At 35.5% G+C, this 57671-nt stretch carries 56 protein-coding genes and 1 pseudogene; 20 read left to right on the top strand and 37 right to left on the bottom strand.

Annotated elements, in window-relative coordinates:
* Positions 1-357: 357 nt before the first annotated feature.
* The gene (locus AC1M36_RS24445; RefSeq protein WP_174102966.1) at positions 358-714 is read left to right on the top strand and encodes a YgzB family protein; all 357 of its coding nucleotides are present in this window, start codon (positions 358-360) and stop codon (positions 712-714) included.
* Between the two features lie 62 nt (positions 715-776).
* Here AC1M36_RS24445 and perR read toward each other — a convergent pair whose 3' ends face one another.
* From perR to AC1M36_RS24475, 6 genes are all read right to left on the bottom strand, one after another.
* Positions 777-1205, bottom strand: coding sequence for a peroxide-responsive transcriptional repressor PerR (perR, locus tag AC1M36_RS24450; protein ID WP_174102965.1), 429 nt, complete (start codon positions 1203-1205; stop codon positions 777-779).
* Positions 1206-1525: 320 nt separating this feature from the next.
* Positions 1526-1981, bottom strand: a complete 456-nt coding sequence (bcp, locus tag AC1M36_RS24455) for a thioredoxin-dependent thiol peroxidase (RefSeq protein WP_336453343.1) — start codon at positions 1979-1981, stop codon at positions 1526-1528.
* 44 nt (positions 1982-2025) lie between these two features.
* Positions 2026-2430 carry a potassium channel family protein gene (locus tag AC1M36_RS24460; RefSeq protein ID WP_336453342.1) on the bottom strand — a complete coding sequence of 135 codons (405 nt, stop codon included), beginning with the start codon at positions 2428-2430 and terminating at the stop codon, positions 2026-2028.
* A gap of 76 nt (positions 2431-2506) precedes the next feature.
* Complete coding sequence (locus AC1M36_RS24465) at positions 2507-3292, bottom strand: ABC transporter permease (protein ID WP_336453341.1); 786 nt, start codon at positions 3290-3292, stop codon at positions 2507-2509.
* Between the two features lie 4 nt (positions 3293-3296).
* The gene (locus tag AC1M36_RS24470) at positions 3297-4088 is read right to left on the bottom strand and encodes an ABC transporter permease (RefSeq protein WP_336453340.1); all 792 of its coding nucleotides are present in this window, start codon (positions 4086-4088) and stop codon (positions 3297-3299) included.
* The gene (locus tag AC1M36_RS24475; RefSeq protein WP_336453339.1) at positions 4081-5094 is read right to left on the bottom strand and encodes an ABC transporter ATP-binding protein; all 1014 of its coding nucleotides are present in this window, start codon (positions 5092-5094) and stop codon (positions 4081-4083) included. Before AC1M36_RS24475 ends, AC1M36_RS24470 begins: the two co-directional genes overlap by 8 nt.
* Positions 5095-5221: 127 nt before the next feature.
* On the opposite strand from AC1M36_RS24475, the gene hemL reads away from it, so the two are divergent.
* The 3 genes from hemL (at position 5222) to AC1M36_RS24490 (ending at position 12757) form a co-directional block, all read left to right on the top strand.
* Positions 5222-6517 (top strand): glutamate-1-semialdehyde-2,1-aminomutase, encoded by a 1296-nt coding sequence (gene hemL, locus AC1M36_RS24480; RefSeq protein WP_336453338.1) that lies wholly within the window; start codon positions 5222-5224, stop codon positions 6515-6517.
* Positions 6518-6723: 206 nt separating this feature from the next.
* Positions 6724-11160, top strand: coding sequence for a glutamate synthase-related protein (locus AC1M36_RS24485; RefSeq protein ID WP_336453337.1), 4437 nt, complete (start codon positions 6724-6726; stop codon positions 11158-11160).
* Between the two features lie 508 nt (positions 11161-11668).
* Positions 11669-12757: an aromatic acid exporter family protein gene (locus tag AC1M36_RS24490; protein ID WP_336453336.1), complete on the top strand. Its 1089-nt coding sequence runs from the start codon at positions 11669-11671 to the stop codon at positions 12755-12757.
* Positions 12758-12770: 13 nt separating this feature from the next.
* Here AC1M36_RS24490 and AC1M36_RS24495 read toward each other — a convergent pair whose 3' ends face one another.
* From AC1M36_RS24495 to AC1M36_RS24510, 4 genes are all read right to left on the bottom strand, one after another.
* On the bottom strand, positions 12771-14531 hold the full coding sequence (locus AC1M36_RS24495; protein ID WP_336453335.1) for an ABC transporter ATP-binding protein: 1761 nt from the start codon (positions 14529-14531) through the stop codon (positions 12771-12773).
* Between the two features lie 53 nt (positions 14532-14584).
* On the bottom strand, positions 14585-15115 hold the full coding sequence (ntdP, locus tag AC1M36_RS24500; RefSeq protein ID WP_016112990.1) for a nucleoside tri-diphosphate phosphatase: 531 nt from the start codon (positions 15113-15115) through the stop codon (positions 14585-14587).
* A 260-nt stretch (positions 15116-15375) separates the two neighbouring features.
* The gene (locus tag AC1M36_RS24505; protein ID WP_336453334.1) at positions 15376-15630 is read right to left on the bottom strand and encodes a YgaB family protein; all 255 of its coding nucleotides are present in this window, start codon (positions 15628-15630) and stop codon (positions 15376-15378) included.
* Between the two features lie 351 nt (positions 15631-15981).
* Complete coding sequence (locus tag AC1M36_RS24510; RefSeq protein WP_017153984.1) at positions 15982-16269, bottom strand: gamma-type small acid-soluble spore protein; 288 nt, start codon at positions 16267-16269, stop codon at positions 15982-15984.
* 123 nt (positions 16270-16392) lie between these two features.
* On the opposite strand from AC1M36_RS24510, the gene AC1M36_RS24515 reads away from it, so the two are divergent.
* Positions 16393-16617: a hypothetical protein gene (locus tag AC1M36_RS24515; RefSeq protein ID WP_336453333.1), complete on the top strand. Its 225-nt coding sequence runs from the start codon at positions 16393-16395 to the stop codon at positions 16615-16617.
* A gap of 43 nt (positions 16618-16660) precedes the next feature.
* Here AC1M36_RS24515 and mutY read toward each other — a convergent pair whose 3' ends face one another.
* A complete protein-coding gene (gene mutY / locus AC1M36_RS24520) occupies positions 16661-17755 on the bottom strand; it encodes an A/G-specific adenine glycosylase (protein WP_336453332.1) in 1095 nt (364 codons plus the stop codon).
* Between the two features lie 150 nt (positions 17756-17905).
* On the opposite strand from mutY, the gene AC1M36_RS24525 reads away from it, so the two are divergent.
* A complete protein-coding gene (locus AC1M36_RS24525; RefSeq protein WP_336453331.1) occupies positions 17906-18886 on the top strand; it encodes a metal-dependent hydrolase in 981 nt (326 codons plus the stop codon).
* 27 nt (positions 18887-18913) lie between these two features.
* Here the strand turns inward: AC1M36_RS24525 and AC1M36_RS24530 are convergent, their stop codons facing one another.
* A complete protein-coding gene (locus AC1M36_RS24530; protein WP_174102951.1) occupies positions 18914-19180 on the bottom strand; it encodes a YfhJ family protein in 267 nt (88 codons plus the stop codon).
* Between the two features lie 172 nt (positions 19181-19352).
* On the opposite strand from AC1M36_RS24530, the gene AC1M36_RS24535 reads away from it, so the two are divergent.
* Positions 19353-19511, top strand: a complete 159-nt coding sequence (locus AC1M36_RS24535) for a small, acid-soluble spore protein K (protein ID WP_017153990.1) — start codon at positions 19353-19355, stop codon at positions 19509-19511.
* Positions 19512-19569: 58 nt separating this feature from the next.
* Positions 19570-19722, top strand: coding sequence for a YpzG family protein (locus AC1M36_RS24540; protein WP_000122139.1), 153 nt, complete (start codon positions 19570-19572; stop codon positions 19720-19722).
* Between the two features lie 63 nt (positions 19723-19785).
* Here AC1M36_RS24540 and AC1M36_RS24545 read toward each other — a convergent pair whose 3' ends face one another.
* Together AC1M36_RS24545 and recX are read right to left on the bottom strand one after the other, a co-directional pair.
* Positions 19786-20103, bottom strand: coding sequence for a YfhH family protein (locus AC1M36_RS24545; protein WP_336453348.1), 318 nt, complete (start codon positions 20101-20103; stop codon positions 19786-19788).
* Between the two features lie 12 nt (positions 20104-20115).
* Positions 20116-20928, bottom strand: a complete 813-nt coding sequence (recX, locus tag AC1M36_RS24550; RefSeq protein WP_336453330.1) for a recombination regulator RecX — start codon at positions 20926-20928, stop codon at positions 20116-20118.
* An 82-nt stretch (positions 20929-21010) separates the two neighbouring features.
* On the opposite strand from recX, the gene AC1M36_RS24555 reads away from it, so the two are divergent.
* From AC1M36_RS24555 to AC1M36_RS24570, 4 genes are all read left to right on the top strand, one after another.
* Positions 21011-21919 carry a TIGR01777 family oxidoreductase gene (locus AC1M36_RS24555; RefSeq protein ID WP_336453329.1) on the top strand — a complete coding sequence of 303 codons (909 nt, stop codon included), beginning with the start codon at positions 21011-21013 and terminating at the stop codon, positions 21917-21919.
* Positions 21920-21987: 68 nt separating this feature from the next.
* Positions 21988-23118: an amidohydrolase gene (locus AC1M36_RS24560; RefSeq protein ID WP_336453328.1), complete on the top strand. Its 1131-nt coding sequence runs from the start codon at positions 21988-21990 to the stop codon at positions 23116-23118.
* Between the two features lie 241 nt (positions 23119-23359).
* Positions 23360-23917, top strand: a complete 558-nt coding sequence (locus tag AC1M36_RS24565; RefSeq protein WP_336453327.1) for a GNAT family N-acetyltransferase — start codon at positions 23360-23362, stop codon at positions 23915-23917.
* 210 nt (positions 23918-24127) lie between these two features.
* The gene (locus tag AC1M36_RS24570; protein WP_003194890.1) at positions 24128-24247 is read left to right on the top strand and encodes a YfhE family protein; all 120 of its coding nucleotides are present in this window, start codon (positions 24128-24130) and stop codon (positions 24245-24247) included.
* Positions 24248-24570: 323 nt separating this feature from the next.
* Here AC1M36_RS24570 and AC1M36_RS24575 read toward each other — a convergent pair whose 3' ends face one another.
* The 6 genes from AC1M36_RS24575 to nagE all read right to left on the bottom strand — a co-directional run bounded on the left by AC1M36_RS24575 (position 24571) and on the right by nagE (position 33513).
* Positions 24571-25737, bottom strand: coding sequence for a diglucosyl diacylglycerol synthase (locus AC1M36_RS24575; RefSeq protein WP_336453326.1), 1167 nt, complete (start codon positions 25735-25737; stop codon positions 24571-24573).
* A 411-nt stretch (positions 25738-26148) separates the two neighbouring features.
* Positions 26149-26880, bottom strand: coding sequence for a pyruvate formate-lyase-activating protein (gene pflA, locus AC1M36_RS24580; protein ID WP_336453325.1), 732 nt, complete (start codon positions 26878-26880; stop codon positions 26149-26151).
* 68 nt (positions 26881-26948) lie between these two features.
* Positions 26949-29198: a formate C-acetyltransferase gene (pflB, locus tag AC1M36_RS24585; protein WP_336453324.1), complete on the bottom strand. Its 2250-nt coding sequence runs from the start codon at positions 29196-29198 to the stop codon at positions 26949-26951.
* 414 nt (positions 29199-29612) lie between these two features.
* Positions 29613-30428: a sugar ABC transporter ATP-binding protein gene (locus AC1M36_RS24590; protein ID WP_336453323.1), complete on the bottom strand. Its 816-nt coding sequence runs from the start codon at positions 30426-30428 to the stop codon at positions 29613-29615.
* A gap of 91 nt (positions 30429-30519) precedes the next feature.
* Positions 30520-31758, bottom strand: a complete 1239-nt coding sequence (locus AC1M36_RS24595) for a serine hydrolase domain-containing protein (protein WP_479846304.1) — start codon at positions 31756-31758, stop codon at positions 30520-30522.
* Between the two features lie 261 nt (positions 31759-32019).
* On the bottom strand, positions 32020-33513 hold the full coding sequence (gene nagE / locus AC1M36_RS24600) for an N-acetylglucosamine-specific PTS transporter subunit IIBC (protein WP_479846305.1): 1494 nt from the start codon (positions 33511-33513) through the stop codon (positions 32020-32022).
* Between the two features lie 503 nt (positions 33514-34016).
* Between nagE and glsA the strand changes: the two genes are divergently transcribed.
* A complete protein-coding gene (glsA, locus tag AC1M36_RS24605; protein WP_336453320.1) occupies positions 34017-34946 on the top strand; it encodes a glutaminase A in 930 nt (309 codons plus the stop codon).
* A gap of 176 nt (positions 34947-35122) precedes the next feature.
* A complete protein-coding gene (locus AC1M36_RS24610) occupies positions 35123-35464 on the top strand; it encodes a DUF3969 family protein (RefSeq protein WP_336453319.1) in 342 nt (113 codons plus the stop codon).
* A 20-nt stretch (positions 35465-35484) separates the two neighbouring features.
* On the opposite strand, the gene AC1M36_RS24615 is transcribed toward AC1M36_RS24610, so the two are convergent.
* Positions 35485-35643 (bottom strand): hypothetical protein, encoded by a 159-nt coding sequence (locus AC1M36_RS24615; RefSeq protein WP_000532411.1) that lies wholly within the window; start codon positions 35641-35643, stop codon positions 35485-35487.
* Positions 35644-35759: 116 nt separating this feature from the next.
* Entirely contained in the window at positions 35760-36371 is a 612-nt protein-coding gene (ytaF, locus tag AC1M36_RS24620) for a sporulation membrane protein YtaF (protein WP_336453318.1), read from the bottom strand.
* Between the two features lie 137 nt (positions 36372-36508).
* Here ytaF and AC1M36_RS24625 point away from each other — a divergent pair, with 137 nt between their 5' ends.
* Complete coding sequence (locus tag AC1M36_RS24625) at positions 36509-37162, top strand: helix-turn-helix domain-containing protein (RefSeq protein ID WP_336453317.1); 654 nt, start codon at positions 36509-36511, stop codon at positions 37160-37162.
* 94 nt (positions 37163-37256) lie between these two features.
* On the opposite strand, the pseudogene AC1M36_RS24630 reads toward AC1M36_RS24625, so the two are convergent.
* The 4 genes and pseudogenes from AC1M36_RS24630 to AC1M36_RS24645 all read right to left on the bottom strand — a co-directional run bounded on the left by AC1M36_RS24630 (position 37257) and on the right by AC1M36_RS24645 (position 41523).
* A pseudogene (locus AC1M36_RS24630) lies at positions 37257-38170 on the bottom strand (tetratricopeptide repeat protein).
* A gap of 159 nt (positions 38171-38329) precedes the next feature.
* Positions 38330-39604, bottom strand: coding sequence for an acetylornithine deacetylase (locus tag AC1M36_RS24635; protein ID WP_336453316.1), 1275 nt, complete (start codon positions 39602-39604; stop codon positions 38330-38332).
* A 138-nt stretch (positions 39605-39742) separates the two neighbouring features.
* Positions 39743-41164 carry an amino acid permease gene (locus AC1M36_RS24640; protein WP_479846306.1) on the bottom strand — a complete coding sequence of 474 codons (1422 nt, stop codon included), beginning with the start codon at positions 41162-41164 and terminating at the stop codon, positions 39743-39745.
* A 104-nt stretch (positions 41165-41268) separates the two neighbouring features.
* On the bottom strand, positions 41269-41523 hold the full coding sequence (locus AC1M36_RS24645) for a biotin/lipoyl-containing protein (RefSeq protein WP_336453314.1): 255 nt from the start codon (positions 41521-41523) through the stop codon (positions 41269-41271).
* A 304-nt stretch (positions 41524-41827) separates the two neighbouring features.
* Here AC1M36_RS24645 and AC1M36_RS24650 point away from each other — a divergent pair, with 304 nt between their 5' ends.
* Positions 41828-43234, top strand: coding sequence for a sigma-54 interaction domain-containing protein (locus AC1M36_RS24650; protein ID WP_479846307.1), 1407 nt, complete (start codon positions 41828-41830; stop codon positions 43232-43234).
* A 114-nt stretch (positions 43235-43348) separates the two neighbouring features.
* On the opposite strand, the gene truA is transcribed toward AC1M36_RS24650, so the two are convergent.
* The 8 genes from truA to AC1M36_RS24690 all read right to left on the bottom strand — a co-directional run bounded on the left by truA (position 43349) and on the right by AC1M36_RS24690 (position 51846).
* On the bottom strand, positions 43349-44086 hold the full coding sequence (truA, locus tag AC1M36_RS24655; protein WP_336453312.1) for a tRNA pseudouridine(38-40) synthase TruA: 738 nt from the start codon (positions 44084-44086) through the stop codon (positions 43349-43351).
* Between the two features lie 337 nt (positions 44087-44423).
* Positions 44424-45194 (bottom strand): CPBP family intramembrane glutamic endopeptidase, encoded by a 771-nt coding sequence (locus AC1M36_RS24660; RefSeq protein ID WP_336453311.1) that lies wholly within the window; start codon positions 45192-45194, stop codon positions 44424-44426.
* Positions 45178-46311 (bottom strand): helix-turn-helix domain-containing protein, encoded by a 1134-nt coding sequence (locus AC1M36_RS24665; RefSeq protein WP_336453310.1) that lies wholly within the window; start codon positions 46309-46311, stop codon positions 45178-45180. Before AC1M36_RS24665 ends, AC1M36_RS24660 begins: the two co-directional genes overlap by 17 nt.
* Before the next feature lie 210 nt (positions 46312-46521).
* Positions 46522-47901, bottom strand: a complete 1380-nt coding sequence (gene rlmD, locus AC1M36_RS24670; RefSeq protein ID WP_336453309.1) for a 23S rRNA (uracil(1939)-C(5))-methyltransferase RlmD — start codon at positions 47899-47901, stop codon at positions 46522-46524.
* Between the two features lie 10 nt (positions 47902-47911).
* Positions 47912-48775 (bottom strand): DNA-3-methyladenine glycosylase family protein, encoded by an 864-nt coding sequence (locus AC1M36_RS24675; protein ID WP_336453308.1) that lies wholly within the window; start codon positions 48773-48775, stop codon positions 47912-47914.
* 59 nt (positions 48776-48834) lie between these two features.
* Positions 48835-49617, bottom strand: a complete 783-nt coding sequence (pdaA, locus tag AC1M36_RS24680; RefSeq protein ID WP_336453307.1) for a delta-lactam-biosynthetic de-N-acetylase — start codon at positions 49615-49617, stop codon at positions 48835-48837.
* A gap of 129 nt (positions 49618-49746) precedes the next feature.
* On the bottom strand, positions 49747-51270 hold the full coding sequence (gene fumA / locus AC1M36_RS24685; protein ID WP_336453306.1) for a class I fumarate hydratase: 1524 nt from the start codon (positions 51268-51270) through the stop codon (positions 49747-49749).
* A 393-nt stretch (positions 51271-51663) separates the two neighbouring features.
* Positions 51664-51846 (bottom strand): SE1561 family protein, encoded by a 183-nt coding sequence (locus tag AC1M36_RS24690; protein ID WP_002174720.1) that lies wholly within the window; start codon positions 51844-51846, stop codon positions 51664-51666.
* A gap of 258 nt (positions 51847-52104) precedes the next feature.
* On the opposite strand from AC1M36_RS24690, the gene yfkAB reads away from it, so the two are divergent.
* Positions 52105-53232: a radical SAM/CxCxxxxC motif protein YfkAB gene (gene yfkAB / locus AC1M36_RS24695; protein WP_336453305.1), complete on the top strand. Its 1128-nt coding sequence runs from the start codon at positions 52105-52107 to the stop codon at positions 53230-53232.
* A gap of 46 nt (positions 53233-53278) precedes the next feature.
* Here the strand turns inward: yfkAB and AC1M36_RS24700 are convergent, their stop codons facing one another.
* The gene (locus AC1M36_RS24700) at positions 53279-54076 is read right to left on the bottom strand and encodes a YfkD famly protein (RefSeq protein WP_336453304.1); all 798 of its coding nucleotides are present in this window, start codon (positions 54074-54076) and stop codon (positions 53279-53281) included.
* Between the two features lie 98 nt (positions 54077-54174).
* Entirely contained in the window at positions 54175-55230 is a 1056-nt protein-coding gene (cax, locus tag AC1M36_RS24705; RefSeq protein WP_336453303.1) for a calcium/proton exchanger, read from the bottom strand.
* A 170-nt stretch (positions 55231-55400) separates the two neighbouring features.
* Here cax and AC1M36_RS24710 point away from each other — a divergent pair, with 170 nt between their 5' ends.
* The 3 genes from AC1M36_RS24710 to AC1M36_RS24720 all read left to right on the top strand — a co-directional run bounded on the left by AC1M36_RS24710 (position 55401) and on the right by AC1M36_RS24720 (position 56960).
* On the top strand, positions 55401-55817 hold the full coding sequence (locus AC1M36_RS24710; RefSeq protein ID WP_336453302.1) for a pyridoxamine 5'-phosphate oxidase family protein: 417 nt from the start codon (positions 55401-55403) through the stop codon (positions 55815-55817).
* A 153-nt stretch (positions 55818-55970) separates the two neighbouring features.
* Positions 55971-56117: a BH0509 family protein gene (locus tag AC1M36_RS24715; protein ID WP_000817786.1), complete on the top strand. Its 147-nt coding sequence runs from the start codon at positions 55971-55973 to the stop codon at positions 56115-56117.
* A gap of 414 nt (positions 56118-56531) precedes the next feature.
* Positions 56532-56960, top strand: coding sequence for an EamA family transporter (locus AC1M36_RS24720; protein WP_336453301.1), 429 nt, complete (start codon positions 56532-56534; stop codon positions 56958-56960).
* A gap of 9 nt (positions 56961-56969) precedes the next feature.
* Here AC1M36_RS24720 and AC1M36_RS24725 read toward each other — a convergent pair whose 3' ends face one another.
* Positions 56970-57566: a DedA family protein gene (locus AC1M36_RS24725; protein ID WP_336453300.1), complete on the bottom strand. Its 597-nt coding sequence runs from the start codon at positions 57564-57566 to the stop codon at positions 56970-56972.
* Positions 57567-57671: the final 105 nt, after the last annotated feature.

Genomic DNA, 57671 nt, shown 5'->3' on the forward strand with positions numbered 1-57671 from the left:
ATCAAACTCTCCAATAAAGTTTGTCTAGCATCTAAAATAAAAATTGACGTTTCACGTTGTTTGTTTCGTTCAGTTTTCAAAGAACTCGTTTGTCGCTCATTTGCGACTTCCTTATGTTAACATCTTCATTTTCCGATGTCAACCAAGTTTTTTAATTTCTTTTTTCGCTTTCTGCCGTTTCGCATCAGCGACGGTTATTAATATATCATGCAGTTTATACATGGTCAATACTTTTCGCAAAAAAATTTCACAGCCCGTTTATTTCTTTTTTCGTTTCATATTTTTAATAAAGCCCCTTCTTTTAAACCAAAAATTCAAAATTGTGTGTTATATTGTTGCTATAGGAGCGTGATGGGAATGGGGATTAAATATTCGAACAAAATCAATAAAATTCGAACCTTTGCGTTAAGTTTAGTATTTATCGGACTCTTCATTGCATACTTAGGTGTATTTTTCCGCGAAAATATTATTATTATGACCATTTTTATGATGGTTGGCTTTTTAGCAGTTATCGCTAGCACTGTCGTTTATTTTTGGATTGGTATGTTATCTACAAAAACTGTGCAAATCATGTGCCCAAGTTGTAACAAACCTACAAAAATGCTTGGCCGAGTAGACGCATGTATGCATTGCAATCAGCCCTTAACGCTTGATCGTACTTTAGAAGGAAAAGAGTTTGATGAGAAATATAATAAGAAGAACTATAAAGCATAAAATACGTTTATATAATAAAGAAAGAGGTCGACGTAGCCGTCAGCCTCTTTCTTTATTATATATTACGCCTTATGACATTCTGGACATACGCCATAAATCTCTAAACGATGACTGTTAATAACAAAGCCGGTTGCTTTCGCAGCTTCATTTTCAAGTTGTTCCAAACCTTCATAAGGAAAATCAACAATTTTACCACATTTTTCGCAAATCACATGGTAATGTTGACTTGTAACATAGTCAAATCTACTTGAAGCGTCTCCATAAGTTAGTTCCTTAACAAGCCCAACTTCTTTAAATACACGTAAGTTATTGTAAACAGTTGCAACGCTCATATTTGGAAACTTACCTTCTAACGCCTTATAAATTTCATCCGCTGTTGGGTGCGTCATAGATTCCACAAGGTACTCTAAAATAGCATGACGCTGTGGAGTAATGCGTACACCCGTATTTTTCAGCATTTCTAGCGCTTCTTTTAATTCTTCTTTGACCACCGTCATGCACCCCGATTCTATACGGATTATTATTTTATAATTCTTATAAAGAGTGTACTCCTTTTCTTGTCAATCGTCAATATTTCTACTATAACTGTGTGGTTTATTTTTCACCTACACTTATTTTTATGTATATTTGTCCATCATTTATACATTTACATAGAAAAAAGTGCGAAATAATCGCACTTGGAATACTATCATCTGAGGAGGTATGCCCTACCCTTTTAATGTATGAAGCATCAGCAAAAGGGTGTAGACATATGCCTAATACTCACATCATAATAAATTTCTTTTACTTTTACTCTTACTCGTACAGAACCTTAATTTAAATACGAAAGGATGTCTTCAATATGTCCCTTCACCTTTACTTTTCGCCATTCTTTAACTAGTTCACCATCTTTATTAATAAGAAACGTAGATCTTTCAATCCCCATGTACTCTTTGCCAAAGTTCTTTTTCAGTTTCCACACGTCATATAATTCTGCCACTTTATGATCCTCATCTACTAAAAGTACGAATGGCAGATCATACTTTTCAATAAATTTCAAATGTCTATTTGCTGGATCGGGACTTACTCCTAGTATAACTGTATCTTTTTCTTGGAATAATCCATATGCATCACGAAAATCACACGCTTCTGTTGTACATCCTGGCGTCATATCTTTCGGATAAAAATATAATACTACATTTTTCCCGTGAAAATCCGACAGTTTAATCTGCTCTCCGTTACTTCCTTCTAGTGTGAAAACTGGTGCCACTTCTCCTATTGCGACCATCTTTATCACTCCTTGTCTTTTCCTTTACTATAACAAATGTTATCTTATTTTTCATTGTCTATCACAGTCCGAACTACGAATGCAAACGGCAGTGTATATCCAATCAACGCTTCAATAATTGCAATCCACCGCCCAATTCCAACAGGAGTTACATCACCATATCCAACTGATAATAAAGTAACCGCACTAAAATATAAGCATACTTCTACCAGTTGGAAAGAATGAACATTTAAACTTTCTCCATCTTCTCTCAAGGCAGCAAATCCACTTTCCTCTAATACAACATAACTTAATCCAAATGCGATAAGTACCGTTGTATAAATTAGAAATAATGAAGTTAGATTATACAAAGAAAAGAAACGCTTTGAATCTGAGTATGAGCTCCATAATATTTGAATACTTCTTAACACAGCAATGGCTGAAATTAATAAAATAAATCCCCACAACATGTCCTCCACCTCACCCTATATGTATGAGGACAAAGAACAATTTATCCCATGGTAAACGAAGCTTTTATACCCGCTGTTAGTTTCCCGCACCGCGATATTTCTTCACTCCAAAATTCCAAAGTGTGATTGCAATTGTAAAACAAATCACACCAACAATCGGTGTCGCAAATGCATAGCTATTCCATTCTGTCTTTCTTAGAAAATATGCTGCTGGGTATACGCCAACAAATGCAAATGGTAATACAAACGTTAAAATAAACCGAATCACGCGGTTATAAATATTTACTGGATAGCGTCCATAATTTCCTATGTTATACATAAGGGGCATAATCGAACTTTTCGCATCTGACCAAAAACCGATACTGGCAAGCGTCACAAATATCCCGCCATATACAAGTGCACCACCTGCTACCATGAACAAGAAAAGAAAGAAATCGTACCAATAAAAAGATAATTGAAGCTCTACTGCCGCATACCCCATTACAATAATCCCAGTAACTGCACCAATTAAAGACTCCAGTTCCATTCTTTCTAATATAATTTGAAATAAACTGTGAATTGGTCTTGTTAAAACGCGATCCATTTCTCCCTTAATAATATACCTATCATTAAAATCCCATATATTAAAGAAAGCAGAAAAGATAGCAAACGGTACTAAGAAAAATCCATAAATAAAAATAACTTCTTCTCGGCTCCATCCTTTTAACGCTTGTGTATGTCCAAAAACAACAAGGATGAAAATTAAATTTACAGCTTGTAATAGTAAATCAGATAATAACCCAACGATAAAATCGCCGCGATACTCGAGTTTCGTTTTTATATATTGGCTTGCATATTGTAAAAACAGTTTTATATATAGCATCCCATCATCCCCCTTGTACAATCAGGCGTTTTCTTGCCGTTTTCCACATCAGCACAATTGGAATAATAAGTACAACTGCCCAAATCATCTGGAATAATAAAGCTTGATACAACTTACTTCCCTGTATACCTTCTGAGAAAATCATACTCGGAATATAACTGATTGCTTGAAACGGTAAAAATACCATTGCTTTTTGGGCCCATAACGGATAAAAACTGATGGGTAGTAATAAACCTGAAAATAAATCAATAACCACACGTTTCGCATACATAATTCCACTGTTATTAAATAAGAAAAAAGTGAGCATACCTGTCATTAAATTAATTTGCGTATTAATAATAAAACTGAAAACTAACGATAGGAAAAAGTATAACCACGTTTGAAAATCGGTTGTAATCTGTAACGAAAATAAAAGTGTAACAATAATCATACCTGGAATAGAAAAGAATGCAAAACGGAAAATTCCCTCTCCAAGACCTTGCATAACTTTCATTCCTAAATAATTATATGGACGAATTAATTCGACGGCTACACGTCCTTCTTGAATTTCCATTGCAATTTCTCTGTCAATATTATTAAAATAAAAAGCCCGAGCCATCCATGCAATGGCAATATAAGTTGTCATTTGAGAAATTGATAAACTTTCAATATTCTCTTTCCCACTGTAAATCGCTTGCCATAAAAAATAATACGCTCCGATATTAATCGTATAAATTAAAATTCCACTATAATAGTTTGTTCGGTAAGCAAGCATCATTAAAAAACGAACACGAATCATTTCAATATACTTACCCATGAATCATACCCTCTTCATAAATATTACGGATAATTTCCTCTGTCGACACTTCATTAATTTTTAAATCTTTAATTTGAAAAGCTTGAACTACTTTGGAAATGAGCATAGAAATTATAACTTCTTCATTGGGTATTTTTGCAATCCACGTATATTCTTCTTTTCCTTGTGACCAAGCTACATGATTATCTGGCATTAGCATTGATAATTGTTGGTATGAAACTGGTGCAGTAAATTGAAAATGTATTTCTTTTTCTGCTCCCCACTGCGAACGAAGTTTTTCTAATGATCCATCATACATAATATTTCCTTCATCCAGCATAATGACGCGTTCACATAAAGCTTCAATATCCGTAATATCATGTGTTGTTAATAAAATTGTTGTTTTATAACGTTCATTCATTTCCTTTAAAAACTCACGGATTTTTAATTTTACGAGAACATCTAGTCCAATAGTTGGCTCATCTAAAAATAAAAGTGGTGGATTATGAATTAACGCCGCTGCTAATTCACAACGCATTCTTTGACCAAGTGATAATTTACGCACCGGCTTATCTAACAACGGTCCAATATCTAATGTCTCAATGACATGTTCCATATGTTCTTTGTACTGTCTATCTGATACACCATAAACCTTCTTTAATAAACGAAATGATTCTTGTACTGCAATATCCCACCAAAGCTGCGAACGTTGACCAAATACAACACCAATCGTTCTTACAAATTCTTCTCGCTGTTTATGTGGGTTCATACCATTTACTGTGATTTGACCGGACGTTGGTGTTAAAATCCCAGTTAGCATTTTAATGGTTGTTGATTTTCCAGCACCATTTTCACCAATATAACCAACCATTTCACCTTGTTTTACAGTAAACGAAACATCATTCACTGCTGGCACTATTTTATAATTACGATTTAATAAATCGCGAAACGCACCTTTTAAACCAGAGCGACTTGAATATGCTGTAAATTCTTTACGTAATCCTTGTACTTCAATTACCGATTTCATAATCGGACCCCCTTCCTCGATACCACAACGAATAGTTTACCCAACTGCCATTCCTATCACAAACAATACGTCTTTTTGAAAAACATGTTAGAATAATACATAGATTTTTGTAAGGAGATGAATTGTAGTGAATTTCACAAAATCAGAAGCATTACATAAAGAAGCGTTAGAACATATCGTTGGTGGTGTTAACAGTCCTTCTCGTTCTTTCAAAGCAGTTGGTGGTGGATCACCTGTTGCAATGGAACGCGGAAAGGGTGCTTATTTTTGGGATGTAGATGGTAACAAATATATCGATTATTTAGCAGCATACGGTCCAATCATTACAGGACACGCTCATCCTCACGTAACAGAAGCAATTAAAACAGCAGCTGAAAATGGTGTTTTATACGGAACACCAACAGCCTTAGAAGTAAAATTTGCAAAAATGTTAAAAGAAGCAATGCCTGCTTTGGATAAAGTTCGTTTCGTAAACTCTGGTACAGAATCTGTTATGACAACAATTCGCGTGGCTCGCGCTTATACAGGCCGCACAAAAATTATGAAGTTCGCTGGTTGCTACCACGGTCATTCAGATTTAGTACTTGTAGCAGCTGGTTCTGGTCCGTCTACTCTTGGTACTCCTGATTCTGCTGGTGTACCGCAAAGTATTGCACAAGAAGTGATTACCGTTCCATTTAATAATGTAGAAACATTAAAAGAGGCATTAGATAAATGGGGACATGAAGTAGCAGCTATTCTTGTAGAACCAATCGTTGGGAACTTCGGAATTGTCGAACCTAAACCCGGCTTCCTAGAAAAAGTAAATGAGCTTGTCCACGAAGCTGGCGCACTTGTTATTTATGATGAAGTAATTACAGCTTTCCGCTTCATGTATGGTGGCGCTCAAGATTTACTTGGTGTAACACCCGATTTAACAGCACTTGGTAAAGTAATTGGCGGCGGTCTTCCAATCGGTGCCTATGGCGGGAAGAAGGAAATTATGGAACAAGTTGCACCGCTCGGCCCTGCTTACCAAGCTGGTACAATGGCTGGAAACCCAGCATCTATGGCAGCTGGTATCGCATGCTTAGAAGTACTAAAGCAAGAAGGCGTATACGAAAAATTAGATGAACTTGGCGCAATGCTTGAAAAAGGCATTTTAGAACAAGCCACAAAACATAGTATCGATATTACAGTAAACCGTCTAAAAGGTGCGTTAACTGTATACTTCACAACAGATACAATTGAAGATTATGACGCTGCTCAAAATACAGACGGAGAAATGTTCGGTAAATTCTTCAAACTTATGCTTAATGAAGGTATTAACTTAGCTCCATCTAAATACGAAGCTTGGTTCTTAACAACAGAACATACTAAAGAAGATATTGAATATACAATCGAAGCCGTTGGCAGAGCATTTGCTGCCTTAGCAAACGTATAAGAAAATACATGACCAATAGAAAAAATAGAGGCCAGCCTCTATTTTTTTCTTTTTTCTATTTCATAAATCGCGCATTAATAGTATAATTATTCATAATTATCTGTTTTATTTCTAAGTTTATATTATTGTTCTGTTGTCTATAAGGCATTATACGTCTTTAAAAATCAGACTATTCACAACTTTTATAACAGAGGGGGGATTGACGGATGCCTAACAATACAAATAAATGGACACCGTCTTTATTTCGAAATTATGCAAATGCAGAACACGATGCGTGTGGAATCGTTTCCGTTATGGAAAAACAGAATGTGCCAACAAAAGAAAATATCGATCTTTGTATACAATCACTTGTAAAAATGAACCATCGCGCAGGCTTTATTAATGGTGAGGGCGATGGTATTGGCGTTCATATCGACTTACCGAAAGCACTTTGGAAAGAAAAATTAAAAAATAGTGGATATAATCCAGCGATTGTGGATCATCCCCACTTTATCGTTGGACATTTTTTTCTAAACAAAAAAGAAAATCCTACTCTTTTAAAAAACAGTATTCGTAATAAATTAGACAATCAAAATCTCACTGTGATTTTCGAAAGTGATGATGCGATAAACTCTGATGCCCTTGGTCCTCTTGGTAAACAAGAAGAACCTTTATTTTGGCAAATTGCCATTCTTTCAGAAACACCCACTGAAAACTTGAATCAAGTACTATTCACTTTAACAATTGAAATTGAGAAAAATACAGCAATTCATGTTGCATCATTAAGTCACGATCATGTTGTGTATAAAGTTCTTGGTGCTGGCGATACACTTGTTGCTTACTATGACGATTTACAACACCCACTTATTGCATCAACGATGACACTTGGGCATAATCGCTATTCCACAAATACATTATCTAATTTTTTTCGCGTGCAACCATTTAGCATCCTTGGCCATAACGGAGAAATTAATACCATTTCCAAATTACGTGACCAAGCCGAAATGATTGATGTACCTCTTACTGCTGGAGGCAGCGATTCTCAAGATTTAAACCGCACCTTAGAAACACTTCTCGTTCACTACAACTACAGTCTATTTGAAGCAATGGATATATTATTCCCACCAATTATTAATGAGATTAAATTATACGAGCCACATATGCAAGATTTATATATGTATATTCGTGAAGCATGGGGACATTTCGCTCAGGGGCCAGCCGGGATTATTTCACGTTATAAAGATGAAGCTGTTTTTAGTGTAGATTCACTTGGTTTACGACCAGTTTGGAAAGTAGAAACAGAAAGTTCCTATATCTTTTCTTCTGAACCAGGTGTTGTATCGCCATCCGAATACGTAGCAGAGCCAAAGTCACTTGCCCCTGGAGAAAAAGTAGGTTTAAAGTGGAATACACAAGGTGACCTCGTTCTCTATGAATATGAAACATATCAAGAAGAAGTGTACAAACGGATGAAACAGCGTATTCATTTTTCAGATTATCATTTTAACTTATCTACTCCGGTCGTGAAAAAAATTGAAGGGTTATCTAACCTCTCTCAAGTTGAAACAGAGCAATATGTAGCTTTCGGCTGGGATCGTGAGCATATCCAACTTCTCGAACAAATGGCAACAAAAGGGGTTGAACCCATTCGTTCACTCGGCCATGATGCACCTCTCGCTGCACTTGATCCGGACAGACGAAACATTGCTGACTTTATAAAAGAAAGCGTTGCTGTTGTTACAAATCCAGCAATCGACCGAGACCGAGAAATTGAACACTTCTCTACACGTACAGTACTAGGAGAACGTCCTAGCTTATTTAGTGGTCAGCAGCAAACTTTTGTTACCGAACTTTTGTCACCAATTATAGTAGAAGGTAATTTAGCACAGGAAATTGCAGAAGACTTGGAAACCATCTCATATGAGCAACTTGTGCAGCTATTTGCAACTCATAGTGCAGTTTACAAACTCTCTGTTACGTTCACAGCATCAGAAACCTTACATGATGCATTAGACAGAATTAGTATAGAAGCTATAACAGCTATAAAAAAAGGTGCTTCTCTGCTATTACTTGATGATGCTAAAGCTCATCAAAACGAACACTTATGGATTGATCCGCATTTAATTACAGCTAAAGTACACCAAAAACTTACTGAACATAAATTACGACGCCAATGCTCCATCGTTGTAAGATCTGGCGCTCTCCGTTCTTTACACGATATTGTTACACTATATGGGTTAGGGGCAGATGTTATTAATCCCTATTTAATGTTCGCAACTGTAAATGATGGATCAACACAACCAATTGCTAACTTATATAAAGCGTTAAACAAAGGGCTTGAAAAAGTTATTTCGACTATCGGTATCCATGAGCTGCGTGGTTATGGCCGCCTCTTCTCTTCAATTGGTTTACACGAAGAAATTGCAAACATACTACAAATTACAAACTTTTTAGGATCACGCACTGTGGCATTTTCACTTACTTCTTTAGCTGAAGATGCAAAAGCCAGGGCACTTGATTATAGTAATCCAAAAGTTAGAATGAGAAAAACATTTCATGTCTTTCCTCGCATTTGGAAATCAATTGGTGATGTAGCCAAAGGGAATGCTTACGATAATTATCGCGAGAAATTAGCTGAAGTAGAAGATAAGAACCCCATTGCAATTCGCCACCTCGTCCAAATAAAAGAAGCTGAGCAACCAGTGCCAACTGAACGCGTTTCAATTGGCGTAAAAAACCATGACTTGCCATTCATTATTAGTTCGATGTCATTTGGCTCACAAAATGAAATTGCATTCCGAGCTTATGCAGAAGCAGCCGATCGCCTCAATATGATTAGTTTAAATGGCGAAGGCGGAGAGATTAAAGACATGATTGGTAAATACCCGCATACACGTGGCCAACAAATTGCATCAGGGCGTTTTGGCGTAAATGCCGAATTGTTAAACTCATCAAATTTAATTGAAATTAAAATTGGGCAAGGAGCAAAACCTGGTGAAGGTGGACATTTGCCAGGGTCAAAAGTCACTTCTAAAATTGCCGAAGCACGTAATGCAACAATTGGTTCAGACTTGATCTCTCCTTCCAATAACCATGATATTTACTCAATTGAAGACTTAGCACAAATGATTACCGAAATTAAAACTGCTAATCAACTCGCAAAAGTCGCTGTCAAAGTTCCAGTTGTTCCTAACATCGGAACAATTGCTGTAGGAATTGCAAAAGCTGGTGCTGATTTTATTAATATCAGCGGATTTGATGGCGGCACAGGTGCTGCACGTATTCACGCCTTGCAACACGTAGGTCTTCCCGTTGAAATTGGCGTAAAGGCTGCTCATAACGCACTATTAGAAGCAAATATGAGACACAACGTAGAGATTTGGGCAGACGGTGGTATCAGAAGTGTAAATGATGCACTGAAAATTATGCTTCTTGGCGCAAACCGTATTGGCTTTGGCACTTTATCCATGATTGCAATTGGCTGTACAACGTGCCGTGGCTGTCACTTAGATACGTGTCATGTCGGTATTGCAACACAAATTGAATCAGAAGCTCAGGCAAAAGAACATGGACTACGCCGTTTTGTTCCACGTCAATTTGAAAATGCTGTAGAAGGTTTATTGAACTTATTTAACACTTTCGGAACAGAACTTAAACGCTTAACAGGTAATCTCGGTTATACGAACTTACAAGAAATTGTCGGTCGTTCTGATTTACTAGAACAAATGCGAGGTATAGAACTATTAGATTTACAAAATTTATTACAAACATTAGACAATACCTCGTACACTATGACAGAGGAAAAACAACAACATCATTATGCAGTAGCTAATTCTTTCCAATCAAAAGAGTTAGTTGGTGTTGGTGTAGATCAACGCGTTATGGGTGGTCTTGAGTCATGCTACCGAGTCCGCAGTAAATTATATGACAACAATATGCTTGAACCAATTACATTAAAATATACAAATGGTTCCGTTCCCGGAAATGGCTTAGGTGCCTACAATAGCGAAAACTTATTTATTCATGTAAATGGCGGCGCACAAGATGGCATCGGAAAAACATCATTCGGGGGCGGTATTTATATCACAAAAGCAAAAGGAAAAGATGGAACATACTATAACGGTTCTGTCGGAAAAGGTTTTGGATACGGTGCACAAAAAGGAACTTTATATGCGCAAGGTAACGCCGATGCACGTGCTGGCATCCGCTTATCTGGAGCAGATATGATCATCGGGGGAAGAATCACAAAACCACTTCGAGAAAAAGAACACGGGAACCTAGGCGTTCATGCAAATATTAAAGGCTTCGCTTTTGAATATATGACAAACGGTCGCGCTCTCGTTCTTGGTGATCCCGGTCCATGGATTTGTGCAGGTATGACTGGTGGTATCGTTTATTTACGTCATCAACCTGAACTCGGTTTAACAGAATCTGCCCTGCGCCGAAGAATCGCAAAGGGAGCGAATGTAACATTATGTCCACTTAGCAAAAACGGGGAATCAGACATTACCGAATTATTATTAGACTACATTCGCGTATTAAATGAGCACGAACAATATGAAGAAGTTGCTCTCTTAACACCGTTATTAGAGAACATTCAGCTTCACTTTTATGAAGTCCTTCCAAAAAAAGAGCAAGCAGACCCATCTATTTCGACTGAATGATGCAACCAAATTTTCATTTACTTAAAATTGACGAAGTGAGTATCACATAGTAATCTATAATAACAATTTGAAAACCTGCTGAAATTCAGCAGGTTTTTTCATTACAAACACAGGTCCAAAAAGGAGGATTTAGATAGCCGAGCAGGTCGAGGCACGGAAGTCAGGAGGAACGGAGTGTAGTTCATACTACATGAGTACCGGACTGGCGACGTAACGAAGACATGCGAAGGCTATCTAAACCGGACTTTTTGAACATCCATTAAAATATACGTTCAAAAAGGAGGATTTAGATAGCCGAGCAGGTCGAGGCGCCGCAGACAGGAGGAACGGAATGTAGCTTATACTACATGAGTACCGGACTGGCGACGTAACGAAGACATGCGAAGGCTATCTAAACCGGACTTTTTGAACATCCTATAAAATATCACTTGCTAACATATTGTAATGAATGTATAGTATCATGTTGTATCACTCATAATGACAAGAGAGAAAGGATATAAAAAAGGGTATGAAACTTGGTGCTCGCATTTTAAAAACGGGTATTGCCATTACATTAGCTTTATTTGCTTGTACTTTGCTCCAACTACCGAGTCCTGTATTCGCGGGAATTTCAGCAATTTTTGCTGTACAGCCATCTGTATACCGCTCATATTTGACAGCACTCGAACAAATCCAAGCAAACGTAATTGGCGCAGTATTCGCTATTGGATTCGCCTTTGCTTTTGGACACAATCCTTTTATTATTGGATTAACTTGTATATTAGTTATTGCTCTCACACTAAAATTACGTTTAGAAAATACAATATCTATCGCTTTAGTGACGGTCATTGCGATTATGGAATATCAAGGTACTGATTTCTTTGATTTTGCCTTACTTCGCTTTGCAACGATTATGGTCGGGATTATCGCAGCTTCACTTGTAAACTTAATGTTTATGCCGCCAAAATACGAAACAAAACTGTATCATCGTATCGTCGATAATACAGAAGAAATTGTAAAATGGATTCGTATGAACAGCAGGCAAGCTTCTGATTTCACAACATTGAAAACAGACATTGATCGTATGAAAGAAAAAATGATTAAATTAAATCATTACTACTTACTGTACAAAGAAGAAAGAAGCTATACGAAAAAAGTACAATTCGCAAAAATTCGTAAGCTCGTCTTATTTAGGCAAATGTTAGCAACAACTAGCCGTGCATTAAGTACATTAAAAGCATTACACCGTACTGAAAATGAATTGCGATATATGCCTGAACCATTTCAAGAATCCATTCAAAATGAATTAGATTCATTAACACACTATCACGAACAAGTTTTGTTAAAGTTTATTGGTAAAGCCAAAAAACAACAGTCTGTTGAGATGCTTGATGAAGTAGAAACTGGTAAACAAGAATTAATCGATATATTTATGGACTATCAAAATAAAGAAGATGAAGAATCATATAAAATATGGTTACATCTCTTCCCTCTTATTTCTTCAATTATTAATTACAGTGAAGAGGTTGAACATTTAGATTTACTTGTAGATAGTTTTTATACGTATCACAAACCAGAAGATGAACTACAAATTGATGAAAAAAAAGAAGACGAATAAAGAAACAGCCCCTTTAAGCCAAAGGGGCTGTTTCTTCTATATGTTGAATTTGATATAAATTATAATAAAATCCTTGTTTTTGCATTAATTGTTCATGAGAACCCTTTTCTTTTATTTCACCATCTTCAATATATATAATTGTATCTACATGTGTGATGGTTGCCAGTCTATGAGCAATGATAATAGTTGTACGGTCCGCAGCTAATGTTTGAAGAGCCTCTTGAATATGCCTTTCGTTCTCTAAGTCCAAAGCTGATGTTGCTTCATCTAGTATAAGTAAAGAAGGATTTTTCAAAAAGACACGTGCGATTGCTACGCGTTGCCTTTGCCCACCAGACAACTTCACACCTCTTTCGCCAACAACTGTATCGTAACCATCTGGCAAATTCATAATGAAATTGTGAATCTGTGCTGCTTTTGCAGCTGCAATGACTTCCTCTTTCGTTGCTTTCGGGTTTCCATATAAAATATTAGATTGAATCGTATCACTAAATAGAAGGTTATCTTGCAAAACAATCCCGATATGACTACGTAAATTTCTTACGTTATAATCTCTTACATTCACACCATCTATATAAATGGCACCGCTAGAGACATCATAAAACCTTGGAATTAAACTAGCGAGAGATGACTTTCCCCCTCCACTCGCTCCAACAAGGGCAACTTTTTCTCCAGGACGAATTGAGAAAGAAAGGTGATGTAATACATCTTTTTCATCAGTATTATATCGAAATGAAACTTGATCAAATACAATTTCACCTGAAAGCTTATTTTGTTTAATTGCTTTTGGAATATTTACAATATCATACTTTTCATCTAACAGCTCAAACACTCGATCCATTGAGGCAAATGATTGTGTGAGTGTTGTAGAAGAGTTAACAAGGCGGCGTAATGGACTATATAAACTGTCCATATACCCAACAAAAGCAACCATCGTTCCAAGTGTTAAAGAACCTTGAATCACTTCATATGCCGCGAACGCAATAACAAGTAATGGTCCCAAATCCGTTAACGTATTCACCGTAGAAAACGTTCGCGCTGTCCAACTTGTATGTGTTAATGCTTTCGTTAAAAACTCATTATTTTTCTTATCAAATTGCCCTTTTTCATACTCTTCTAATGCAAAACTACGCGTCACTTGCATCCCTTGAATACGCTCATGTAAGTAACCTTGCATCGTTGCCAATGCTTGTGAACGATCTTTGGTTAATTTACGAAGACGTCCAAAAAAGTATTTCACTGCAACTGCATAAATCGGCAAAATAAGCAATGCAACGAGGGTTAATTTTATATTCATCGAAAACATAACTACAATTGCAATAAAAATCGTAGCTGTATCAAGCCAGACATTCATAAGTCCTGTAATAACAAAATCCTTCGTCTGCTCCACATCATGAATCACACGTGAAATGATTTCACCTGTTTTTGTATTTGAATAATAGCGTAAACTCAATTTTTGCAGATGTCCAAAAATATGTTTTCGTAAATCATAAAGTACTGTATTACCAATACGCTGCGCAAAATATTGACGATAATATTCAACAGGTGGTCTCAGTACACCAAAAATAAAAAAGGCAATGCCGATTGCTGTTATCAATTGTGATGTTTTTTCCTGAAGTGATCCACTCCCTTGAATCACATCATCAATAATATACTTTAATAGCCACGGCATAATCAGCGGAATTCCAAACTTAATGAGTCCAATAATAATTGTAATTGTAATAAGCCAGCGATATGGTTTTACAAATTGTAAATATCTTTTTATTCCTTGCATGTAATCCCCCTTCAATAGGACAAACCTGCCGGGAAACTCCCTGCAGGTTTACTTTAATCTCTATACATTAAATATCGTTCATACCACATATCAACAAAGTCCGGCGCAAATGGCCCTTTTCTTTGATGAATCCACTGCGTTAAATACTCTACATTTCGTTTTAATATCGTATCAATCACTGGAGGATAATTCATCATCTGACTATGCTTCTCATACTCATCTTCATCTAAAAGAGTATATGTCATATCTGGATATACTTTAATATCTAAATCATAATCAATATACTTTAATGCTTCAGAATCATATGCAAATGGAGAACTTAAATTACAATAATAATATACTCCCTCTTCTCGTAACATACCGATTACATTAAACCAATAATTTGAATGAAAATAACAAATTGCAGGCTCACGCGTAATCCATGTCCGACCATCTGATTCGGTTACTACAGTCCGATCATTTGCACCAATTACAAGACTTTGTGTCCCTTTTAAAATTGTAGTCTCTTCCCACATTCTATGAATGGAGCCATTATGTTTATAACTATGTATTTGTACTTTTTCTCCTTCTTTGGGAAATCCCATACGTGCTCCCTTCTTTCACTGTGAACGCTCTTCTAAAGTTGCCTTAACTAGTATTTTTCCTGTTAAAAACGTATTGAGCCGAATTCACTTTTTTTCTATTATAACTTTTTTGTCAAAATTTTAAAACTAAACCGATACAATCCAAATTCCATAAACACGAACGAATTACTCTCCATCGACAAGTTATGATGCAACAAAAAGCCCTTCTTCATAAATTAAGAAAGGGCTTTTCCAACTAAAGTATCAAAATATACAATCCTTTAGTTAGAAATTATTTTTTCAGTTTCAAAAGAATGAATCACTTCATTTGTTTGTTGCTCAAATTTTTCATGCAAAAGCTTCAAAGCTTGTTCCGTTTTATGTATTTCTTGCCGAATAAAATGCAAATCTTTTTTATCACACTTCCCTTGCTCACTTGTTTCAATCTGTTGGTACTTCTCTAGATGCGCTTGTAACTTCAGTAACTCATCCATTGTTTGCAACTGCTCTCCTACCAACTTATCAAATAAATTCATTATTTACCTCCTGTTTTTAATAAAGTGAAGCTTTAATCAACTCTCACGAAGCGGGCATTTACAGGCAGCCCTCCATCTATCCTCCTCGTTTTCCTTTAAATCTTGAGGTGGGGGGCTTACTACCTCGAATAACAGGATACATCGCTACTACATATTTTCTAATCTCCTACCTTCTTCTCCTTTGGCTACATTTGTTGACTTATTAGAAGTTATGTCGGCTCTCTCAACAAAATTCTCAAAGTAATCGATTTGCATAACATTAGATTTTCACTAGTAACAAAACTTTCGTTTTCGTCATAATATGACAAACAAAGAAAACACTTCTCTTGAATCGAGAAGTGTTTTTCTTTGTTATTGATTCGTGCTAGAAGATTGCGATTTTTTCGCTGCTGATTTTGCATTTTGTTGTTTTACTGCTTGTACATCTGTGTCAGTTGCAAACTCTGTGCCGTAACTAGCATTTGCACTTTGAACACCAGCGCTAGATGCTTGTGCTTTCTTTGCTTCTGATTGTGCGTTTTGTTGTTTTACTGCTTGTACGTTTGTCTCAGTCGCAAACTCTGTACCATAGTTAGCATTTGTACTTTGAATGCTAGCACCAGAAGTTGCTTTGTTATAACCTTGTTGTTTTTTACTCATCTTTCTCACCTCCACAACCAATAATGTAACCAACCACTCTAAAAGATATCCGTAAAATTATTTTTTAATTGGTGCATATATCTTTCCAGGCTCATTCAAACTACATATGATGGAGGTGTACACATGTACGTTGGACGCGATATGACAGAACTATCTATGATTTCGAAAGAAAAATGGAAACAAGATGAATTAGCTTATTTTCACCATTCCTTACAGCAAATCATGCCCTATTTAAACGTAGAAGGCCAAACGATCTACAAAGAAATTATAAAAGAAATTGAATCACGGGGCGGTCTTCAAAAAAGCGAAGCGGATTGGACACACGGTACAAAAATTTCTTACGACTAAAAAACGTGTTCCCTAATTCGGGAACACGTTCCATCTCCAACTATTATGGTTGGAGTTTTTCAACACATTCTTCATAAATCGTACGATGCGATTTAGAGAAAGGTAATTTCTCAAAGTCTTCTTTCGATACAACCTTTAATGTATCTGTTTCTTTAATAACACTTGCTACTTTTCCATAAAATACAAATACATCCCACGTACGGTGGGTGAATGTATGTTGAACGTTCATTGCATATTCATCGATTGAAACAGAAAGAGAAAAATTTTCTTTCATATAATCAGCCAGCTGCTGTTTATGATTTCGAATTCCTTCACTTATTTCAACGTTTGGAAATTCCCACATGTTGGCAAGTAATCCTGTACTCGGTCTTTTGTTAATTACATAATCCCCATCTTCTGTCTGCAGCACTCCTGCAACAAGCGGTACCATTTTAGGAGCTTTCGCCTTACTTTTGACAGGTAACTCTTTTTGCACACCTTCTTCATATCCACGGCAATGCTCACGAACAGGACAAAGTAAACAAGCTGGATTTTTCGGAATACAAATAAGCGCACCTAACTCCATTAAGCCTTGATTAAAATAGGACGGATTTTCCTTTGAAATAATTTCATGTACAATTTCTTCAAATACTTTTCGTGTCTTAGGTTTCGCAATATCATCCCACACTGACAATATACGGGATAAAACACGCATTACATTGCCATCTACAGCTGGCTCTGGTATACCGTATGCAATACTTAAGATCGCACCTTTTGTATAAGGACCAACACCTTTTAACTTTTCAATTTTTTTCACATCATTTGGTACTTTCCCGCCATATACTTCTTTTACTTCTTTCACTGCTGCATGTAGATTCCGTGCTCTAGAATAATAACCAAGCCCTTCCCATGCTTTTAATACTTCTTCATCTTCTGCATCAGCCAATGCTTCTAATGTTGGAAACTTTCCCATAAAATTTGCGTAATATGGTTTTACAGCTTCTACTCGTGTTTGCTGCAACATAATCTCAGAAACCCAAACACGATACGGATCTTTATTTTCACGCCACGGTAAGTCACGTTGTTCTTTTTCAAACCAACTAATTAAATCGTGTTGAAACTTCTCTATGTTAAAATCATCTAATATTTCAAGTGCCAAACTTGATCCCCCTCATTTTTTTGCATATACGTACTATTATAAAGATTTTAGGAAAAAATTTAAGTAAGATGATATAGGAAATAGAAGGCAAATGCCTTGAGATATCGAATAAAAAGAGTTACATTAATAAAAAAATGGAGGTGTGTTTTCATGGACACAGCCACTCACCTTGTTATGGGCGTCACATTAGGTGGTTTAGCAACGTTAGATCCAGCCATTAGCCAAAGTGATTTCGGACCACAAGCAGTTATGCTTGCAACGATTGCCGGCTCCAATATTCCTGATATTGATACTGTCTTAAAATTACGTAACAATGCAAAATATATACGAAACCATCGTGGAATTACTCATTCCATTCCTGCTGTTATTCTTTGGTCCTTTCTTATAAGCGGAATTGCCTTTGCCTTCTTTACAGAATCGTCCTATCTTCATCTACTACTTTGGTCATTTATCGCCGTCTTTCTTCACGTATTTGTTGATATTTTTAACGCTTATGGTACGCAAGCGTTACGGCCTTTTACAAAAAGATGGGTTGCATTAGGTGTAATTAATACATTTGATGCTGTCATTTTCTTTATCCATATACTCGCTATCGCCTGCATGCTTGTCGGTTCCCATAAAGGGTATACTGCTTTAGCTGCATATATATTAATGTTTGTCTACTATGTCGGTCGAATTGTAATGAGACAAAATATCAAAAGTGTAGTTTACAAACGATTTGAAGATGTAGAGGAAGTCATTATTTCTCCTTCCTATCGCTTTTACCATTATCATTTAGCAATTACTACAAAAGACAAATACTATGTTGCTCGTTGGCACCGCGGCCATATTATGGTGCATGATAAATTTGATCGTATTCCACTTCCAGACAATAAAATTATGCAGGCTGCACAAAAAGATGAAAATATTTCTGCTTTTTTATCTTTTTCACCTGTATATCGCTGGGATATCTTTGATTATGAAAACTATTATGAAGTGCGTTTTATCGATTTACGCTACCGTAGTAAAGACTACTATCCATTCGTTGCAATTGTCCAACTGGATCAAAATTTAAATATCATTAGTTCCTATACTGGATGGATTTTTAGTGAAGAAAAGCTTCGTAAAAAATTAGAATTGATTCCACATTAAAAAGAGCGACCAACTCGGTCGCTTTTTTTAATGCTTTAAATGGTCGTCTTGATTAATTAAATGACTATATTTCGGATTATTCGTACGAATTTCATGAAGACGTTCACCATGGTTATTAATCCATGTTCTTACAATTTGTTCCGTCATTTCTTCACCCTGATAACGCCCAGATTTTGCATATGTTACTTGGAAGTCCTCCCATAATAACTCAATCCATGCGCGTGCCTGTGAATAAGACAAAAAACTATTTTTTTCCAAAAGTTCTTTTGTTAATATTTCATACTTATCATTCATTATTTATTTCTCCTTTTATTGATTTTGTACTTTATCTCGTGCCTAACAACCACAGCAGAATGATGAAAGAGCAAATCCCCCTTTATTTTTTAAGCATAATTTCTTTTGCTTTGCACATTCTATTAATGATACTTCTTAGTAAGTATCATTTTACAATGAGGGGGCGTTCTTCTTGGGTAAACAATCTGAAATTTGGTCTGAGGCCAGAAATAATAACAATATCGACGGTCAACCGAAAGCAAAAGATCGTTTTGCTTCAAAAAGGCCTAACGGTACGATTAATACACACCCACAAGAACGTATGCGTGCCGCAAATCATCAGGAAGAGTAAAACAAATAGTCAGTTCTAAAGGGTTATTACGATTAACTTCCTACATGAGGTGATAAAGATGAGCTACCGTAATCATTTAGATCGTCGTTCTGAATTATTCAACCCTACCTGGGCACGTCCGAAACATGCAAAAGCGCAAGTGAATGGACAGACGCAGCAAACCCAGTCTCTCATTATTTTGGCGAATGAGATGAGAAAGCGCCAGATTTAACTGCCTATCTCCTTTAACAACTACGAAAAATGAAAACCAGAGCAGCCAAGGCTCTCTGGTTTTTTATTTCTTCTGTAATAACGAAATAGGAATACCAATTTCCTCTGTCTCATTTTGTTTACGTCCCCAAGCAAATACTCCATTGAAATACGTAATCGTAAATAATATACCCGGTTCTTCTATCAGTTCATACGTTTCACCAGTCTGAAACGCATTTATATCCGTCATATAAGCACGAGCCATTGCCATTTTTCTCATTAATACATCAAACTCATTTACTATACCAAGCTGTTCTGCCTTCACAGCCTGTTCTTTTAAGATACCAATTTCCTCTCTTAGCTCATGTGGTGTCATCTCACTATAACGTTTCGGCATATTCATCATATTCTTCTCTCATCCCTCTTCACGTTTCATTTGTAAAAATGTCTCTATCTCATCGATGGAAAATCCTTTTCGATATAATGCTTGTTTCATTTTATTTTCATATGTCCATCCATCATGCTTTTTATGCTTCTCATGATACTTATTTCCATGATATAACAACGCTTCTTGTTGTTGCGTTTCATCCTTGTCCTCTTTTAATTCTTCTAGACAAATTTGAATCACATCACGATTATATCCTTTACGGACTAACATTTCTTCTAACTTTTGTTTCATTTGTAAAAAAGAATGCTTTTGATAGGATTTTTTCTTTTTTTCCACAAGTTCAAGAGCATTTTCAATTTGCTTCTCTTTCGGATATTCTTGTAAACTATGAGTAATAATTATATCCTGGACACCTTTACCAAGAAGTTCCCTTCTAATAATAGTCGGTCCTTTTTGATTCACATTACTATGAGTTCGCACATACGAAATGGCATACTCTCTATCATTAATATAGCGATCACGTAATAATTTCGATATAACTTCAGAGATGATGGCTTGTCCAACTTCTTTTTTTCGTAAATATTCTTCTACTTCTTGTTTCGTCCGCATTTGATAGGATAAATAAGAAATTGCTTGCAAATATGCTTTTTGCACTTCTTCATTGTACAAAATATTTGCTAATTCTACTTCATCAATTTCTAAACCCTTTTGCAACCCATGCTTGATTAAGATGACTTGATTTACACTAAATCCATATTCTTCGCCTTGTCCTTTATCAATATAAATATTAAATCGTTCTTTCGTTCGCTTTTGTACTTCTATTTTTGTAATGACAGCCATATTCTTCACCTCACCACTATTTTAGCATAGTTACGAAACAAATTTGTTTTTCAGAAATATATATAATAGGGAGGAAATTTAGTTGAAGATCGCAATTTCTGGTGGAACTGGTTTTATCGGTAAAGCATTAGCTAATTTTTTAAGCCTAAAAGGATATACAATTTACATTCTCACCCGAAAAAAAAGAGAGAATCCTCTCAATTCTAACATTCACTACATTAAATGGAATACTCACTCACATAAATTTCCTCTCACTTCTATTGATGTTGTTGTAAATCTAGCTGGAGAAGCTATTAATAATGGTCGCTGGACGAAAAGACAGAAAGAAAACATTGTAGCGAGTCGTCTTCATACAACAAATAGTCTCATTAAGCAATTACAAACATTACAAAAGAAACCCCATACTTTTATTAACGCTAGCGCAATTGGCTATTATGGTACATCTGAAACAAAAATCTTTACAGAACAGAACAAAGAAAATGGCAGTGACTTTTTAGCAACCACAGTAAAACTCTGGGAAGAAGCAGCATCTAAAGCAACTTCTCTCGGAATTCGAACCGTCTATACCCGCTTTGGAATTGTTTTAGGAAAAGATGGTGGTGCCCTTCCTAAAATGTTGCTCCCTTACAAATTATTTATTGGTGGGACAATTGGTTCAGGTAATCAATGGCTATCTTGGATTCATCTAGATGATGTCATTCGTATGATTGATTTTGCAATAACCACAAAAGAAATAGAAGGCCCTCTTAACATTACGGCTCCACATCCTACAACAATGAAAGAGTTCGGAAAGGTGCTTTCAACTGTCATGCATCGCCCACATTGGTTTCCCGTTCCAGCATTTGCACTACATGCTTTACTTGGAGAAATGAGTATGCTTGTGTTACAAGGACAACATGTATTGCCTAACAAAGCAATGCAGCATGGATACCAATATTCTTTTCCCACATTAAAGCATGCATTACAAAATATTATATTGCATACACTGTAGTACTTCTGAAATACGCTCATTAAGATTGTTCAATTTAAAAGTTATGAGCCACTGGAAATGAGGTCTCTATGAAAACGCTATTTAAGCAAGCCACTGTATACCCTATTACTTCTTCTAAATTTCAAGGAGATGTATTAGTTAAAAACAATCAAATCACTGCAGTAAAACCAAATATTGAGCCAACTCAAGACATGACTGTTATCGATGCAAGAGCACTTCACCTTTTACCAGGATTTATCGATGTGCATACTCACCTTGGACTATACGATGAAGGGACTGGATGGGCTGGAAATGATGCTAATGAAACGTCCGAAGTATTAACCCCTCATATACGTTCTTTAGATGGTATCCATCCTTTTGATATCGCTTTTCAAGATGCAGTTCAAAGTGGCGTTACAACTGCCCATGTTATGCCTGGAAGTCAAAATATTATTGGCGGAACAACATGTGTGATTAAAACTGCTGGAACGTGTATCGATCATATGATTATTCAAGAACCTGCTGGATTAAAAATTGCATTTGGAGAAAACCCAAAACGAGTTCATAGTAATGGTACAAAGGAATCAATTACTCGTATGGGGATTATGGGATTACTTCGTGAATCCTTTTACGAAGCACAACATTATGGAAATGAAGCAGATTTTCGAATGCTTCCTATTCTAAAAGCACTGCGCCGAGAAATTCCAGTACGTATGCATGCTCACCGGGCAGATGACATTCTTTCCGCTCTTCGCTTCGCAAAAGAATTTAATCTTGATTTACGTATTGAACACTGTACAGAAGGACACTTTATTGCAAAAGAACTTGCTAACCAAAACTTAAAAATATGTGTCGGTCCGACATTAACACGCCGATCAAAAATTGAATTAAAAAACAAATCATGGGATACGTACCATATTCTATCCAAGCATGGGATAGAAGTTTCTATTACAACAGACCATCCCTATACTCCAATTCAGTATTTAAATGTTTGTGCAGCCATCGCAGTCAGGGAAGGATTAGATGAAAAAACCGCATTAGAAGGAATTACAATCACTCCCGCCCGAAACTTACGTTTAGAGAAAAGGATTGGAAGTATTGAGGTTGGAAAAGATGCCGATCTTGTATTATGGACCCATCACCCATTTCATTATTTAGCCAAACCCATACTAACTATGATTGACGGAAAAATAATTTACAAAAAAAATAAAAAAAACTAGTTTATTTTTTTGACTAGATAAAGTATTATACGATTATAAACTGAATGAAACCATAATCAATTTGTGTCGTGATTATTCATTTCAAATTGATGAATGGGGAAGGCAAATGGTGCGCCACCAGCGTTATAGACTGGTTCTAGTGGGTTCGATTCCCACCCCGAAATTTTTTAAAGATTGATATAAAAATTTCGAGGGTGGGGTGTTTTTTCGTCATGCTACCCTCATGTGAGGAGGAGTTAGTATGTTAAAAAAACGCGACTTACACGACAGCCACGTTCTATACGATTTAATGGTGGATCCAGCTGTCTTCCCTTTTGTGCGTCAAAAGGCTTATTCGTATGAAGAATTTCTATTTTTAACAAAACAAACAATTGAGGCTGAAGAACGTGGTGAATTAATCTCACGTACCATTTTAGATGAATGGGGAAACCCTATCGGCACAATTACTTTATTTGATGTGCAAGAAAAAGCTGGATTTCTTGGTACATGGCTAGGAAAACCTTATCATGGCAAAGGATATAATAAACTAGCAAAAGATGCTTTTTTCAGCGAGCTTTTCTATGAATTAGATATCGAAACAATCTTTATGCGCATTCGCAAAGTAAATATTCGTTCGATAAAAGCAGCTGAAAAACTATCATATGTAAACCTAGCAAATGAAACTAGAAAAGCTGTTTATGATCAAATTAACGCAATCGAAGAAGTATATAACTTATATGAAATTCCAAAGGATCAATATACCCTTTCTACAATGCGCGACACTACATTCCAAGATACACATCATTTAAAAGAAGCGTAATAATATATATCCATTTTAATTTTCGGACATATAGCATGAGCCTAAACCTCTCCATGAGCGGATACTCTCACACCTAAAAGGAATGGTTGTATGTCGGTCTTTCAATGCGTATTTATATAATTATAAAATGAATATACTTGTTGATTATGTATATCTCCTTGTGTCATTGGAAACGATAGGTAATAACTTTATGACACGAGGTGATCTGTAATGGATAGAAAGAAACGTGAAAAAGCAAGAAATACATTAAATAGTACACAAGAGGTTCTTTATCAGCGAGAGTTTCGCAGAGCGGATCGCGCAGCAGGATATCGTCCTAAAGGTGTGTAATTATAAAGTGAAACTTGAGGGATTTTTTACTCCCTCCTATCAAATTTATACAGATTAAAGATTTACTCCTTATATAATAAGGAGTATTTTTGTGGAAAACTTTATCCACAGAATTAATAGAATTGTGTATAAATTTAACGATTATTGAGGATAGATATGTATTTAATCACATATAATCCACTTAATTTGTGGATATTTTTTCAGAAAATTGTGGATTATGTGGATATCATTGTTAATATTCTGATTTTACCTTCTATTGAGAGCGTATTCTTTTGTGGATAACATAACAAAAACCCTCTTTCAAACAAAAAGAGGGTTTCACATTACGTAAAAGATTGAGCAAGAGCTGGAGATTTCATTGGCATGTGATTAGATTGTGCATGATTCTCTTCTAAAATTGTATCAACAATATGAGAGGCTGGTTCTGGACGATAAATGCTTCTCATCGCTTCTTTCATTTGTAAAAGCTTCATGTCATCTTCTAACAACGCTTTCGTTTTCACAAAAATCTCAGCATCTTCACGAACTACAACTGCTGCTCCTTTTTTCTCAAAATATAGTGCATTTTCATTTTCTTGTCCTGGTACAGGTTTGTATAAAATGACAGGTACTTGTAAAGCTGCTGCTTCACTTAATGTGATGCCTCCCGGCTTCGTAATCATACAAGAAGTGACACGGAATAACTCATCGATGTTTTCTACATAGCCAAATACTTTTAGTACTTCAGGATCCTGTTCCTGCAGTACTAACAATTCCTGTTTGAGAGCATCATTTTTTCCGCACACAACAGCTACTTGCAGATTAGGCACTGACATAAATGATTGGCATAATTCCTTTACATTTCCTAATACACCATGAGCCCCTGCTACAATAAGCAAAATCTTTTTCTCTCGAGATAACTGATATTTATTATATATAAGTTCTGAATTCATAGTTAACTCGAAGTTTCTACGAATCGGAATCCCTGTTTCCACAATTTGCTCTGAAGGCACACCGATTTCAACCATTACTTTTTTCACATGATCTGTTGCGACAAAATAACGATCTACTTCACGATGAATCCATATTTTATGCAAACAGAAATCTGTTAGCACATTATAAACAGGAATTGAAAAACCTGTTTGTTTTTTCAATTCTGGTACGGCAATAATCGGAAATGTATTAATAACAATGTCTGGTTTTTCCGCATGCAAGAGTGCTTTTAAACGCTTTCTCCCAAAGTTTGCATACCACGATGCGATTTTTTTATCATAAATTTTCTCTACACCGTAATAAAACAAACGATATAACTCTTTACCTATTGTATAACTTTTTAAATATAGATATTTTGTAATGTCCGTTATGACCGGATGTGATTCTCCAAATAGATCACAAACAATCACATCTTCAATTCCTTTTTGACGAAATGTTTGTTCTAATGTTTTTGCTACTTGCACATGACCATTACCGTAATGTGCAGTTAATATTAAAACCTTGGGGTTTTTTATCAAACAAATCCACTCCTAGCTTTTTCGCTTTCCCGTATTGCATATACGACAATAGGAAAAACATTTTCCTAAAAAAAATTACATGTTTGGATTCCAACACTTTCATGTTAGCTATGTACCTGTCGTGGATATGCAAAGCATATAAGATTGACCCCTTAATCCTATCTGTGCTCATATCTTTATATTATACTTTCCTATAAGAGCTTTCGCAATAACTTACAAATGATCATACTTCATGATACTCGCCCTGCTACTTCTTAATTCTTGTTACTATTTGGTTTTCCCTTTACAATTATGTAAATTTATCCTCTTATTTCTTTACAAAAATATGGATATTCTACTTTCAGTATACTCTTTTCTTCAGATATACTCTAGATTTTATGAAAAGAAAACAAAAAGTCTAATCCATTTGGATTAGACTGCTTGTAAAATATTTTTTGCATTTTGAACATTTTTTTCTGTTGGAGGTTCTACACCTTCAAGAGGATACTTATGTCCAAGGGCTTCCCATTTATATACACCAAGCTTATGATATGGTAAGACTTCTACTTTCTTTACGTTAGAAAGACTTTGAATGAAGTTAGATAATCTCTGCAAATCTTCTTCACTATCAGTAACACCTGGAACTAATACGTGTCTCACCCAAATTGTTTTTTGTTTATTAGATAAATAACGAGCAAATTGTAAAATGTGTTCGTTCGTTTTACCAGTTAATTTACGGTGCTTTTTAGAATCGATATGTTTTAAATCTAATAATACTAAATCTGTATAGTCCATTAAAATATCTAGTTTTCTTTGGAACTCTGGTTCTTCAGAATAGCAACCGCCTGAAGAATCAATTGTCGTATGAATTCCGATTTCTTTACATTTCTTAAATAACTCAATTAAAAAATCTAACTGCAGTAAAGGTTCCCCACCACTCACTGTGATGCCGCCTCCGGAAGCTTCAATAAAGGGAAGGTAACATGTAACATCCTGCATCACTTCTTCAACTGTTATTTCTTTTCCTTTACCAATTTCCCACGTATCAGCATTATGACAATATTGACAGCGTAATAAACATCCTTGTGTAAATATGACATAACGAATTCCTGGGCCATCAACAGTACCACAAGATTCTACAGAATGAATTCTTCCTTTTACCATGTTACTTCCTCCTTTATTGAAACAGCTTCCCTCTGCTTTTTTATTAAAAGCAGAAGGAAACTCTTTACTTACATGCTTTCATGCATTGTACGATTAATTACATCAATTTGTTGTTCACGAGTTAATTTAATAAAGTTAACAGCGTAACCAGATACTCGAATTGTTAATTGTGGATATTTTTCAGGATGTTCCATTGCATCCATTAATGTTTCACGATTAAATACGTTAATATTTAAGTGATGTCCTTCTTTCACTGCATATCCATCAAGCATAGATACTAAGTTGCGAATTTGTACATCATCTTCCTTACCAAGTGCTTTTGGAATAATTGAAAATGTATTAGAAATACCATCTTGTGCATCTTCATATGGTAATTTTGCAACAGATAATAGTGATGCTAGTGCACCTTTTGTATCACGTCCATGCATAGGGTTTGCACCTGGCGCAAATGGTTCCCCAGTACGACGACCATCTGGAGTGTTACCTGTTTTCTTACCATATACAACATTAGATGTAATAGTTAAAATTGACATGGTATGAACAGAATTACGGTATGTTTTATGTTTACGAAGCTTGTTCATAAATGTTTTTACAAGGTTTACTGCGATTTCATCTACACGGTCATCATTGTTACCGTATTTGGGGAAATCTCCTTCAATTTCAAAGTCAACTGCAATCCCGTTTTCATCACGAATTGGCTTTACTTTCGCATATTTAATTGCACTTAAAGAGTCAGCTACTACAGATAATCCTGCGATACCTGTTGCCATTGTACGAAGAACATTCGTATCATGAAGTGCCATCTCAATACGTTCATAGCTGTATTTATCATGCATATAATGAATTACATTTAATGTATTTAGGTATAAACCTGCTAGCCATTCCATTGTCATATCAAATTTATGCATTACTTCTTCATAATCTAATACTTCAGCAGTAATTGGTGCATATTCAGGTCCAACTTGTGCTTTTGATTTTTCGTCTTTACCACCATTAATCGCATATAATAATGCTTTCGCTAAGTTTGCACGTGCTCCGAAGAATTGCATTTGTTTGCCAATTCTCATTGCAGATACACAGCATGCAATACCATAGTCATCGCCATATTCCGGACGCATAATATCATCATTTTCATATTGAATTGCAGATGTATGAATAGACATTTTCGCACAGTAGTTTTTAAATTTCTGTGGTAGTTGTTTAGACCAAAGAACTGTTAAATTTGGTTCTGGTGCTGGTCCTAAATTATCTAATGTATGCAAGAAACGGAATGAATTTTTCGTTACTAATGGACGACCATCAAGTGCAATACCACCAATAGATTCAGTTACCCAAGTTGGATCACCGGAGAATAATTCATTGTAATCAGGTGTTCTTGCGAATTTTACAAGACGTAATTTCATAATGAAATGATCGACAATTTCTTGCGCTTCTTCTTCTGTTAATGTACCCTTTTCTAAATCTCTTTCAATGAAGATATCTAAAAATGTAGAAGTACGACCTAGGCTCATTGCTGCCCCGTTTTGCTCTTTAATCGCTGCAAGATAAGCGAAATATAACCATTGGAATGCTTCTTGTGCATTTGTTGCTGGTTTAGAAATATCAAAACCATGAGAAGCTGCCATTTGTTTTAATTCTTGCAGTGCGCGAATTTGTTCAGATAGCTCTTCACGTAAACGCATTGTATCTTCGCTCATTACACCGCCAGTTAAATTCAAATCTGCTTTTTTCGCTTCAATTAAATGATCTACACCGTATAACGCTACGCGGCGATAGTCACCGATAATACGCCCACGGCCATATGCATCTGGAAGACCAGTAATAACACCTGATTTACGAGCCGCTCTCATTTCCGGTGTATATGCATCGAATACACCTTGGTTATGCGTTTTACGCCAATCTCTGAAAATACGACTAAGTTCTTTATCCATTTCATATCCATAAGCTTCACAAGCTTGCTCTGCCATACGAATACCACCGTATGGTTGTAAAGAACGTTTAAATGGTTTATCTGTTTGGAAACCAACTACTTTTTCAGTATCTTTATTTAAATATCCAGGACCGTGAGATGTAATAGAAGAAACAATGCTTGTATCCATATCAAGGACGCCGCCATTATCACGTTCTTGTTTCGTTAAATCCATTACTTGATTCCAAAGTTGTTTTGTTGCTTCTGTTGCTCCCGCTAAGAAAGATTCGTCCCCTTCGTAAACGTTTACATTATTTAAAATGAAATCACGAACATCAATCTCTGCTTTCCATTTTTCACCTTTAAAGTTTGTCCATGCATTTTTTACAGTTTCTAATACTTGAGTCATCCTAATCTCCTCCATTTTTGATTAGTACAGGACTAAGATTTTTTATATAACAGCTTACACATTTAGAATACTACTTTTTTGAAAAAGCGAACGAGATAGTTGTGACATGTTTGTGAAATATTGAGCAAATTACTATACACATAGTGTTAACTCCAATTAAAACTCTTTTAAATTAACACTTTCCTTAATTGTATTTTTTTGGTATCCTTATAAATGAATCCTATTCTGTGGTATAAAGAGTCATACCCATTTCAAACTGTAATACCCTTATATCTTATTCTGTTATATTTTTTCTAAAACAGAATAGAAAGAAGTGTACCTGTTTGGTACACTTCTTTTCATAATGAATAAGATATAGCTTGTGATTAAATTAAGGCATAATCTAGAATAACGAAGATAACGTTTTAGATGTTTTTAATTTTTCAAAGTTATAATTGCAGCCACAGCGTAATATATCGCTGATTCTAATTCCGCATGTTCCGCTACAGATACTGTAATAAGTGATCCTCCACTTGCTGAGAAATATTGAACCGCTTCTAATGGAATGCCATCCTCTTTCACATCGATATAAGTGCCATCTTGCCATTTCCCCTGTTGCAATGTCGCAGATAAATCTCCTGTTACTTTCCCAATCTCTTTTCCTTCAACTGATAAGAAGCACCATTCCCATCTTGTTAAACTTAACAATTGATTGATTTCCCCAATTTTCTCTCCCATTAAGCTATAAAAGGTATATGAGTTTCGTACACCTCTTTTTTTCTTGATTACTAACAGCTCTTCTCCTAATTCATTGAATAAATAAAATTGCTGCTCATACATTCCTTTAAAGAAAAAGGATAAGATACTTTTCCATATCGTTTGAATCTGGGAATCATACTTTTCTTTGAGCATCCCCATTGTATTTCCATCTAGTCCAAAGTATGTAATTGTCGTAAAAAAATTAGTTTCCCTACGAACGACAAACCTCCGCTGATCCAACAATAGAGAGCTTTCTTTATCTTGAATGATTCTTTCTATTTTTTTCGCTCTGCTTCTTTCTATCAAACTATAAATCAGGAACATACATGCTGGTAATACAACACTTATTACTTTCAGATTCTCCTTTTCTGAACTAAAAAGTGTTCCGCTTTGATATTCCACTACAAATCCAATCATGATAATAATCCATACAATAATAGCTAAATATAAAGTTCGTCTCGCATTTCGTGCATGGTGCTTATGAATACTCATAACATCACCCTTCTCCCCATTTTTTCCATTATCTCAATAAATATATCCTTCCTCAACTCGTAAAAAAGAGACTACCCCCAAGGATAATCTCTTACACTTCAATATGCTGTAGCATTGTGTAAATATCATTATTAAGCGTACCAAATGATTTAATGTTATTTTGAATATTAGATAATAAAATAACATACACATTCCCACTTCTACTAAATCCATTTAAGCAATTCCATCCAGGCATTACACCGTGATTAGAGTAACTTCCCGGATTTACATACCAACCAAATCCATAATCTTTTTTAAATGCTGTAAACATTTGATTATAGCTTTCTTTAGATATTAGCTTCCCAGAAAATAGCGCTTCATTAAATAAATATAAATCATTTGCACTCGTATATATATCACCATTTCCATATAATTGTGACATATTTGGAATAGCAGGAACTGTCATATTATTATTTACAACCTTGTAACCAGTCGACGGATACTTTGTTTTCTCTAATTCCGTTCCGAAACCTGATTGTTTCATCCCTACAACATCAAAAATATGTTGTTTAATATACTCTTCTAACGGTTGCCCGCTAACTTTTTCAACGATGTAACCAAGTATTGAGTAATTTGAATCCGAATACTTCCATTTTTCACCTGGATTAAATAAACGTTTTTGCTGCCCAATTCGCTTCAACAATTCCTCATGAGAAATATCATCTTCTCCTGCCTCATATTCAGGAATTCCTGATGTGTGTGTCAATAGATGAACTAACTTTACTTCGTTACCCCTCGGAAAATCAGGAATATATTTTGCTATTGTATCCTCTGTTTGAATTTTATTTTGATCTTTTAGCTGCATAATCGCTGTAGCTACAAATGCCTTTGAAATTGAACCAATATAAAATGTTGTTTGTGAATTATTCGGTATTTTTTTCTCCTGATTTGCCATCCCGTATCCCTTATTTAAAAGTACTTTACCATTTTTCACAACAACTGCTGTTCCACTAAAATTTTTGCTCTTTAAATACTCATCTAACTCAGCATTCTCATTAACTTCTTGTGGCGGTTCTTCGACAGGTTTTTCCGCAGCCTTGGCTTGCTGCGTGTCTTCTAGAGGTTGTTCTGATGGTTTTTGTTCTGATGGTTTTTGTTCTGATGGTTTTTGTTCCGTTTCTTTCTTTACTTCTGTCGTTGCTTTTAACGTATTCTCTTTTTTAGTATGTGCAGTAATTTTTGTATATCCGAAATATACAAGCGAAAACAATACAATGAGAATGACCGTTCTTTTTATGTATGTAATCGGTCGACGAGCTCTCATACTGACACTATCTTTTTCTTCATTCATGGTTCTTTTTTCCCCTTATTCACCAATAATTTAATCACTTCATAAAAAAGTATGACCTCTAAATTTTCCTAACTAATGGAAATTTCATTTTATATCATCCTTACTTTATCATGTGACGAACATATTACCAACAAATATGTACAAAAAAGGAAAAAGAAAATTTTCAAAAGTAAGATTGGCGATAAAAATTCTATAAAAAAGAGGATGCCCTCAAAAAGGGCGATTTTATCAACCTTTTTGAACATCCTCTTTCACCATTATTTATACATGTTTTTTCATATCATCAGCTACAGATTCAACGTTTGTACCTACGATAACCTGTACGCTTGTGTTACTTAATTTCATAACACCTTTTGCACCAGCACGTTTTAATGCTGGTTCATTTACTAAGTTTGCATCCTTCACTTGTAGGCGCAGACGAGTTGCACAGTTATCAATAACTGTTAAGTTGTCTTTTCCGCCTAATGCCGCAACATAAGTTTCACCAATAGAACCTGCAACTGGAGCATCTCCCTCTTCAGCTAACTCATCGTCATCTTCACGACCTGGAGTTTTCAAGTTGAATTTCTTAATTAAGAAATAGAATACTACGAAGTATATTGCTGCATAGATTAAACCAATTCCCGCTAATAATAACGGTTTTGTTGCAATACCGAAGTTTAAGAAGTAATCAATCGCACCGGCACTAAATGAGAATCCATCATGAATGCCAAGCGTTGTAGTAACAAATAATGAAATACCTGTTAATACAGCATGAATACCGTATAATACTGGAGATAAGAACATGAATGAGAATTCAATTGGTTCTGTAATACCAGTTAAGAATGAAGTTAAGGCAAGACCACCTAACATACCTGTAACCATTTTACGTTTTTCTGGTTTAGCTGCTGCAATCATTGCAAAACATGCTGCTGGTAAACCGAACATCATGATTGGGAAGAAACCAGTCATAAACATACCAGCTGATGGATCTTGTGCAAAGAAGCGTGCAATATCACCATGAACAACATCGCCGGCTGCATTTGTAAAGTCACCAAGTACAAACCAGAAATATGTGTTCATTACATGGTGTAAACCAATTGGAATTAGTAGACGGTTTAATAAACCGAATAACCCTGCACCAATTGCCTCTAAGTTTACAATGCCGTGTGCTACTGCATCAATACCACTTTGGATTGTTGGCCAAATTTGACCGAATACCAATCCTAGAAGAAGCATAACAATAGAAGTAATAATTGGTACAAAACGTTTTCCTGCAAAGAACCCTAACCATTCTGGTAATTTGATTTTATGGAACTTGTTATATAATAATCCAGCAACAACCCCAGCAATAATACCGCCTAGTATGGCCATATTTATCTTTGGCGTTAACGCTGCCGCTTTTGAAACTTTTGTCATTGTATCCGCTAACTTACTTGGATCAACTGATCCTAATAAGTCTTGAACACCCTTTAATTTATCATTTAGCTCTGCAGCAGAATACCCTTTACTTAATGTATCAGTTGTATTCTTCATAACTAAATAACCAATCGCGCCTGCAAGACCTGCAGCACCACTACCATCAACCGACAAACCGATTGCAACACCAATTGCAAAAATAAGTGCTAAGTTATCAAAGATTGCTGCACCGGCCTGTGCCATAACAGGGATATCGAACACGTCTGGTTGTCCTAAACGAAGCAATAATCCTGCTGCTGGTAGCACTGCGATTGGAAGCATTAATGCTTTACCAATACGTTGTAAAAACTGCAACATTGTAATTCCTCCTATTCAATTTATGAAATCGTTACCATTATAAATACGTTTAGAAAACGCTTTCTATCACATAATCATAATAACATATAGTTGTATAGATGTGTAGTTTTTATTTATGAACTTTTTATGGATATCTTTTCTATTTCCAAACTGTTATATAAAAGGAAAATTCTCCTTTCAATTAATGACTTAAATAAAAAAATGAGGACGAAATATATAACCATTTTGATTTTTTAACATGTAGTCCACTACTCCACAGAACAAACAAATGACCCGCTTTCGTTTTCTCTCTGTGTTTTTTGCATGGGGTAGGGAAAAGCTCTGAACGCTTCTATGTGTGGCCCGATCCTCTCTCCTACCTAAAAAAGGTTTTATATCTATTTTTCAATTTGTCTTCAAGATAAAAGTTTCATTTTATCATTCCACTTTTTCATGTTATTATTTATTTCCGAGTTTATTGGGAAACGTAAACTTAGTGAAAAAGGAACAGGAGTGTTGGTATTATGCAGTGCATCGAGACAAACAACTTACAACAGTTGCTAGAACAAGTAAAACCCTATACAAAAAAAGGGAAACTTGCTACTTATATCCCCGAACTAGGAAATGCAAATCCAGACGATTTAGGGATTGCTATCTACCATAAAGAGACCGAATACGTCCATGCTGGTAACTCGCAGACACTTTTTACTCTTCAAAGTATTTCAAAGGTAATCACACTCGCCCTTGCACTTTTAGATTGTGGTGAAGAATATGTATTCTCTAAAGTTGGAATGGAACCAACTGGTGACCCATTTAATTCTATTATTAAGCTAGAAACAACTAGTCCTTCTAAACCTCTTAATCCAATGATTAACGCAGGCGCGTTAGCTATTACAAGTATGCTTACAGGAGATAGTAACGAAGAGAAGATGGAACGAATTCTTTGCTTTGTACGTGATATTACAGACAATCCTACAATTAACTACTCTTCCAAAGTAGCCATCTCTGAACTAGAAACTGCTTACTTAAATCGCTCTCTTTGCTACTATATGAAGCAAAACGGCATCATTGATGGTAATATCGAAGAATTAATGGACTTATACACACGCCAATGTGCAATTGAAGTAACTTGCATTGATTTAGCACGTATTGGTTTAATTTTTGCAATGGATGGCTACGATCCATATAAGAAAAAACAAATCATCCCAAAACATATCACAAAAATTTGTAAAACGTTTATGGTGACTTGCGGCATGTACAATGAATCTGGAGAATTTGCGATTCGTGTTGGAATCCCCGCAAAAAGCGGTGTTGCTGGTGGGATCTTCGGCTGCGTCAAAGGAGAAATGGGCATCGGTATTTTCGGACCAGCTCTAGATGCAAATGGAAATAGTATCGCTGGATTTAAAATATTGGAATTACTTTCTGCTCAAGAAGGTTGGAGTATTTTTTAAAAAGGGTTCCTAATGACGATTTTCGTCATTATTTATAATTAAATTTCAAATTCCAACAAATAAAAAAGTTATCCTCCCCCACTTCGATAGGATAACTTTTTTTATTATGCATATTTGCTCCCCCTTCCCGAATAATATAGTACAACCTAACGCTATACGGTGGAGGTGTAAAAGAAATGAAACTCATTTTTCAAATGGAGGAACAACCTGTCCTAGAGAAAACCATTCTTCTTTTTATACTTAGTATTGTAGAAAGCTTAAAACTAAAAGTTGTTTCCCCCGATGAAGCTTATCGATACATATTCAATTTAGAAGTATTAGAATTATTAATGGATCGAAATATTGATGATCAAGTTCTAGAGCTTATTCATTTTGGCATGGGGCTTGAAGACATTCATCATGTCCTCCCCGAAGAACTTGAGCCAAGTATTGAAGAGTTAAAATGGCGTTGTATTCAAGTGCTTGGTGAATATGAAATGTATGAAGAATCACAACAGCTAATCGAAGATATACGGTGAAAAGCACCTGTATAGGTGCTTTAATGTTTCTTTAAGCTATTTTTATACGTTTCAATATTAACCGGCAGTTCTTCCTCTTCTAATGTATGCTCATTCACATCTTTATGAATGAATGCTCCTTTAGGCGGTTGATGATCATGCCCTTTTTTCTTATGGTCAAAAGCTTTACCACGTCCCATATTCATACCCCTTTCTTAAAGAGAAATCACTGTTAGTATGAAGAAAAGTATGTCGATATATGCAGTGGTTTGTTATATTTCCAAGGAAATACTCAAATATTGTTTCCAATCTCATTTTACATCAATTGATCGATTCCAATCAGAATCAATAAAATCCCAGCAATAATTGTTGCCCATTTTCCTAAGTATTCCGCCAAAAATTTCTTCCCTACATATGAAAAACCACTGATACATATGAAACTAAAAACTCCAGAAACAATTGCAGTCCACCAAAGATTCAAATTGGTTACTCCTGCATCAAATCCCCCAGCTATATTATTAATTGATAATGCAACACCTAGTACAAGTGCTTCAGAAAAACTAATTGTTTTGGACTTATCAAAATCAGCACTTTCTGGATTACGTAATATCCCCATAAACATATTCCCGCTCTTCTGCGTTCCATCATCTTGCTTACTTAGTAATGGCTGACATAAAACGAATACCCCAATTACACTAAGTACAATCGCTCCAATAAGATTCGCCATAAAATCTGAGATAAACAATGAAATCCAATTTCCAAAAAAGCCTGCTAATAGGGTAAAGAGAAATCCTAAAAAAGCAATGATAAAATTATTAAACCAAGAAATTCGAACCTGACGGATACCATATGCAATTCCTACACCTGCATTATCTAAATTAGAAGCAATCCCAATTAGAAAGATTGAAAATAAACTAGCCGTACTCATCAACACTCACTCCTTCTGTTCACTTTTCATTGCATATTATGCAAATGTTGAGCAACTGTGCCTGTCAGCTTCATATACTTGTAATAAAAAGCTCTACACTTTTTCAACATTTTAGAAACAAAAGGAGTGCTCAGGTTATGTCCACTCAAAATCAAAATGATAAACTTGGTGCTTTATTAAAAAAATTATTAAAAGAACGCGCCCTTTCTATGCGCCAATTAGGAACACTTACGGACATTGATCCTTCAACAATTTCAAGAATTATAAATGGAAAACAACAGGCAAAACAAAAACATCTACAAAAATTTGCAAAATGTTTGCAAGTTCCACCGCAAATATTATTTGATGCAATGTATACAGAACCTCCTCATGAAAAAAAAGAAACAACAGATATGTATACATCGCTTGATTCAATCCAACAAATATTACAATCCTCTAACTTATTTGATTATGAGTACACAACAACTCGGGTGAAACAAGAACTTGAAAATTATGAACGGTACGCACAAACAACAGAAGGCCAAAGGCGTATTCATGAGAGTTTTTCAACAAAATTAGAACAAATTGATAGTACAGGACCTTTCATTGAGCAATTAACTGATATGTATCGTCAATTTTGTAAAGAATCTATTTCTTTAGAAGAACACGCTATTATTGGCAGTGCCCTACTTTATTTTGTTTTAGCAACAGATATTATTCCAGATTATATATTCCCTATCGGCTATTTAGACGATGCAATTGCGGTGGAGTTAGCAAAAGAGAAATTGGCTGAAATAAAAAAGAAAACTTAAAACTTTTATTAAAGACAAAAAGAACTATTCCAAATTTTTTAGTTTCACTAACATTTGAAATAGTTCTTTTCATTTTTCAACTTATAATGATTGATTATCCGCGATATTCGGGATGATTATGACGTTGACAGCCAAATAGATAGCATCCTGTGGCAATCGGTACTTCAAATTTCATTCGTGGAATATCCCCTGACATAATCCTTTCTATCATATGATCATATTTTCTCTTATTACAAATTAGCTCTCCAACATACTCTTCTTTATCATCTTCTGTCCACCCTGCATCACATACCTCGTCTAAAGTAGACTGAATGTATTCATCCGTTTGTTCAATTACTTTACTGATTATTTCTTCAGCATAAGTTATGGAACCCATTTTCAGTAGGGAATATATATATCTGCTTATCCAACTAGGCTCTTTCCAATAATCTTTCCACCCTTTTTCAAACCACGTGATTGCTTCTTTGAAATATCCCAATTCTACATATAATTCTGCCACTTCAATTTCTCCTACAAAATCATTATCTTCCTCTGAAAACAAATCTAATTTTTTTTTTGCTTCTGCCGTATTCCCAAGTTCAATTAAGCATTTAACATGGCTGTACATATAATAACCTGAGTTGCTTGCGTCCATAAGAAAATATTCCGAAGCACCCTTTAACTCTCCAAGATAATACTTAGCTATACCTAAATTTTGTATGCTTCAATGGATGGGTGAATTGCAATAGACTGGAGCAAAATATTAGAAGCATCTTCCCACATTTTTTTCTTTATATAAATTTCCCCTAGAAGATTATATGGAAAATGCGAGGATGGCTTCATCTCTATAACTTCTGTCATCAATTCAAAGGCAGTTTCAATATCATCTTCTTCATTGCTATAAATCCAAGCAAGATTGTTCAACGATTGAACATCTCTTGATACTTGCACCGCCCTTTTGAACAATTCAAGCGACTCTTCATATTCATTTTTTTCGAGTAACTTAATTGCCTGTTGATTCAGATTCACTTACATTTCCCCTTTACTATATTTAGTATTATTTTATCATTCATATATTTTAGGGACTAAAAAAACGTACAAACACCCAGTTTGTACGTCTCCACGACAGGTACTTCTTATCTTACATGATGTACCTTACCGTTTTATTAGCAAAACCTTAAATTTTTCTTATTTTTGTGTATGACACCATTCATATATGAAAGCAGTAATAACCTTCGTAAACTCTACTAATTGATTAATTTGAACTTTTTCATTTACAGAATGCGCTTCTTCTAACGTACCTGGCCCATAAATGACAGCCGGAATATTGAACTCACTAAACCACCCACCATCTGTTACTGTTGCTGACATATCTAGAGTTGCACTGCGTTGTAATGTAGATTCATGTACCGCAGCAAGTTTCTGTACTGCTGGATGCTCTTTGTCTACTTCTAGTGAAGGAAATATTTCACCCCGGTCAACAATCATCGATTCTCCGCCCCACTTAAACTGTGGTGGGTTTTCACGAAGCCATGGATCAGCCGCAGCCACCCTGCCAATATACTCTTCAATTTCCTTTGCAACCTGATCATGTGTTTCATTCGGATAGAAATGTACTGTAATCCAGAGCTTGCATTCATCTGCAATAAAAGCCGCATGACGCCCACCTTCAATAACAGCTGGATTAATCGTTGTTATTCCTGATGGATACCCTTCATATGTTTTCATTACCGCCCAGTGCCTTTCTAACTCTTGCAAACCTTGTACAATCTTCATCATTTTTTCAATCGCACTTGCTCCAAACAAACGGCCACCAGCATGAATCATTTGCCTGCGCGTTGCATCATGAAATGTTTGTGGACTTTTTACTGTAATCCATCCTGTAATGACGCCTCCTTGGCCTTGCATATGTAAATCACTCGTATCCACAACTACTGCAAAATCAGCATCATATCCACGTTTACAACATTGAAGTGTACCTGCTTCTCCTACTTCTTCTCCAATTACTGACTGAAAAATCAAATCTCCAGGCAATTCAACTCCAGCTTCTTGCAAAAGTTGAATCGCAAATAAGGCTCCAGCTAATCCACCTTTCATATCAGCTGCACCACGCCCAACTAGCCATCCATCTTTCACAAATGGTTCAAAAGGGCTCGTCTCCCAGTTCTCATCAACTGATACTTCTGCCACGTCCATATGTCCATTAATGATTAAACTTTTATGCGAATCGCTAGCTGTCCCCTTTTTTACACCAACAACATTCGGATCATTCGGATAGACATCCCATTTATCAATTGTAAAATCACGTTTTTTCAAGAAATCAGTGACAAATTGCTGTGCTCCACTTGTATTTCTTGCTGGTGGTGCTGGCGTTTCAAAGCGGATTAATGTTTTTGTAAGTTCTAGTAGCTCTTCTTTTCGTGAATCGATTTGTTTTAATAGCTGTAAAACTACTTGATCCATTGCTAGTTCCCCTTTACATATAAAGTATGTTTCCAACTTTATTCTCACAAAAAAAGAAACAGTTTACAATTTAACTGTCTCTTTTAATCTATAACTTAAGATAAACCTTCTCTTACTCATTCATAAATTAGAATCTCCTCACAAACTTTGCACTTCTGTTGTATCCGTCTTTTCAATACGTTCCATTTTACTTTTCTTATTTTTCGTAACACGGTAAAACAATAAACAAACGATCATAAATGGAATACCACAATACAGTGCCATTCGTTGTTCCGGAATAAACGCCATACTAACAATTACCGTTAAATTTAATCCCAAAGCAAGAAGTGGAATAAATGGATACAATGGTGTTTTAAATTTCAAGTCCTTAATATCTCCCCCTTGCTTTAAGTATGTTCTTCTAGACAAGAGATTAGATAAAGCAATAGATGCCCAGACCAATATTGCACCGAATCCTGCAATGGAAAGAAGCCATAAATAAACTGTATCCTCTGCATATATACCACATAATAAAGAGAGACAACCAACAATGGTACTTACAATTAATGCATAAATTGGAACACCATTTTTAGATAACTTACCAAAAACCGGACTAATCATCCCTTGATTAGACATAGACCATAGCATACGAGAAGTTGCATATAATCCAGAATTTGCTACTGATAGTACCGCTGTAATAATAACGAAATTTATAATATCTGCAGCATAAGGAATACCAATTTTATCAAATACAACTACGAATGGACTTTCTATCACTCCTGCTTGTTGCCAAGGGAATAGTCCCGCAAGTATAAAAATGGACAGTACAAAGAAAACGAGTATACGCCAAACTGTATTATTAATAGCTTTTGGAATGGTTTTCTCTGGATTTTCGCTCTCTCCAGCCGCGATACCAACTAATTCTGTTCCCTGAAAGGAAAAATTAACTGCAATCATTGTAATTAAAATAGCTGTTAACCCATTTGGAAACAATCCTCCATAATCAGTAAAGCTAGAAAGCATTGGCGCTGGTTCATTTCCTTTCATATCTAGGAAACCAAACATAGCTGCCCCGCCTAAAATAATAAATGCAATAATCGTAATTACTTTAATGCTTGCAAACCAAAACTCGACCTCTGCAAAACTTCTTGAAGATAGTGCATTAATAGCAAAAAGCAAAACAGCAAAAACTACGCACCAAATCCACGATGATACATCTGGAAACCAACGTTTCATTAAGATACTAACTGCTATCAACTCAATTCCTATCGTAGCGGACCAGTTTAACCATGACATCCACCCCACTACATAACCAACCGCAGGTGAAATATGCTTTGTAGCATATGTTTGATAAGATCCTGCATCAGGCATAGCAACCGCCAGCTCTCCAAGACAGAGCATCGTCAAATACATTACAAATCCCCCAACAAGATAAGCTACAATTGCTCCTCCAGGTCCAGCCTCATGAATTGTATAACCTGACCCTAGGAAAAGTCCGGTACCAATAACTCCCCCAAGTGCAATCATAAATAAATGTCGACTTTTCAACTCCCGCTTTAATTCATGGTTTTGATTTGCCATATAAATCCCCCTTTTAGTTTTGTAAGGACACATTTATGTAAACGCTTTATTTTTTTAAAAAAAATATAAAGGATACTAGAAACTAGTAATGTCTAAAGGCTGTATTAATCACTACCTGTTATTAACATGTCATCTCTTACTGCTATTAATCGTGTTTTATTAGTAATACTTTGTCCCTCTTCTACTTCTAACAATACGATATCACCACTGATTCCCACTTTAACTTCTACTTTCTCTTTATCTATTGTTTCAATTAACGCTAATTTCTCCCACTCATATACATAGGAATTCTCTTTAACAAACAATTTCTCTACTTTCCCATAACAAGGACTGTACACGTTTTCTATGACCGCCTTCATTTTATAACCTCCTCTCTCTTATTAAGTGCTGCTGAAAAGTTGCACATCCTATAGAACTTTCAACTCAACCCTAATCTTTAAACTTAGTGCTGTTAACTTCTATTCATGCAAGATACATACCAACCCCAATTTTTATATAAAATTAGAATTTCATACGGTAAAAAGCTTAATAAGCGCAAAAATTTTTCTAGCATTTTAAAATTTTTAATAGAAAAAGTGCAAAAAAATTTTGCGGTTTTACAAGAATTTTAATAAAATTATAAAAAGTCAGTCTTCATAGGGTATAACGAGGAGAAGATGATACATGCATACAGAAGAAATCAATTTCAAAAAATTAGTTGAGATGAATATGCTATATGAAAATTTACTCAATGAACTTGATATTGGGATCCATATTATTAATGAGGAAAGTAAAACGATAATCTACAATCGGAAAATGATGGAAATAGAATCGATGGATCGTAAAGACATACTATATAAAAATCCTTTGGAGGTATTTGCATTTGAAGAGAATCAAACTAGCACTCTTATAGAGGCACTAAAACTCGGAAAAACTAAAAAAAACGTAAAACAGACTTATTTTAATAATAAAGGAAAAGAGATTACAACAATTAATGATACCTTCCCCATAATAGAAAATGGAAAAATCAAAGGGGCTGTTGAAATTTCAAAAGACATTACCCAATTAAAGCCAATGATGAAAACAAGTCTTACTCGAAGGCAAAATACTAAGTTTACCTTTAATCATATAATAGGTAATTCTAGGGAAACTCAATCGATCATTACCGAAGCAAAAAAAGTCACACGTACATCATCCTCCATACTTATCGTAGGAGAAACAGGAACTGGGAAAGAATTATTTGCGCAAAGTATCCATAATAAAAGTCATCGTTCAACAAAGCCTTTTATCTCACAAAATTGCGCTGCTATACCAGAGACCCTAATGGAAAGTCTATTATTCGGAACGAACAAAGGCGCTTTTACAGGTGCAATAGATAAACCTGGTTTATTTGAAGAAGCGAATGGTGGGACTTTATTGCTAGATGAAATTAACTCATTAAGTCCAGCTCTTCAAGCTAAATTATTGCGTGCTATACAAGATAAAACAATACGCAGAGTCGGAGGAGCACAAGAAAAAGAAGTAGATGTCCGAATCATAGCAACCATTAATGAAGACCCTGTTGAAGCTATAACACACAATCGATTAAGGAGAGACCTATATTATCGATTAAGCGTTGTAACTTTATTTCTTCCACCTTTAAGAGAGCGAAAAGAAGATATCTCCATGCTTGTTCATCATTTTATTGAAAAATATAATATCGAATTTGGCTTAAAAGTAAAAGGAATAGATTCAAACGTAAAAGACTGCTTTTATAACTACGATTGGCCTGGTAATGTAAGGGAGTTAGAACATATGATTGAAGGCACTATGAACTTAATAGAAGAGGAAGAAATCATCACAACAGCCCATATCCCTACACGCTTTTATGAACTAACCAAAAGAGAATATGGCTTCCATCCGCCAATAAATAGTCAGAATACCAATGATACACCTAAACCTTTGAAGAACACACTAAAAGAAATGGAAAAGGAATACATTGATCAAATTCTTAAAGAAAATAAAGGGAATATCTCACAAACAGCAAAATTTTTAGGACTTAGTAGGCAAAACCTGCAATATCGATTAAAAAAATATAATTTAAACAGCTAAGAAGACCTATATATCATATTGATTTCTTTACAATTTCTATAAGTACACTCAAAAAAAGGAAGGGTTGTTCCCCCTTCCTTTTTTGATTTATATCTATATCAACTACAAAATTATCTAAAAATCTACCTTCTCCAAATACAATCCACTTGCATCTGCAAGACAATTAATTTGATTTCGTTGTTTCGCCTCTAAAATTTGCGGGATCGCATCTGCATCTAACTGACCTAAGCCAACTTCTACTAATGCTCCAACGATCTTTCTCACCATATTGTGAAGAAATCCATTTCCGCTCACTCGAATTTGGATAAAACCTTCACTTTCCGTGACATCAAGCATATATATTTCTCGAACCATAGATTTCTTTTTCGATTTGGCATTCGAAAAAGCAGTAAAATCATGTGAACCAATGAAATATTGAGCTGCTCTCTTCATACTTTCAATATTTAACTTTTTCGGAACGTGCATACTGTATTTACGCATAAACGGATTTGTATGTTCCTCATTCCAAATTTTATATAAATACGTTTTCGATTTTGAGTTGTAGCGAGCATGGAAGCGTTCTGGAACTAACTCTACATCAGTAATACTAATATCGTTTGGTAAGTATTGATTTAAATACTTTTTAACTTTCGGTTCTGATAATTTCTCTTCAATCTTGAAATTAGCTACCTGATTAAGAGCATGTACACCAGCATCTGTTCTGCTGCAACCAATGATTTCTATCTCTTGTCCGATCATTTCTGATAATACACTTTCGATTTTGCCTTGAATCGTATTATCATTATTTCCAAGTCGCTGCCAACCTTTATAGCGTCCACCGTCGTATTGAATTGTTAATTTGTAGTTATTCATTATATTCTCCTTGCTTTCTAATGGCTAAATAAAATATAATCCCTCACATAACTCCTACTTTGTGAGGGAACGTATCCTTATTTTAAATAAATTATCATATCTTTTTATGACTTAAGTCTACTTGCAAATAAGCTTCTCTACATTCTACACATGAAAGTAGTATAACTGCAAGCTCCATTCTCTTATATACATTCATAACTTTTCTTATTGAACAGCAAGTAAAGAAGCTGATTTACAAACATTTCAATTACGCTCGGAAAACGGTAGCAATCATATTCTATTTTCTTTAACAACGCGATCAACAAACAGAATAATCAGACACTTAATCTTTCATCCTTTATAGAAGGAAGCCAGCAAGTATAATATAACGAATAGCATGCACTAACGCATGTGCTATTATTGCATATTGCAACCCCATCTTCTGATATAGCCAACCAAAAATCATTCCAAAAATACCATTGAGTAAAAAGCAACGTATCAGAAGGAGAGTATTCAAAGCTCCAAAGGTTAGAATTGTTGCCGGAATATGCCCTGCTGCAAATAATAGCGCTGATAAAATATTGGCACATACAAATATCCAAACTGGGATATTTTCTTTTTCTTTACTACGGGCAAACAGTTTCCATAAGATAAAAGAAATCAATGACATAATAAATAATCTCACCATAATTTCTTCTAGTACTCCGCCATAAATAACAGACGTTACTAAATAAAGCAGTGAATAATTATCTTTCGTATAAGTTGCTGCAACTTCAGGCATCATTCTGGCAAAAATAAAGTTATCCAATATTATAAAAAACAAGCTAGCTACAGTGCTAATGCCTACCGTAATTAGAACGTTCCTCTTAGCAAAATTAAATTTTTTTAGCAGGTTTACCTTATCCGCTAAAACATACCCAAAAAACCCCATAATGCCAGCGTATAAAATACCACTTTGTATACTTACAATCAAAATATACATTTCTTTCGACGTCTGAGCTAATATCTGATTATGCATTTCCTGATTCATCAATAAAAAGCTATAAAATCCACTTAGTACTCCGCCAATAATACCTATTGGTAACATATAAAGTGAAAATTTTAATGCGCTCTTATAAATTTTTTTCATATTCGTTCATCCCCAATTTAAATTTTAAGGTCCCAACGATGCTCTTATATCTTGGTATTTCCGCCAAAATAGCAAATGCAGGGTTTTCTATAATCCCTTGCAGCATACTTGCTTTGATAGTCTCTTTGTTCCGAACAGTCTTTGATCCTAGCTTAAATTCCTCGAACCAATCATCAATAGCGTCAAAGTAAGAATCGCCATGTAAATTATATAAGGAAAAATTCAAAGTACAGACAGCCGAATACTTTTGCAACATATCCAATGCCTTTTCATAATTTCCCTGCATACAATACACCTGTGCAGCCGTATTATATACCTTGACCATCGTATTGGGATGTAGCTTCTCTAAGCCATAAGTATCTGCAAGGACAAAAGTACGTTGTAAGATTTCCTCTATTTTTTCTGCATTTGGCGCATTTAGCAGTAGATACGGTGGTATTACTGCAACCAGTCGTATCAAGTGCTGATACATACTAATTTGCATAACTTCATTAGCTTTTTTCACGTTTCCCATCATTTGATACGCCTGTGCTACCATTTCATCATCCGGAGAATGCGGACGAATGGTTTCACCTAGTAACCCCAAGACCTCCTGTGGTTTTTGTAAAACGAGATAACAGATAGCTTCCAATGAGACCGCTTCTTTTGCAAGCGAAACATCCTCGCTTTCTGTTTTTACCCGAATACATAAACTGATAGCTTCCTCAAGAACTTCTATCCGTTTTTCCGATTCTGCCGCCAACATATGGTGATTTGCAAACAGCCCGGCCATCTGAAGCAATAAAGGAAAGCAGGAATAATATTTTTTTATAATCGCTCTGCATTCTTCAATTACTTCGTCAAAAGGCTCTTCAGCAAAATCTGATGCCAGTTTGTGATATAACTTTTTAATATCATCCTGTGTCATTTGCGGTGCATATCCCATTAGTTCGTCTATGCTAACATTGAAATATGCTGCCAGCTGAGGCAGAAAGGTGATATCCGGATAACTTTGATATGTTTCCCATTTTGAAACAGACGCCTTTGTAACACCGATATATGCCGCCAGTTCTTCTTGTGTAATTCCTTTTTCTCTACGCTTTGCAATAAGTGTTTTAGCAATATTAATTTCTTTCATTTCGTCACCTCACTTATAATTATATGTTTTCATAACATTCTAACCATAGATTTAAAGTTGACTTTAGTTGTTAAAATCAACTGCAAGGAAACTTTAAATAGCTTTTAATGGAAATCGACTAAAATACAAAATAAGGCTTCCCGAAATTACCACGTAAAGTGTAGAAACTTCGGAAAGCCTAATGTATAAACATTTGTAGCTCTTTATTTTTTATTTTCTAACAAGCTTAACCACATTCTCAACATGTGCTGTATGCGGGAACATATCCACTGGCTGTACATACTCCACTTCATAGCTCTTCATTAATGTTTTCACATCACGCGCTAATGACGAAGGGTTACAAGAGACGTATGCAACCGTTTTTGGTTTCACTTTTAAAATGGTTTCCAATAATTTATCATCACAACCTGTACGAGGTGGATCAACCACAATTACATCTGGACGCCAGCCTTCTTTAACCCACTTTGGTAACCATTGTTCTGCTTTACCAGCTTCGTACTTCGTATTTGTAAATCCGTGACGCTTCGCATTTTTCCTTGCATCTGCAATCGCTTCTGGAATCACATCCATACCACGTACTTCTGCTGCATCATTTGCCAACCACAGTCCAATTGTCCCAACGCCGCAATATGCATCAACGATTTTTTCTTTTCCTGTTAACGCAGCAGCTTTTTTCGCTTCATTATAAAGGACAATAGTTTGTTCTGGGTTTAACTGGAAGAATGCACGTGCTGATAATTCAAATGATAAATCACCAAGTGTTTCTTGAATGACTTCTTTTCCAGCTAATCGGAACGTTTTATCTCCAAAGATAACGGATGTTTTACGACCATTTACGTTTTGCATAATCGATTTTACTGATGGCATTTGTTTTTGTATTTCTGCAATAAATTGCTCTTTATTCGGGAATTCGTCTTTTGCTGTAATTAATGTAACTTGCACTTCCCCCGTTTGAACTGCTACGCGCGTTACAATTGTACGTACAAGACCTTTTCCTTTACGCTCATTATAAATAGAAATATTTAATTTCTCTAAAATACGTTTTACAACTTTTGTTGCTTCATTCGTTGCCTTATGCTGAATCATACAATGAGCAATATCAATTAAACGATGTGAGTTTTGCTCATATAGTCCCGTAATAACCTTTTCATCTTTTCGTCCCACTTGTAATTGACTTTTATTACGATAATGCCATGGGTCTTCCATGCCAAGTGTTGGGCGAATTTTCTCTTCCAGACTATGATTCATATACTTTTGGAACGCTTGTACAACAATATCACGCTTTTGATTTAATTGTTCTTTGTAATCTAAATGCTGAAGCTGACAGCCACCGCACTTATCATACACTGGACATGGCGCTTTCACACGATGCGTTGAAGCTTTACGAATCGTTTTTACTTTCGCCTCTGCAAAACCACGCTGAATTTTCGTTGTCTCTGCAACAACTTCCTCCCCTGGTAATGCACCTGGAATGAAGACAACTTGTCTCTTAAAATAACCAACGCCTTCTCCGTTAATCCCAAGACGTTTAATTGTCACAGGAAACGTTTGGCCAACTTCCAACTTACTCTCTTGTTGCTTTTGTACCATTGTTACACCTCTACTCTATACTTTTCCATAAATATAACGCTGCATAACTGCAGTATGGTTCACACTCTTGTTTCACTTGTTCTAACAGTGCATCATCTGGCTTATTTTCCAATTGAAATACACCTTGAAGCGCACGCTGAATCCCGATATCTGCTTTCGGAAACATATTTTTTCGCCCGAGTCCAAATAATAAAAAATTTTGCACCGTCCATGTACCGATACCTCGCACTGGTAACAATTGTGCTGATACTTCTTCGTCTGTTTGATTTTCTAGCTCCACTAAGTTTAACTTACCTTCCACAATATGTTTTGCTAGCCCTACCATATATTCCGCTTTCCGCTGACTAAACTTCTGATTTCTGAGCTCTTCTATTGAAATTTTTGATACCCTTTCTGGTGTCGGAAAAAAGAAAACACCATTCTTCTCGGTTCCATATCGTTTTACAAATTGTTCTGTAAGAGCCGTAGCAAATTTTAAATGAACTTGTTGATGAATAATACAACGAAGAAGACAAGCAAAATAATCAAACTCTAAAATAAGCGGTGTATAGGCATATGTTTCAAAAAGTGGACGTAATGATGTGTTTCTGAAATGGGTTTGTATATCTTGAAAAGATTCATTCCATTGAAAAATGGAATAGATGCGTTTCATAACTTTTTCTTGTTCACCTGTCTGGCTTGAAATCCAAAATTGCGGATTTTGAAGCGTACCAATTCCTTGTACGCGGACAACAATTTGTTCTTCACCCATAAGAAGTGGGATATAAACGATTTTCTCTTCTAATTGAACAACATTTAGTGGGTCAAAAGACAAACGCCTGAGCACCTCTTCAAAATGGTACGGATCCTTTAACGTAACATGTTCGCTCCACATACGTTTCCCCATCCTTTTTACACATCATTATATCATGAGAAAACCGTAAGCATACATGCTTACGGTTGATTGCTTTTTACTAAATCATCTAGGCTTTTAAAATGATACCCTTTCTCGCGTAAATCATCAATGATTTTCGCTAATGCTTCCGTGTTATCCTTTGACACTGCGTGTAATAAAATAATTGCTCCCGGATGAATCATATTCATAACATTATTATGCGCATACTGCCATCCTCGTTGTTGATCGACTTTCCAATCAAGAAAAGCAAGTGACCAAAATACATTATAATAGCCCATTTCTTTTGCAAGCGCTAATGTACGTTCACTAAAAATCCCACGGGGTGGTCGTAAATATTTTACTTCCTTTTGTCCAGTAACATTCTTAATTTCATCTGTTACACTTTGCAATTCTTCACGAAGTTTTGCATCATTTACTGTTGTAAAATCTGGATGAGTCTGTGAATGATTACCAACAATATGCCCTTCATTTACCATTCGTTTCAATAAATCTTTTTGCCCTTTTATATAATGACCTGTTACAAAAAATGTGGCCGGTACTTTCTTTTCTTTTAATACATCTAAGATTTTTGCAGTATATCCATTTTCATATCCATTATCAAATGTTAAGTATATATCCTTTTTCTTTGTATCTCCCAGATAAAAGCCACCATTATTGTGGACTAAATTAGTAAATTTTTCCCCTGCATCTGGTGGTGTCTCATTTTTCGCTCGTGGAATCCCCCAGTGATTTGGTGCATTCGTATACGCGAAAGTCGAAACTGGAACAAGTGCCATTATAATTGAAAAAATGAGACCTATATATAACCATTTATGCTTCATAAATAGTCTCCTTTCCATATATCATCGTACCTGTAGTTTCTGTTTTCAATATTTCTTTCATGCTGAGCATGTTTTTCCATATATGCCAACAAAAAATGCATCTCGAATGATTCGAGATGCATTTTTTACTTATTTAAATACGGGTTCTTTAAAGGTTGCTAATTTTTCAAGTGATGTTTTATCTACATCTGCGTGTAAGCTGTTACCGTGAGAATCCATTGTTACAACAGCTTTAAAACCATCAATACGCAAATGCCACATTGCTTCTGGAATACCAAATTGTAAGAAGTCTACACCTTTCACTTCTTTAATACATTCGGCATAATACTGTGCAGCACCACCGATTGCATTTAAATATACGCCGCCATGTTCAGCTAGTGCCGCCAATGTTTTTGCTCCCATTCCACCTTTACCGATGACAGCACGAATACCGAACTTTTTCATAATGTCACCTTGGTATGGCTCTTCACGAATACTTGTCGTTGGACCTGCCGCTTTAATTTTCCAATTGTCGTTTTCATCTTTCACAACAACCGGACCGCAGTGATAAATAATTTGTCCGTTTAAGTCTACAGGACAATCATTGTCCATTAAATGCTTATGAATTGCGTCACGACCTGTGTACATCATTCCGTTAATCGTAACGACATCACCAACGCGAAGTTCACGAATTTGCTCTTCTGTAATTGGTGCCTGCAATACAATTTCACGCTGTTCACTGTTCTCTTGACTTTCTTCTTGCTGAAGTGTATTTTCACCTTCTTGATATAACCAATCGATAATCTCACCTGTTTCAGGATGAATGGTTACACCAAGGCGACGATACGCCCAACAATTGTATGCAACAGATACATAAAAACTAGCTGGCAGACGATTGTATACGCCAATTTTACAACCAAGTAAAGTTGTTTCACCGCCAAATCCCATCGTACCAATACCAAGCTTGTTCGCATTCTCTAATACGTATTCCTCAAGCTTTTGTAATTCAGGAACTGGGTTCATGTCATCTAATGTACGGAATAATTGATTTTTTGCTAACTCATAACCTGACGTGCGGTCTCCCCCGATACCAACACCGATTACACCTGCGCTACATCCTTGTCCCTGTGCTTGATATACTGCATGAAGAAGGCATTTACGAATTCCTTCTAAATCACGACCTGCTCGTCCAAGTCCTTCTAATTCACAAGGTAAGCTGTACTGAATATTTTTGTTCTCACAGCCGCCTCCTTTTAAAATTAAACGAGCATCAATATAATCTTTCTCCCACTGCTCAAACTTAATCACAGGTGTACCTGGTCCTAAGTTGTTACCACTATTGTCTCCAAAAAGAGAATCAACAGAGTTTGGACGAAGTTTCCCATCCTTTGTCGCCCGCTCAAGCGCACTATAGATGGCCTCTTTCATTTTCAATTGATTCACACCAACTGGTGTATAGATTTTAAACGTCGGCATCCCTGTATCTTGGCAAATCGGCGAGATATTTTCATCTGCCATTTTAATATTATTTGTAATCGTGCCAAGTGCCATCGCTGAACGAGTCCCTGCATTTTCTCGTTCTTTTGCTCGTTGAATTGCACGACGAACATCTTTCGGCAAATTCGTCGATGTTTCAACAATTAGTTGATACATACTTTCTTGAAGCTTTTCCATTGTTACTTCCCCCTCAATTGTGAACGCTACCAAAACGTTACGAAATGAAATTTCCACTCTTCATTCTCTAGAGTCTTTTCTTTTTTATCTCATGACTCTTAAGATCAAATGGAATTTTTCACAACTTGATTATACCCTTTTTTCCATATTCCTTCTATTTAATAGGATAGAAATCGAGATATTTTCTAATTTAAACGGCACACTTGCAAAAAACGGCTACCAATATATAATTGGCAGCCGTTTTATCCCGCTATTTTCGGGCAATAATTCCTACTTCAAAATTTGGCGGAAACAAAGAAGCTAGGCAGGAGATTGCCCGTAAAAGCCCGATTGGTGAAGGTTAATAATCAGAGGGAGATAATAAAGCCCCACCGATTAAAGTTTCACTTTATATTATTCGTCTTTTTTAAATTGCTCACATTTCAGTTCTAATTCATCTAACATTGCAAGAAGACGATCTACATCTTCTAATTCTACTTCTTCTGGTTCAATTGTATCGATTACTTCGATGAACATATTTAAACGTTCTTTCAAATATACTAATTGTGAATCTTTATCTTGAATTGCTTTTCCCACGAAGGCACTCTCCTTTTTATTCGAGTTGCTTTTATTATACCGCAAAAATGATCACCATGAACATGAATTTTCATCAATTTTGTCACAGTACTTTATTCTATATAAACAGAAATGTAATGCGATTTCTTTCTCTTTTAAAACGAAATAAGAAAATCAAGAAATTCTTGTTACAAAAAGTTTCACTTTATAAAACGTCTATATTCTTCTATTATAGAGGATGGACAAATTGTTATTTCAATAGTCAAAGGAGTATTTCAGATGAGTATATCACAAACAATGAAGCCGATTACTCCTTCTTACGATCCATGGGAAGCGTATATGGACCTTGAAGAGTACGGCAAATTACTATTAACAAACGTTGAGTTTACAACGACAACGTTATGCAATATGCGCTGTGAGCATTGTGCTGTTGGTTATACATTACAGCCGAAAGATCCAAATCCGCTTCCAATGGAACTTTTATTAAAGCGATTAGATGAGATTCCTCATTTACGTTCTCTAAGTATTACGGGCGGAGAGCCGATGCTCTCAAAAAAATCCGTCGACAACTATGTAACACCACTCTTAAAATATGCCCATGAACGAGGCGTTCGCACTCAAATCAACTCAAATTTAACTATAGATTTAGCCCGTTACGAACAAATTATTCCTTATTTAGATGTGTTGCATATTTCACATAACTGGGGAACAATTGATGATTTCGTTGAAGGTGGATTTGCCATGATGGATCGCAAACCTACTTATGAACAACGTGCGAAACTATTTGAGCGAATGATTACAAATAGTAAAGCTTTATCAGATGCAGGTGTTCTTGTATCAGCAGAAACAATGTTAAACAAACGTACTTTACCACATATCGAACACATTCACCGTCAAATCGTCGAAGAAATGGGCTGTAAACGTCATGAAGTACACCCTATGTATCCAAGTGATTTTGCTAGCAACCTTGAAATTTTAACAAAAGATGAAATTCGAAGTGCGATCGAACATTTATTAGATATTCGTGATGAAAACGTTTGGATGCTATTTGGCACACTCCCATTCTACGCATGTAGTGATGATGAATGTGATTTAGCTACATTAAAAAAATTACACACAAGCAAAAATGTAACTGTCCGAAATGACCCAGATGGACGTTCCCGCTTAAATGTAAATATTTTTGATGGCAATATTATCGTAACAGATTTTGGGGATATTCCACTACTTGGTAATATACAAACAAACACATTACAAGAAGCATATGACAAATGGTGCAGCTCAAAAACAGCAAAGTCATTAAGCTGTCACTGTCCTGCTGTAAAATGCCTTGGACCGAATATCCTTGTAAAAAACAGCTACTATCCAACCGAAGATTTCTTAACAAAAGAAACAAATATTACACTTTAATACAAAAACGTCAGCTAATTGCGCTGACGTTTTTGTATTTATCCTATTATTGTGGATGAGGTGAAGAAATAAATTTAAATGACAAATAATCTTGAATTGGAATTGCAGCCCCAATTCCTTGTGACGTAATATTTTTAATCAAAAGCCTCTTTTGATTTCCTTTTAAAACAAGGTATACTTCTCCAAATGTAACTTTTCCTTTTTCATTTACTGCTGGTGTATATGCATATAAATATCCAAGTTGTTTAGGACTGATATTGTATACACGCTCATTCTCGGTGCCATAACCAATGGTTGTTTTAAAAGAAAGCGGTAACTGCACCTTTTCCATTGCCTTTAAAAGAATCATTTTTTTAACATCTTCCGCATCTTTAATATATGCTGTTAAACCGCCTTCTACAGTTTTTTGTGCTTCTTGTTTGTAGCGAAGTGGATATAATTTCTCTACACCACGGTTGTCATACACATTACGATTCACTTGCTTATATTCCCAATTCATTGTTGTATCTGTTGATTCATAATTTAAAGGCCATTGTCCCAAATAAATTTTCGCCCTATATCCCACTGCAAGGGGGGCATTTGAAATCGAAGTTTCATTAAACATTCGAATTAAGTGTGGATTTTCAATACGAATATCCGATGTTTTCAGCAATTCTTTCGCAAGTTGACTTGGCTGCAAATGCGGCAAATCTTGCACTGTATTTGGATAGGTATTTCCTTTTGAAATATTCAAAACAGATGAAGGCATCTTTACATTTACTGTTGTCTTTGCAAAACCGCTGCAAGGAAATAATAAAATAAACGAGACCATAGTTGAAAGACATATGCTACATACTCGTTTCACCTGCTTTACTCCTTCCTAATTTAAGAATATATAAATCATTTAAATAACTATTAATTACCTCTATTGTTTTCTCTCCATGACATTGTTATCCAAACTTTTTATAACAAGTAAAAACCAATTCCCATAATGAAATAAGCAGCTAACAATGTTCCTCCTTCAAACCAGTTCGTATCTCCATCGTTTGAAATTGCAATTGTTAAAAAGACAGAGGTAATCATTGCTACAAGTTCTGGCATTGTAAATACAAGGGGCATTTTCATTGTAAAGAACATCGATAATAATACGAGTACAGGAGCAACAAACATGGCAATTTGTAATGTAGAACCGATTGCAATTTCAACTGCAATATTTACCTTATTTTTATAAGCCATAATAATTGCAGAGGCATGTTCAGCTGCGTTCCCAACAATGGCAACAATAATAACTCCGATAAATAATTCCGACCAGCCAAATGATTGTGCAACTGTTTCAAATGTGTGAACAAGTGCCTCTGATACATAAGCTACAGCCGCTGTTGCAATCGCCAAAATAAGCAAGGCTTTCCCCTTTGACCATTCTGGTTCTTCTTCATGCTCTACTTCATCACTTTTATGCTGATATACACCACGATGTGTAACTAGCTTAAAAAACAGTGCTGCTAAATACATGATGATCATGATAATTGAAACTCCAATACTTAATTGGTATGTTTTCTCTATCCCCATCTTCATCGAAAAAACTTCGGGAATAACAAATGCCACGACAACTGCAAATATTAGTAAGGCAGAGTTATGTCTTGCGTCATAAACATTAAAGCTTTGCCTTTTATACTTGAGTCCCCCTACGAAAAAGGAAAGACCGCCAACTAACAATAAATTTCCAAGAACAGAACCTGTTAGTGAAGCAAGTACAACTTCCGTTAATCCTGCTCGCAATGCAAAAATTGAAATAATAAGCTCAACTGCATTCCCGAACGTTGCATTTAATAATCCACCAATCCTTGGTCCAGAAACAATAGCTAAACTTTCTGTCGCTCTTCCCATGAAAGCAGCAAGAGCAATAATTGTAACGCAATATACAGCAAACATAATTGTTTGTGGCCAATGCAATGTATTTCCAAGAATAGAAAGCGGTACACCAGCCAATGCAAGTATTAAGAAAATTTTATTGAACATATCCTCCATCCTTCCATCGTATGTATTTCTCCTCACTACTACTCTTATTCTTCTCCTAACTTGTCCCATTTCATCACAAATACGTTTAAAAAATGGGATTGAAGAAAAAAGTATATAAGATCATAAATTTTTTCACACAAAACTTTCAAATAATAGAAAGGGGTAAAAAAATGCACTTAAAAGAAAAAATCGCAACTATTATTCAAGGACAAAGAACAGGTGTGTTAGCCACCATTCGTGAGAATAAACCCCATAGCTGTTTTATGATGTTTTTTCATGAAGATTTTGTGCTATACGTCGCAACAGATCGTAATTCAAAAAAATTAACAGATATTGAGAAGAACCCAAATGTTCATGTACTGCTTGGACGAGAAGGAAAGAAATGGGATGAAGATTATATTGAAGTAGAAGGCACTGCCTCAATTGAAGAAGACCCAACATTAAAACATAAATTTTGGAATAATAGTTTAAAACGTTGGCTGCTAGGAGCTGAAGATCCAAACTACGTACTGATAAAAATTAATCCAAATACAATTTACTACATCGATAGCGATGGCACGACTCAACCAGAGTTTTTACGACTGTAGTACGAAAACAAGCTCTGTTAACAGGGCTTGTTTTGTCGAAAAGTTCTTAGTAAAAAAATATAAAAAAGCTGGAACTTTCTAAAGATTCTGTTATATAATAGCATTAACTTAAATAAACTGTATTAAAACAGATTGGGAGGAGAAATAAAAATGATGAAAAGAGAAGAACGGAAAAACATGATTGAGTTTATCGAAAAGAAAAAAGGAATTGAGCGTGATGAACTTTTATTTATGACAGATGATGAAGTAGAACATATTTACAATGTAACGTACTTTTTATATGAAGAAATTGCAGAATAATAGAGCAAAAGGCCCACCTAACAGGTGAGCCTTTTGCTATTTTTATAGTTATATTTCTATATAAATTCAAAATTTTTCTTTTTAGATAAAGTGAAACTTCAATCAGTGGGGGCTTTCTCCATCCTCCACTGATTGTCGGCCCTCACCAATCGGGCTTCTATGGGCTGTTTATCTCCCACCTAAACTTCTTCGCATACTCTTAAGTTTTGAGGTGGGAGTATTACAGCCCGTTAAAGCAGGGTAAAAAAGGGCCCGCGCCAAGTGAAAGCAAAAGGAGCCAACGAAGATATTTCCTTTTGTTTTCATACCAATAGCTTATACATTTAAATATCTTTGTATGCAAATTTTATTAATACATGTTATGTTTGAGAATTATTTTCATGTATAATGATACAAGACTGGAGGAATTTTACTATGAGTTCATGGCTATTATTCGCATTATTATCAGCAATTGCTGCAGCACTTGTATCCATCTTCGGGAAATTTGGTTTAGAAGGAATCGATGCCAATGTGGCAACAACTATCCGTTCAATCATCATGGCACTATTCATGATAGGCGTCATTATGATACAAGGAAAATTTCAAAATATCGGTGACGTTCTAATGAATAAAAAAGCACTGCTGTTTATCACCTTAAGTGGTATAGCTGGTGCCTCATCATGGCTCTTTTATTTTCTCGCTTTGAAAACAGGAAAGGTTTCACAAGTTGCTCCTGTAGATAAATTAAGCGTTGTATTTGCAATTATTCTTGCAATGATTATATTAGGTGAAAAATTAAATTTCATGACTGGAATGGGTGTTGTATGTATTACAGCAGGTGTCCTTTTTATCGCTTTTAGCTAAAAAACCGCTTCATGAGCGGTTTTTTTTCTTATTTATGTATAGCCATACAAGAACTATAACCACTACTGTAATAATTAAAATCCATATTCCATAGTGATGTAAACTATATTCAACAAAGCGCCACTTCTCTCCTAACTTCCACCCAAGCCCAATGAAAACGCTAATCCAAATAAATGCACCACTATATGCATATAAACAAAATCGCCATACAGTTAAATTAGACATTCCCGCAAAATATGCTGTCAAATGGCGTACTCCCGGGATAAAATATCCAATCATTAATAAAACAGGACCATATTTCTCAAATAAAATATGTGTTTTTTCAATTTGTTTTTCTTTAATTCGAATTTTCGGACCATATTTTTTCAATACAGGCAGGCCTAATTTCAAACCAAGTAAATAACTCAATGTAATTCCAAGTACCGCACCTGCCATTCCACTTAAAAAAGCAACTGGACCGGACATAATTCCTTTCGAAATATTATACCCAATAAACGTCAACAAAAACTCATCTGGTATTGGCAGGCCTACAATTCCACCCGCAAGAGCTATAATAATTCCGAAATATCCATAATGTGCGATTAACTCACCAATATGTTGTTCCATTCGGATGACACATCCTATGCACGATCGTTATTCCATATTGTGCCCTCTCTATCTTTTTAGCAAACATGGTATACATATTCACTATACATCGTTTTTATAATGAAC

This window comes from Bacillus sp. Medicinal_06, from assembly GCF_056711665.1.

What these genes read in the sequence shown, in the direction of transcription:
- yfkAB (WP_336453305.1), top strand. Translation starts at nt 52,105, where the DNA reads ATGAGTATATCACAAACAATGAAGCCGATTACTCCTTCTTACGATCCA.
- AC1M36_RS24595 (WP_479846304.1), bottom strand. Translation starts at nt 31,758, where the DNA reads ATGAATGAAGAAAAAGATAGTGTCAGTATGAGAGCTCGTCGACCGATT.
- pflB (WP_336453324.1), bottom strand. Translation starts at nt 29,198, where the DNA reads ATGACTCAAGTATTAGAAACTGTAAAAAATGCATGGACAAACTTTAAA.
- AC1M36_RS24490 (WP_336453336.1), top strand. Translation starts at nt 11,669, where the DNA reads ATGAAACTTGGTGCTCGCATTTTAAAAACGGGTATTGCCATTACATTA.
- AC1M36_RS24640 (WP_479846306.1), bottom strand. Translation starts at nt 41,164, where the DNA reads ATGGCAAATCAAAACCATGAATTAAAGCGGGAGTTGAAAAGTCGACAT.
- AC1M36_RS24475 (WP_336453339.1), bottom strand. Translation starts at nt 5,094, where the DNA reads ATGAAATCGGTAATTGAAGTACAAGGATTACGTAAAGAATTTACAGCA.
- AC1M36_RS24570 (WP_003194890.1), top strand. Translation starts at nt 24,128, where the DNA reads ATGGATAGAAAGAAACGTGAAAAAGCAAGAAATACATTAAATAGTACA.
- glsA (WP_336453320.1), top strand. Translation starts at nt 34,017, where the DNA reads ATGCAGTGCATCGAGACAAACAACTTACAACAGTTGCTAGAACAAGTA.
- AC1M36_RS24665 (WP_336453310.1), bottom strand. Translation starts at nt 46,311, where the DNA reads ATGAAAGAAATTAATATTGCTAAAACACTTATTGCAAAGCGTAGAGAA.
- AC1M36_RS24530 (WP_174102951.1), bottom strand. Translation starts at nt 19,180, where the DNA reads ATGAATGATAAGTATGAAATATTAACAAAAGAACTTTTGGAAAAAAAT.
- ntdP (WP_016112990.1), bottom strand. Translation starts at nt 15,115, where the DNA reads ATGGGATTTCCCAAAGAAGGAGAAAAAGTACAAATACATAGTTATAAA.
- AC1M36_RS24510 (WP_017153984.1), bottom strand. Translation starts at nt 16,269, where the DNA reads ATGAGTAAAAAACAACAAGGTTATAACAAAGCAACTTCTGGTGCTAGC.
- AC1M36_RS24560 (WP_336453328.1), top strand. Translation starts at nt 21,988, where the DNA reads ATGAAAACGCTATTTAAGCAAGCCACTGTATACCCTATTACTTCTTCT.
- AC1M36_RS24545 (WP_336453348.1), bottom strand. Translation starts at nt 20,103, where the DNA reads ATGAATATGCCGAAACGTTATAGTGAGATGACACCACATGAGCTAAGA.
- AC1M36_RS24505 (WP_336453334.1), bottom strand. Translation starts at nt 15,630, where the DNA reads ATGAATTTATTTGATAAGTTGGTAGGAGAGCAGTTGCAAACAATGGAT.
- AC1M36_RS24525 (WP_336453331.1), top strand. Translation starts at nt 17,906, where the DNA reads ATGGACACAGCCACTCACCTTGTTATGGGCGTCACATTAGGTGGTTTA.
- cax (WP_336453303.1), bottom strand. Translation starts at nt 55,230, where the DNA reads ATGTTCAATAAAATTTTCTTAATACTTGCATTGGCTGGTGTACCGCTT.
- AC1M36_RS24465 (WP_336453341.1), bottom strand. Translation starts at nt 3,292, where the DNA reads ATGCTATATATAAAACTGTTTTTACAATATGCAAGCCAATATATAAAA.
- AC1M36_RS24445 (WP_174102966.1), top strand. Translation starts at nt 358, where the DNA reads ATGGGGATTAAATATTCGAACAAAATCAATAAAATTCGAACCTTTGCG.
- AC1M36_RS24625 (WP_336453317.1), top strand. Translation starts at nt 36,509, where the DNA reads ATGTCCACTCAAAATCAAAATGATAAACTTGGTGCTTTATTAAAAAAA.
- rlmD (WP_336453309.1), bottom strand. Translation starts at nt 47,901, where the DNA reads ATGGTACAAAAGCAACAAGAGAGTAAGTTGGAAGTTGGCCAAACGTTT.
- AC1M36_RS24460 (WP_336453342.1), bottom strand. Translation starts at nt 2,430, where the DNA reads ATGTTGTGGGGATTTATTTTATTAATTTCAGCCATTGCTGTGTTAAGA.
- ytaF (WP_336453318.1), bottom strand. Translation starts at nt 36,371, where the DNA reads ATGAGTACGGCTAGTTTATTTTCAATCTTTCTAATTGGGATTGCTTCT.
- AC1M36_RS24565 (WP_336453327.1), top strand. Translation starts at nt 23,360, where the DNA reads ATGTTAAAAAAACGCGACTTACACGACAGCCACGTTCTATACGATTTA.
- bcp (WP_336453343.1), bottom strand. Translation starts at nt 1,981, where the DNA reads ATGGTCGCAATAGGAGAAGTGGCACCAGTTTTCACACTAGAAGGAAGT.
- AC1M36_RS24515 (WP_336453333.1), top strand. Translation starts at nt 16,393, where the DNA reads ATGTACGTTGGACGCGATATGACAGAACTATCTATGATTTCGAAAGAA.
- AC1M36_RS24715 (WP_000817786.1), top strand. Translation starts at nt 55,971, where the DNA reads ATGAAAAGAGAAGAACGGAAAAACATGATTGAGTTTATCGAAAAGAAA.
- AC1M36_RS24635 (WP_336453316.1), bottom strand. Translation starts at nt 39,604, where the DNA reads ATGGATCAAGTAGTTTTACAGCTATTAAAACAAATCGATTCACGAAAA.
- pdaA (WP_336453307.1), bottom strand. Translation starts at nt 49,617, where the DNA reads ATGAAGCATAAATGGTTATATATAGGTCTCATTTTTTCAATTATAATG.
- AC1M36_RS24590 (WP_336453323.1), bottom strand. Translation starts at nt 30,428, where the DNA reads ATGAGTATTCATAAGCACCATGCACGAAATGCGAGACGAACTTTATAT.
- AC1M36_RS24615 (WP_000532411.1), bottom strand. Translation starts at nt 35,643, where the DNA reads ATGGGACGTGGTAAAGCTTTTGACCATAAGAAAAAAGGGCATGATCAT.
- AC1M36_RS24675 (WP_336453308.1), bottom strand. Translation starts at nt 48,775, where the DNA reads ATGTGGAGCGAACATGTTACGTTAAAGGATCCGTACCATTTTGAAGAG.
- AC1M36_RS24485 (WP_336453337.1), top strand. Translation starts at nt 6,724, where the DNA reads ATGCCTAACAATACAAATAAATGGACACCGTCTTTATTTCGAAATTAT.
- fumA (WP_336453306.1), bottom strand. Translation starts at nt 51,270, where the DNA reads ATGGAAAAGCTTCAAGAAAGTATGTATCAACTAATTGTTGAAACATCG.
- AC1M36_RS24660 (WP_336453311.1), bottom strand. Translation starts at nt 45,194, where the DNA reads ATGAAAAAAATTTATAAGAGCGCATTAAAATTTTCACTTTATATGTTA.
- recX (WP_336453330.1), bottom strand. Translation starts at nt 20,928, where the DNA reads ATGGCTGTCATTACAAAAATAGAAGTACAAAAGCGAACGAAAGAACGA.
- AC1M36_RS24540 (WP_000122139.1), top strand. Translation starts at nt 19,570, where the DNA reads ATGAGCTACCGTAATCATTTAGATCGTCGTTCTGAATTATTCAACCCT.
- AC1M36_RS24720 (WP_336453301.1), top strand. Translation starts at nt 56,532, where the DNA reads ATGAGTTCATGGCTATTATTCGCATTATTATCAGCAATTGCTGCAGCA.
- truA (WP_336453312.1), bottom strand. Translation starts at nt 44,086, where the DNA reads ATGAATAACTACAAATTAACAATTCAATACGACGGTGGACGCTATAAA.
- AC1M36_RS24495 (WP_336453335.1), bottom strand. Translation starts at nt 14,531, where the DNA reads ATGCAAGGAATAAAAAGATATTTACAATTTGTAAAACCATATCGCTGG.
- pflA (WP_336453325.1), bottom strand. Translation starts at nt 26,880, where the DNA reads ATGGTAAAAGGAAGAATTCATTCTGTAGAATCTTGTGGTACTGTTGAT.
- nagE (WP_479846305.1), bottom strand. Translation starts at nt 33,513, where the DNA reads ATGTTGCAGTTTTTACAACGTATTGGTAAAGCATTAATGCTTCCAATC.
- AC1M36_RS24725 (WP_336453300.1), bottom strand. Translation starts at nt 57,566, where the DNA reads ATGGAACAACATATTGGTGAGTTAATCGCACATTATGGATATTTCGGA.
- AC1M36_RS24645 (WP_336453314.1), bottom strand. Translation starts at nt 41,523, where the DNA reads ATGAAGGCGGTCATAGAAAACGTGTACAGTCCTTGTTATGGGAAAGTA.
- AC1M36_RS24610 (WP_336453319.1), top strand. Translation starts at nt 35,123, where the DNA reads ATGAAACTCATTTTTCAAATGGAGGAACAACCTGTCCTAGAGAAAACC.
- AC1M36_RS24650 (WP_479846307.1), top strand. Translation starts at nt 41,828, where the DNA reads ATGCATACAGAAGAAATCAATTTCAAAAAATTAGTTGAGATGAATATG.
- AC1M36_RS24710 (WP_336453302.1), top strand. Translation starts at nt 55,401, where the DNA reads ATGCACTTAAAAGAAAAAATCGCAACTATTATTCAAGGACAAAGAACA.
- AC1M36_RS24470 (WP_336453340.1), bottom strand. Translation starts at nt 4,088, where the DNA reads ATGGGTAAGTATATTGAAATGATTCGTGTTCGTTTTTTAATGATGCTT.